At 71.3% G+C, this 57,089-nt stretch carries 46 protein-coding genes (2 of these 46 cut by a window edge); 23 read left to right on the top strand and 23 right to left on the bottom strand.

Features of this window, described 5'->3' with window-relative positions:
* Window positions 1-1,282 carry the 3' portion of an APC family permease gene (locus tag GQQ93_RS17165; protein ID WP_157425451.1) on the top strand. Its footprint begins 98 nt before the window's first position, so 1,282 of the gene's 1,380 nt are visible here — the last part of the coding sequence; its start codon lies beyond the left edge, outside the window; its stop codon occupies window positions 1,280-1,282.
* Between the two features lie 78 nt (window positions 1,283-1,360).
* Here the strand turns inward: GQQ93_RS17165 and GQQ93_RS17160 are convergent, their stop codons facing one another.
* Window positions 1,361-2,839, bottom strand: coding sequence for an SDR family oxidoreductase (locus GQQ93_RS17160; RefSeq protein ID WP_157425450.1), 1,479 nt, complete (start codon window positions 2,837-2,839; stop codon window positions 1,361-1,363).
* Between the two features lie 145 nt (window positions 2,840-2,984).
* On the opposite strand from GQQ93_RS17160, the gene GQQ93_RS17155 reads away from it, so the two are divergent.
* The gene (locus tag GQQ93_RS17155; RefSeq protein ID WP_157425449.1) at window positions 2,985-3,788 is read left to right on the top strand and encodes an LLM class F420-dependent oxidoreductase; all 804 of its coding nucleotides are present in this window, start codon (window positions 2,985-2,987) and stop codon (window positions 3,786-3,788) included.
* Between the two features lie 21 nt (window positions 3,789-3,809).
* On the opposite strand, the gene GQQ93_RS17150 is transcribed toward GQQ93_RS17155, so the two are convergent.
* Together GQQ93_RS17150 and GQQ93_RS17145 are read right to left on the bottom strand one after the other, a co-directional pair.
* The gene (locus GQQ93_RS17150; protein ID WP_157425448.1) at window positions 3,810-4,592 is read right to left on the bottom strand and encodes a hypothetical protein; all 783 of its coding nucleotides are present in this window, start codon (window positions 4,590-4,592) and stop codon (window positions 3,810-3,812) included.
* Between the two features lie 78 nt (window positions 4,593-4,670).
* A complete protein-coding gene (locus tag GQQ93_RS17145; RefSeq protein ID WP_212277380.1) occupies window positions 4,671-5,420 on the bottom strand; it encodes a DUF4097 family beta strand repeat-containing protein in 750 nt (249 codons plus the stop codon).
* 125 nt (window positions 5,421-5,545) lie between these two features.
* Here GQQ93_RS17145 and GQQ93_RS17140 point away from each other — a divergent pair, with 125 nt between their 5' ends.
* Window positions 5,546-7,066: a peptide MFS transporter gene (locus tag GQQ93_RS17140; protein ID WP_157425447.1), complete on the top strand. Its 1,521-nt coding sequence runs from the start codon at window positions 5,546-5,548 to the stop codon at window positions 7,064-7,066.
* Window positions 7,067-7,112: 46 nt separating this feature from the next.
* Window positions 7,113-7,904, top strand: coding sequence for a polyprenol monophosphomannose synthase (locus GQQ93_RS17135; protein WP_157425446.1), 792 nt, complete (start codon window positions 7,113-7,115; stop codon window positions 7,902-7,904).
* Here the strand turns inward: GQQ93_RS17135 and GQQ93_RS17130 are convergent.
* From GQQ93_RS17130 to GQQ93_RS17110, 5 genes are all read right to left on the bottom strand, one after another.
* Window positions 7,856-9,097 carry an ROK family transcriptional regulator gene (locus tag GQQ93_RS17130; protein ID WP_170296234.1) on the bottom strand — a complete coding sequence of 414 codons (1,242 nt, stop codon included), beginning with the start codon at window positions 9,095-9,097 and terminating at the stop codon, window positions 7,856-7,858. The two genes, GQQ93_RS17135 and GQQ93_RS17130, sit on opposite strands and share 49 nt — an antisense overlap.
* A 178-nt stretch (window positions 9,098-9,275) precedes the next feature.
* Window positions 9,276-10,850, bottom strand: a complete 1,575-nt coding sequence (locus tag GQQ93_RS17125) for a carboxylesterase/lipase family protein (RefSeq protein ID WP_157425444.1) — start codon at window positions 10,848-10,850, stop codon at window positions 9,276-9,278.
* 9 nt (window positions 10,851-10,859) lie between these two features.
* Window positions 10,860-12,170, bottom strand: coding sequence for an MFS transporter (locus GQQ93_RS17120; protein ID WP_157425550.1), 1,311 nt, complete (start codon window positions 12,168-12,170; stop codon window positions 10,860-10,862).
* A gap of 185 nt (window positions 12,171-12,355) precedes the next feature.
* Entirely contained in the window at window positions 12,356-13,567 is a 1,212-nt protein-coding gene (locus tag GQQ93_RS17115) for an ROK family transcriptional regulator (protein WP_157425443.1), read from the bottom strand.
* A 4-nt stretch (window positions 13,568-13,571) separates the two neighbouring features.
* The gene (locus GQQ93_RS17110) at window positions 13,572-14,150 is read right to left on the bottom strand and encodes a TetR/AcrR family transcriptional regulator (RefSeq protein WP_157425442.1); all 579 of its coding nucleotides are present in this window, start codon (window positions 14,148-14,150) and stop codon (window positions 13,572-13,574) included.
* A gap of 88 nt (window positions 14,151-14,238) precedes the next feature.
* On the opposite strand from GQQ93_RS17110, the gene GQQ93_RS17105 reads away from it, so the two are divergent.
* The 3 genes from GQQ93_RS17105 to GQQ93_RS17095 are packed head-to-tail and all read left to right on the top strand — an operon-like array spanning window position 14,239 to window position 18,634.
* Window positions 14,239-15,552: an MFS transporter gene (locus tag GQQ93_RS17105; protein ID WP_157425441.1), complete on the top strand. Its 1,314-nt coding sequence runs from the start codon at window positions 14,239-14,241 to the stop codon at window positions 15,550-15,552.
* The gene (locus GQQ93_RS17100) at window positions 15,552-16,334 is read left to right on the top strand and encodes a phosphatase PAP2 family protein (RefSeq protein ID WP_157425440.1); all 783 of its coding nucleotides are present in this window, start codon (window positions 15,552-15,554) and stop codon (window positions 16,332-16,334) included. Before GQQ93_RS17105 ends, GQQ93_RS17100 begins: the two co-directional genes overlap by 1 nt.
* Complete coding sequence (locus GQQ93_RS17095; RefSeq protein ID WP_157425439.1) at window positions 16,331-18,634, top strand: glycoside hydrolase family 3 C-terminal domain-containing protein; 2,304 nt, start codon at window positions 16,331-16,333, stop codon at window positions 18,632-18,634. Before GQQ93_RS17100 ends, GQQ93_RS17095 begins: the two co-directional genes overlap by 4 nt.
* Window positions 18,635-18,998: 364 nt before the next feature.
* Here the strand turns inward: GQQ93_RS17095 and GQQ93_RS17090 are convergent, their stop codons facing one another.
* Entirely contained in the window at window positions 18,999-20,783 is a 1,785-nt protein-coding gene (locus GQQ93_RS17090) for a SulP family inorganic anion transporter (RefSeq protein WP_157425438.1), read from the bottom strand.
* A 164-nt stretch (window positions 20,784-20,947) separates the two neighbouring features.
* On the opposite strand from GQQ93_RS17090, the gene GQQ93_RS17085 reads away from it, so the two are divergent.
* Window positions 20,948-21,454: a hypothetical protein gene (locus GQQ93_RS17085; protein WP_157425437.1), complete on the top strand. Its 507-nt coding sequence runs from the start codon at window positions 20,948-20,950 to the stop codon at window positions 21,452-21,454.
* Window positions 21,455-21,487: 33 nt separating this feature from the next.
* Here GQQ93_RS17085 and GQQ93_RS17080 read toward each other — a convergent pair whose 3' ends face one another.
* The gene (locus GQQ93_RS17080; RefSeq protein ID WP_157425436.1) at window positions 21,488-22,060 is read right to left on the bottom strand and encodes a TetR/AcrR family transcriptional regulator; all 573 of its coding nucleotides are present in this window, start codon (window positions 22,058-22,060) and stop codon (window positions 21,488-21,490) included.
* A gap of 75 nt (window positions 22,061-22,135) precedes the next feature.
* On the opposite strand from GQQ93_RS17080, the gene GQQ93_RS17075 reads away from it, so the two are divergent.
* The gene (locus GQQ93_RS17075) at window positions 22,136-22,717 is read left to right on the top strand and encodes a dihydrofolate reductase family protein (RefSeq protein WP_157425435.1); all 582 of its coding nucleotides are present in this window, start codon (window positions 22,136-22,138) and stop codon (window positions 22,715-22,717) included.
* Between the two features lie 33 nt (window positions 22,718-22,750).
* On the opposite strand, the gene GQQ93_RS17070 is transcribed toward GQQ93_RS17075, so the two are convergent.
* The 4 genes from GQQ93_RS17070 to GQQ93_RS17055 all read right to left on the bottom strand — a co-directional run bounded on the left by GQQ93_RS17070 (window position 22,751) and on the right by GQQ93_RS17055 (window position 27,247).
* Window positions 22,751-24,160, bottom strand: a complete 1,410-nt coding sequence (locus GQQ93_RS17070; protein WP_157425434.1) for an alpha-hydroxy acid oxidase — start codon at window positions 24,158-24,160, stop codon at window positions 22,751-22,753.
* Between the two features lie 28 nt (window positions 24,161-24,188).
* Window positions 24,189-24,908, bottom strand: a complete 720-nt coding sequence (locus GQQ93_RS17065; protein WP_157425433.1) for a FadR/GntR family transcriptional regulator — start codon at window positions 24,906-24,908, stop codon at window positions 24,189-24,191.
* Window positions 24,909-25,095: 187 nt separating this feature from the next.
* Entirely contained in the window at window positions 25,096-26,130 is a 1,035-nt protein-coding gene (locus GQQ93_RS17060) for an NAD(P)-dependent alcohol dehydrogenase (RefSeq protein ID WP_157425432.1), read from the bottom strand.
* A gap of 43 nt (window positions 26,131-26,173) precedes the next feature.
* A complete protein-coding gene (locus GQQ93_RS17055) occupies window positions 26,174-27,247 on the bottom strand; it encodes an NYN domain-containing protein (RefSeq protein WP_157425431.1) in 1,074 nt (357 codons plus the stop codon).
* Between the two features lie 142 nt (window positions 27,248-27,389).
* Here GQQ93_RS17055 and GQQ93_RS17050 point away from each other — a divergent pair, with 142 nt between their 5' ends.
* Window positions 27,390-29,027 (top strand): alpha/beta hydrolase, encoded by a 1,638-nt coding sequence (locus tag GQQ93_RS17050; RefSeq protein WP_157425430.1) that lies wholly within the window; start codon window positions 27,390-27,392, stop codon window positions 29,025-29,027.
* Window positions 29,028-29,055: 28 nt separating this feature from the next.
* Here GQQ93_RS17050 and GQQ93_RS17045 read toward each other — a convergent pair whose 3' ends face one another.
* Window positions 29,056-29,979 carry a 2-hydroxyacid dehydrogenase gene (locus GQQ93_RS17045; RefSeq protein ID WP_157425429.1) on the bottom strand — a complete coding sequence of 308 codons (924 nt, stop codon included), beginning with the start codon at window positions 29,977-29,979 and terminating at the stop codon, window positions 29,056-29,058.
* Window positions 29,980-30,024: 45 nt separating this feature from the next.
* Between GQQ93_RS17045 and GQQ93_RS17040 the strand changes: the two genes are divergently transcribed.
* From GQQ93_RS17040 to GQQ93_RS17030, 3 genes are all read left to right on the top strand, one after another.
* Window positions 30,025-30,585 carry a hypothetical protein gene (locus tag GQQ93_RS17040; RefSeq protein ID WP_212277379.1) on the top strand — a complete coding sequence of 187 codons (561 nt, stop codon included), beginning with the start codon at window positions 30,025-30,027 and terminating at the stop codon, window positions 30,583-30,585.
* A gap of 117 nt (window positions 30,586-30,702) precedes the next feature.
* Complete coding sequence (gdhA, locus tag GQQ93_RS17035) at window positions 30,703-32,064, top strand: NADP-specific glutamate dehydrogenase (RefSeq protein WP_157425428.1); 1,362 nt, start codon at window positions 30,703-30,705, stop codon at window positions 32,062-32,064.
* 17 nt (window positions 32,065-32,081) lie between these two features.
* On the top strand, window positions 32,082-33,497 hold the full coding sequence (locus GQQ93_RS17030; protein WP_157425427.1) for a GH1 family beta-glucosidase: 1,416 nt from the start codon (window positions 32,082-32,084) through the stop codon (window positions 33,495-33,497).
* 25 nt (window positions 33,498-33,522) lie between these two features.
* Here the strand turns inward: GQQ93_RS17030 and GQQ93_RS17025 are convergent, their stop codons facing one another.
* Together GQQ93_RS17025 and GQQ93_RS17020 are read right to left on the bottom strand one after the other, a co-directional pair.
* Window positions 33,523-34,497, bottom strand: coding sequence for a serine hydrolase domain-containing protein (locus tag GQQ93_RS17025; RefSeq protein ID WP_157425426.1), 975 nt, complete (start codon window positions 34,495-34,497; stop codon window positions 33,523-33,525).
* Between the two features lie 86 nt (window positions 34,498-34,583).
* Window positions 34,584-35,183, bottom strand: coding sequence for a TetR/AcrR family transcriptional regulator (locus GQQ93_RS17020; protein ID WP_170296233.1), 600 nt, complete (start codon window positions 35,181-35,183; stop codon window positions 34,584-34,586).
* 111 nt (window positions 35,184-35,294) lie between these two features.
* On the opposite strand from GQQ93_RS17020, the gene GQQ93_RS17015 reads away from it, so the two are divergent.
* The gene (locus GQQ93_RS17015; protein ID WP_170296232.1) at window positions 35,295-35,798 is read left to right on the top strand and encodes a pyridoxamine 5'-phosphate oxidase family protein; all 504 of its coding nucleotides are present in this window, start codon (window positions 35,295-35,297) and stop codon (window positions 35,796-35,798) included.
* Here GQQ93_RS17015 and GQQ93_RS17010 read toward each other — a convergent pair.
* The 3 genes from GQQ93_RS17010 to GQQ93_RS17000 all read right to left on the bottom strand — a co-directional run bounded on the left by GQQ93_RS17010 (window position 35,702) and on the right by GQQ93_RS17000 (window position 41,574).
* Complete coding sequence (locus GQQ93_RS17010; protein WP_157425423.1) at window positions 35,702-37,153, bottom strand: MFS transporter; 1,452 nt, start codon at window positions 37,151-37,153, stop codon at window positions 35,702-35,704. The two genes, GQQ93_RS17015 and GQQ93_RS17010, sit on opposite strands and share 97 nt — an antisense overlap.
* Window positions 37,154-37,158: 5 nt before the next feature.
* On the bottom strand, window positions 37,159-37,641 hold the full coding sequence (locus GQQ93_RS17005) for a MarR family winged helix-turn-helix transcriptional regulator (RefSeq protein WP_157425422.1): 483 nt from the start codon (window positions 37,639-37,641) through the stop codon (window positions 37,159-37,161).
* Between the two features lie 129 nt (window positions 37,642-37,770).
* Window positions 37,771-41,574, bottom strand: coding sequence for an NPCBM/NEW2 domain-containing protein (locus GQQ93_RS17000; RefSeq protein WP_246192392.1), 3,804 nt, complete (start codon window positions 41,572-41,574; stop codon window positions 37,771-37,773).
* Between the two features lie 129 nt (window positions 41,575-41,703).
* Between GQQ93_RS17000 and GQQ93_RS16995 the strand changes: the two genes are divergently transcribed.
* Window positions 41,704-42,552: an alpha/beta hydrolase gene (locus tag GQQ93_RS16995; RefSeq protein ID WP_157425420.1), complete on the top strand. Its 849-nt coding sequence runs from the start codon at window positions 41,704-41,706 to the stop codon at window positions 42,550-42,552.
* Between the two features lie 16 nt (window positions 42,553-42,568).
* Here the strand turns inward: GQQ93_RS16995 and GQQ93_RS16990 are convergent, their stop codons facing one another.
* On the bottom strand, window positions 42,569-42,772 hold the full coding sequence (locus tag GQQ93_RS16990) for a hypothetical protein (protein WP_157425419.1): 204 nt from the start codon (window positions 42,770-42,772) through the stop codon (window positions 42,569-42,571).
* Between the two features lie 180 nt (window positions 42,773-42,952).
* Between GQQ93_RS16990 and GQQ93_RS16985 the strand changes: the two genes are divergently transcribed.
* Complete coding sequence (locus GQQ93_RS16985; protein ID WP_157425418.1) at window positions 42,953-44,680, top strand: beta-N-acetylhexosaminidase; 1,728 nt, start codon at window positions 42,953-42,955, stop codon at window positions 44,678-44,680.
* 72 nt (window positions 44,681-44,752) lie between these two features.
* Here the strand turns inward: GQQ93_RS16985 and GQQ93_RS16980 are convergent, their stop codons facing one another.
* A complete protein-coding gene (locus GQQ93_RS16980) occupies window positions 44,753-45,397 on the bottom strand; it encodes a histidine phosphatase family protein (protein WP_157425417.1) in 645 nt (214 codons plus the stop codon).
* A gap of 113 nt (window positions 45,398-45,510) precedes the next feature.
* Here GQQ93_RS16980 and lplAB point away from each other — a divergent pair, with 113 nt between their 5' ends.
* Window positions 45,511-46,560 carry a lipoate-protein ligase LplAB gene (lplAB, locus tag GQQ93_RS16975; protein ID WP_157425416.1) on the top strand — a complete coding sequence of 350 codons (1,050 nt, stop codon included), beginning with the start codon at window positions 45,511-45,513 and terminating at the stop codon, window positions 46,558-46,560.
* 135 nt (window positions 46,561-46,695) lie between these two features.
* Window positions 46,696-47,022, top strand: a complete 327-nt coding sequence (locus GQQ93_RS16970) for a hypothetical protein (protein WP_157425415.1) — start codon at window positions 46,696-46,698, stop codon at window positions 47,020-47,022.
* A 3-nt stretch (window positions 47,023-47,025) separates the two neighbouring features.
* Here GQQ93_RS16970 and GQQ93_RS16965 read toward each other — a convergent pair whose 3' ends face one another.
* Window positions 47,026-47,637, bottom strand: coding sequence for a TetR/AcrR family transcriptional regulator (locus tag GQQ93_RS16965; RefSeq protein ID WP_157425414.1), 612 nt, complete (start codon window positions 47,635-47,637; stop codon window positions 47,026-47,028).
* Window positions 47,638-47,750: 113 nt separating this feature from the next.
* Here GQQ93_RS16965 and GQQ93_RS16960 point away from each other — a divergent pair, with 113 nt between their 5' ends.
* The 5 genes from GQQ93_RS16960 to GQQ93_RS16940 form a co-directional block, all read left to right on the top strand.
* A complete protein-coding gene (locus GQQ93_RS16960; RefSeq protein WP_157425413.1) occupies window positions 47,751-49,193 on the top strand; it encodes an APC family permease in 1,443 nt (480 codons plus the stop codon).
* Window positions 49,194-49,262: 69 nt separating this feature from the next.
* Window positions 49,263-50,996, top strand: a complete 1,734-nt coding sequence (locus GQQ93_RS16955) for an amidohydrolase (protein WP_157425412.1) — start codon at window positions 49,263-49,265, stop codon at window positions 50,994-50,996.
* Between the two features lie 31 nt (window positions 50,997-51,027).
* The gene (locus GQQ93_RS16950; protein ID WP_157425411.1) at window positions 51,028-52,002 is read left to right on the top strand and encodes a DNA-methyltransferase; all 975 of its coding nucleotides are present in this window, start codon (window positions 51,028-51,030) and stop codon (window positions 52,000-52,002) included.
* A gap of 46 nt (window positions 52,003-52,048) precedes the next feature.
* Window positions 52,049-52,780, top strand: a complete 732-nt coding sequence (locus GQQ93_RS16945; RefSeq protein ID WP_170296231.1) for a GntR family transcriptional regulator — start codon at window positions 52,049-52,051, stop codon at window positions 52,778-52,780.
* Window positions 52,781-53,000: 220 nt separating this feature from the next.
* Window positions 53,001-57,089: the 5' portion of a LamG-like jellyroll fold domain-containing protein gene (locus tag GQQ93_RS16940; protein WP_157425409.1), read on the top strand. It continues 324 nt past the right edge of the window; the window shows 4,089 of its 4,413 coding nt (coding positions 1-4,089); it begins with the start codon at window positions 53,001-53,003; its stop codon lies off the right edge, out of view.

The following is a 57,089-nucleotide window of genomic DNA, read 5'->3' as shown; positions in this document are numbered from 1 at the left end:
GCTCGTGCTCTTCGGCCTCGTCTACATGGTGCCGCTCACCGTGTTCACGACCTACGGCATCGTCACGCAGCTGACCGGCGGGCGCGTGCCCGTCGCCTACCTGATCACGCTCGTCGCGATGGTGTTCACCGCCCGCTCCTACGCTCGGATGTCGGTCGCGTACCCGTACGCCGGCTCGGCCTACGTCTACACCCAGCGCAGCTTCGGCGGCGCCGTCGGGTTCCTCTCGGGGTGGGCGCTGCTGCTCGACTACCTGTTCCTGCCGATGATCAACTACCTCGTGCTCGGCATCTACCTCTCGGCGTCGTTCCCGGGCATCCCCGCCTGGGTCTTCGTGGTCGCCGCGATCGCCCTCGTGACCGTGCTCAACGTCGTCGGCATCGTGTCGGTGAACCGCACGAACTTCGTCATCATCGCGGTGCAGACGATCTTCATCGTGGTGTTCCTCGCGCTCGCCTTCTCGACGGCGGCCGGCAACGGGGTCGACCCGCTGCTGCCGTTCACCGGCGACGGCACGGTCGAGGGCTTCGGGGCCTTGTTCGCGGGCGCCGCGATCCTGTGCCTGTCGTTCCTCGGCTTCGATTCGGTCTCGACCCTCGCCGAGGAGGCGAAGGACTCGAAGCGCTCCGTTCCCCGCGCCATCATGATCACCACGCTCACCGCCGGCGCGATCTTCATCGTGATCTCGTACGCGGCTCAGCTCGTGTTCCCCTCGAACGCCTTCACCGACGTCGACTCCGCGGGTCTCGACGTGGTGGCGGCCGCGGGCGGCGAATGGCTCTCGGCGCTCTTCATCGCGGGCTACGTCGCCGGTGCGACGGGGTCGGCGCTGACCTCGCAGGCCTCGGTCGCCCGCATCCTGTTCGCGATGGGCCGCGACGGCGTGCTGCCGCGCGCAGTCTTCGGCCGCCTCAGCAAGCGCTTCGGCACACCCGTGGTCGCGGTGCTCATCGTGTCGGCGATCTCGATGCTCGCGCTCGTCTTCGACCTCATGCTCCTGAGCGAGATGATCAGCTTCGGCGCCCTCATCGCGTTCTCGGTCGTGAACCTCTCGGTGATCAAGCACTACTTCATCGACGGCCGCGAGCGATCGGGTCTCGCCGTGCTCAACAACCTCGTGCTGCCCCTCATCGGCTTCGCGCTGACGGTGTGGCTCTGGACGAGCCTGTCGGGCCGCACCTTCATCATCGGCCTCCTGTGGCTCCTCGTCGGCGTGGTCATCCTCGCGATCGCGACGAAGGGCTTCCGTCGGCCGACCCCGATGCTCGACCTGAAGGAGTGAGGTCGGCGGCGGAGCCGAGGTTCGCCGAATCATGGGTCATCGGGGCGCTCCGCGCCTCGAGGCGGCCTCGGCCACGAGTCATCGGGGCGCTCCGCGCCTCGAGGCGGCCTCGGCCTCCGCCGTGATGCGATTCGCCATTCCCGTGAAGATCATGTTGTGAAAGGGCACGATGAGCCACCAGTAGAGGCGGCCCGACAACCCCTTCGGGAAGAACACCGCCCGCTGCCGGTACCTCGAGCCGTCCTTCACGGCCGTGGCACTGAGTTCGAGCCATGCGCGACCCGGCATCCGCATCTCTGCGCGCAGACGCAGGAAGCCGCCCCGGTCGATGGCTTCTACCCGCCAGAAGTCGACGGCATCGCCGACGTGCAGTACGCGCGCGTCGCGCCGTCCGCGCTGGAGTCCGACGCCGCCGGTCAGTTTGTCGACCCAGCCCCGAATCGCCCACAGCACGGGGAACGAATACCACCCGTTCTCACCGCCGACGCCTTCGATCACGCGCCAGAGTTCGCCGACGGGAGCCGTGCAACGCTGTTCCCGCTCGTCGACGTACACCGTGTGCCCCGACCAGTCGGGGTCGCTCGGCAGCGGATCGCTCGGAGCACCGGCCACCTCGGTGTTGCGCCAACTCGTCTCGACCTCGCCCTGACGCTCTCGCTCGAGCGCGAGCCGCACTGCGGTGCGATACGGAAGCAGGCCCTCGGGAGGCGGCGGAATGACGTGATCGATGTCGTGATCGTGCATCACGCAGTCGAACTGCAGCGACTCGATGATCGGAACGGCGAGCCGGCGCGGGATCGGCGTGACGAGGTTCACCCATTGCCCGGCGAGCCACGGGGTGAGCACCGGCAGCGCGGCGATCGGACGCTGCGGCAGCCCCGCCTCGACCGCGTATCCGTTCATCAGCTGGCCGTAGCGAAAGATGTCGGGGCCGCCGATGTCGAATGCGCGGTTGACCTCGGGGGGCACGTCGAGCGCATGGATCAGGTAGTGCAGGACGTCGCGCACCGCGATCGGCTGGATGAAGTTGCGCACCCAGCGGGGTGCAGGCATGTACGGGAGCACCTCGGTGAGATGACGGATCATCTCGAACGAGGTCGAGCCCGAGCCGATGACGACGCCGGCCTGGAGGACGATCGTCGGCACCCCGGACGCCAGGAGAATCTCGCCCACCTCCACGCGTGAACGAAGGTGCCGTGAGAGTCGATCGGCGGCAGGATGCAGGCCGCTGAGGTAGACGATCCTGCTGACGCCGTGGTCGCGCGCCGACGACGCGACGTTGTTGGCGACGGTGCGCTCGATCTCGGTGAAGTCCCCGTCCTTGCCTCCCATCGAGTGCACGAGGTAGAAGACCGCATCGATGTCGCGCATCGCCCGGTCGACCGCTGCTCGGTCGCCGAGATCGCCCGGCACGATCTCCACCGATGCCGCCCAGGGAACGTCGCGAAGCCGTTCCGGCCGACGGACGACGACCCTGACCTCGTGGCCGGCCTCGACGAGTCGGGGCACGAGCCGTCCGCCGACGTACCCCGACGCACCCGTCACCAGCACGCGCATGAGCGACCTCTCTTCGCCGCGTCGTTCGGTTGTCCGCCCCGACCACCCCGGCGGATCACCGTTGCGCCGAGCATATCGGCCTCGGCTCGTGCCGTCTCGTGCGGCGGCGGCTCGCCGCATCCGGACTGCTGTCTAGGCTGTCGGCATGCCCTACGACGATCGAGTGCGCCTCGGCGTGCAACTGCAGCCCCAGCACGCCCCGTACCCGGCCATCCGCGACGCGGTGCTGCGCCTCGAAGACCTCGGTGCCGACCTCGTCTTCAACTGGGACCACTTCTTCCCGCTGCACGGCGACCGCGACGGCCTCCACTTCGAGGCGTGGACCATGCTCGGCGCCTGGGCCGAGCAGACCGAGCGCATCGAGTTCGGCACGCTCGTCAACTGCAACTCGTACCGCAACGCCGACCTGCAGGCCGACATGGCCCGCACGATCGACCACATCTCGGCGAAGGGCGGCCAAGCCGGACGCTTCGTGTTCGGCACGGGTGCGGGGTGGTTCGAGCGCGACTACGACGAGTACGGCTACGAGTTCGGCACCCGCGGCTCGCGGCTGAACGCGCTCGGCGCGGCGCTGCCGCGCATCGAGGCGCGCTGGGCGAAGCTCAACCCCGCCCCGACCCGGCGCATCCCGGTGCTGATCGGCGGCAAGGGCGAGCAGAAGACGCTCCGGCTCGTCGCGAAGCACGCCGACATCTGGCACTCCTTCGTCGCGCCCGACGAGCTGGCCCACAAGCTCGAGGTGCTGCGTCGCTGGTGCGACGAGGTCGGCCGGGATGTCTCGGAGATCACGGTCTCGAACGAGCTCGACCGGCACGGGGTCGACCTCGATCACGCCGACGCCCTCTACGACGCGGGCGTTCGGCTCTTCACGATCGGGGTCGACGGGCCCGACTACGACCTCGCTCCGGTGCGGCGCTGGCTCGCCTGGCGCGACGAACGCAACGGTTGACTCCAGCGCGAGGACGGCGCGTCACTCGGTGGCGGGCTTCTCGGCGGCGCTGAGCCCGGCGGTGCCGTCGGCGTGCAGGCTCGCGGTGATCGGCGGCCCCTGGTCGGAGAAGCCGAAGCTGACCGCCAGTCCTTCCGGCGGCAGGACGCCCTGGTCGGTGCAGGCGCTGCCGGCGCCGATTTCGGGCACCACCACGACGAGGCACAGGTCAGCACCCCCGCCCAGGGTCGCGGCGTACACGGCGGCGCCGTCGGATCGCGTGACGAGCAGCCGAGTTCCCGTCCGATCGAGATTGCTTCCCGCGAGCACGTCGTTGGCCACCCTGTCTGAGGGCCGTTGCTCGCGCTCGAACACCTCGTAGACGGGCGTGAGCTCCACAGGCGTGCCCGTTCCGGTGATGACGGATGGCTCGGTGCTCGCTTCCGCCTGCGTGTCGGCCCCGGTCGCGTCGGGCGCCCCCGCGCCCGCCGGAGCGGCCGTGAGCCCTGAGATGCCGACGCCCATGGCGATTCCGACCACGAGGGCCGCGACGCCGGCGCCGATCGCCCAGCGCATCGTCGTCGACGAGGTATCTCGTTCGCGCGCCGGGGCGACGACACCGCCTGGTGACGCCGGGGAGCCGGAGTCGTCAGGCGCAGCAGCGGCCGTCGACGGTGCGACCGCGGATGCGGTCGCGCTCGCCGCGGCATCCGACATCGCCTGCAGCTCGGCCTCGGCGGCCGCGCGCTCCTCCGGCGGAGTGTCGGCGCCATAGGCCAGCCGCTGCAGGCGGCGCAGCCGTTCGTCGTGGTCGGATGCCTCCACTCGCCCTCCCCGGTCGCGCCGGCGGCGGCCGGGTCAGCTCAGGATGCCGCACCGATCGCGCCGGGGCAAGAGGCGGGATCAGCCGCCGGAGACCGTGATCGACCCGTTCGAGGTAGACAGGTCGAGCAGGAACTCGCCGTCGGCGAGGTCGTCGATGTCGACGTCGACCGAGCCGTTCGAGGTGTCGGTCTCGACGCGGTAGCTCGCCTCGCCGGCCGGCACGGCGACGTCGATCGAACCGTTCGAGGTGTGCGCCTCGACGCTCTGCGGGGCTGCCAGGCTCAGCTCGATCGCCCCGTTCGAGGTCGAGGCGCTCACGCCGTCGCCGGCGAGCCCGCGGCCCTCGATGCGGCCGTTGCTCGTCTTCGCCTCGATCTCGCCCGTGACGTCGTCGAGCTCGATGCGTCCGTTGCTCGTCTCGACCTCGACCTCGTTCACCCCGGTGAGGGTGATCGCCCCGTTCGAGGTCGCCCCGCTGACGTCGAGGCCGACCGGAACCTCGACCGTGTAGTCGACCGAGCAGTTGCGACCGCATCCGCCGAGCACGAGCACGTCGCCCTGCACCTCGACCGTCGCACCGATCTCGCGGGCACCGCGATACGACACGGTGCGCGACACCGAGACCGACGTGGCGCCCTCGACGCCCTCGATCGTCACGCGGCCCTCGGGGTGGTCGATCTCGATCGACTGCACCTGCTCGTCGAGGGTGGCGTCGTCGCTGAAACGTTCGATCGGCGCGAGCCAGGCGCATCCGCTCATCGCGATCGTGGCCGCCGAAGCGACCGCGACGATCGCGATCGCCCGGCCCGTGCGCGTCATCCGAGTCATGATGTCCCCCTTGCCGTCGGGCGCTCTCGCCCCCACCATCGATGCTAGCCAGCTCCGCTGAGCCCGGAACGGGGGATCACCCCCGGATCGGGTCGAGGGATCGCGGTCGGGGTAGGGTGAGGCGCATGGGCAGCGTCACCGAACCTGCCCCGGGGGAGTCCGGGCTGCCTGAGCCCACGAACGGCAGCACGCCGGTCGAGCGCGACACCCGGGGCGACCACGGCTTCTTCGGACAGCCCCGATCGCTCGCGAACATCTTCGGCGTCGAGATGTGGGAGCGCTTCAGCTTCTACGGCATGCAGGGCATCCTGCTGATCTACCTGTTCTACTCGACCGCCGAGGGCGGCCTCGGCATGGACAAGACCACCGCAGCCGGCATCGTCGGCGCGTACGGCGGCGGGGTGTACCTCTCGACGATCCTCGGTGCCTGGCTCGCCGACCGGATCCTCGGCAGCGAACGGGTGCTGTTCTTCTCGGCCGTCGTGATCATGGCCGGCCACGTCGCACTCGCGCTGCTGCCCGGGTTCGTCGGCGTCGGCGTCGGGCTCGTGCTCGTCGCCTTCGGGTCGGGCGGCCTCAAGGCGAACGCCACGAGCGTCGTCGGCACGCTGTACTCCGAGCACGACCCACGCCGCGACGCCGGCTTCGCGATCTTCTACCTCGGCATCAACCTCGGTGCCTTCCTCGGGCCGATCCTCACCGGCCTGCTCGCCTCGACGCTCGGATTCCACTGGGGCTTCGGGCTCGCCGCGGTGGGCATGGCGATCGGACTCACCCAGTACTCGTTCGGGCGCAAGCGGCTGCCGGCCGTCGCGTCGGCCGTGCCGAACCCGCTGCCCCGCGATCGCATCGGACTCGTGATCGCGATCGCCGTCGCGTCCGTCGTCGCGGTCGCCGTGCTCGTGCTCACCGGCGCGATCACCGCGACGAACCTCGTCACGTGGGTGATCCTCGGCACGATCGTCGCGGCGATCGCGTACTTCGGGGTGATCCTCGGGAGCCGGCGCATCGAGGCCGTCGAACGCCGCCGCGTGCTCGGCTTCATCCCGCTGTTCATCGCGAGCGTCGCCTTCTGGTCGCTGTACCAGCAGCAGTTCACCGTGCTCACGATCTACTCCGACGAACAGCTGAACCGCGACCTGTTCGGCTGGGAGATGCCGGTCTCGTGGGTGCAGTCGATCAACCCGATCTTCATCATCATCCTGTCGGGAGTCTTCGCCGCGATCTGGACGAAGCTCGGCGACCGCCAGCCCTCGACGCCCATCAAGTTCGCACTCGGCACCGCCATCATGGGCATCGCGTTCCTCCTGTTCATCCCCTTCGCGGGCGGCGCGGCGAACTCCACGCCGCTGCTCGCGATCATCGGCATCCTCTTCGCGTTCACGGTGGCCGAACTGCTGCTCTCGCCGGTCGGCCTCTCGGTGACGACGAAGCTCGCGCCGAAGGTGTTCCACACCCAGATGGTGGCCCTGTTCTTCCTCTCTGTGGCGCTCGGCTCGGCGATCTCGGGGCGGCTCGCCGAGTTCTACTCGAGCGAGAACGAGGTCGTCTACTTCGGAGTGCTCGGCGGCATCGCGATCGTGCTCGGCCTCGCGCTCGCCGTGGGCAGCCGCGGGGTGCTGAAGCTCATGTCGGGGGTGCGCTGACCTGGCGCGCACGACGCGACCTGCGTGAGCGGTTACGATTCGAGGGATGTCCCGACCGCTCGTGGTGATCCCCACGTACAACGAACGTGAGAACCTCGCCGCCATCGTGGGCCGGGTGCGCACGGCCGTTCCGGATGCCTCGGTGCTCGTCGTCGACGACGCCTCGCCCGACGGCACCGGGGTGCTCGCCGACGAGCTCGCGGCGGCCGACGACGCCGTGCAGGTGCTGCACCGCGCCGGCAAGGCGGGACTCGGCGCCGCCTATCTCGCCGCCTTCGACTGGGCGCTCGGCCACGGCTTCGACCCGATCGTGCAGATGGACGCCGACGGCTCGCACCTGCCCGAGCAGCTGCCGGCGATGCTCGCCGCGCTCGCCGGGGTCGACCCCGCGGGCGAGCCCGTCGATCTCGTGATCGGCTCGCGCTGGGTGGCGGGGGGTTCGGTCGAGAACTGGCCGAAGCGGCGTCAGCTGCTGTCGCGAGGCGGCAGCGCGTACGCCCGCTGGGTGCTGCGGCTGCCGACGCGCGACGCGACCGCCGGGTATCGGGCGTTCCGGGCCGACGGGCTGCGACGGGTCCGGCTCGACGACGTGCACACCCGCGGCTACGGGTTCCAGGTCGACATGCTGTGGCACGCCCGCGAGGCGGGCCTCACGATCGCCGAGGTGCCCGTCACCTTCGTCGAGCGCGAGCGCGGGCGCTCGAAGATGAGTGTCGGCATCGTCGTCGAGGCGATGCTGCACGTCACCGGCTGGGGCATCGCGAGCCGGTTCCGCCGCACGTCGCGCACTCAACCGGCGAGCAACGACGGCTCGGCGACGAGGCGCTCGCGCGCCTGACGCCGGGCGCCCGCGAACACGGCGCCGTGCCCGAGACGGGCCGGCGCGAGCGTCGGGATCGCCTCGAGTGCGCCGCCGCCGATCGTCGGCCGGTTCGCGCGGAACGCGGCATCGACATCGCCGAGGAGGACGCCCCAGTAGCCGCCGACGATGACCGCGGACGGGTCGAGCGTCGGCACGACGAGCTGCAGCGCACGGCCGATCCAGTGCGCGGCGTCGAGCCACGACCAGCGTGCCCGGTCGTCGGCGGCCGCGACGCGCTCGACGAGCTCGGAGAGGGCCGCCGTGCGGCCGTTGGCTGCGGCGAACTCGGAGAGGCCGGCGCGCTCGAGCACGAGCTCGGGGGCGGCGACCGTGGTGAGGCAGCCCTGCTGTCCGCACGTGCAGCGCGCGCCGCCGGGCACGACCGGGAGGTGCGCGAAGGTGGCGGCGAGGCCGTGTGCGCCGGTGAGCGGGCGCCCGCCCGAGATCGCCGCGGCGGTCACCGAGTCATCGCCGGCGATGAAGAGCAGCTCGTCGATGCCTGGCAGTTCGGCGTGCTCGGCGAGGGCGGCCGCCGTCGCCGTCGGCAGCAGGGTGATCGGCAGGGACAGTCGTGGCTCGAGCTCGGCGACCGTCGGAGCGAGGATCCGCAGCGCACCGAGCACGTCGACGGGCTCGCTGCCGAGCCGGGCATCGGTGACCACGACCGCGGGGCGACCGACGACGGCGCCGTCGACGAGGACGGTGAGATCGGCGACCGGATGCTCGCCGCGCTGCGCCCGGGCGACGGCACGAGTGAGCACCAGTGCGAGGAGCTCGAGCGGGTCGGCGGCGACGCCGTCGACGGGGATCAGCGGTTCGACGAACCGGGCGATCTCGTCGCCGCCGAGCGTGGCGACGGCGGCCACGGCATCGTCGGGGGTGAGCGTCGCGGTGACGAGCACCCGGTCGGCCGCGGTGAGCGCGAGCGGCGCCGCGCGGCCGTCGCCCGAGGCCGCGGAGCCCCCTGGGCGCAGCACGCCGGCGTCGAGCAGGCGCGAGGTGAGTCCCGCGATGGTGCCGCGTCCGAGCCCCGTCGCCGTGGCGAGTTCGGAGCGGGTGGCCGGCCCGTGGACGACGAGGTGGTCGAGCAGCCGGGCCGATTGCGCCCGATGCACCTCGTCGAGCGGGCCGGTGGTGGTGGGTACGGGAGATTCGCCGGCCGCGGTCATGTCGCAAGCATGCTCGGCTCGCGTCGCGCGGTCACGTACCCCGTTCGGGGGGCATTTGGTACCACTGCGCCCCGGCTCACGCAGGAAAATGGGCTGCATCCCTCGCTGTGAGTGGGGGATGCAGCCCATTTTCCTGCAGTAGCAGCCGCCGCGGGAGCCGCCGCCGCGGCCAAATGGGTCAGAGCAGGGGGCGCACGCTCGCGTAGCCGTCGTTCGCCACGGTGGTCGGGGTGTCGTACACGCGGGTCGAGCGCGAGGCATCCGACCAGCGCGGCCAGCCGTCGCCGGGGTCGCCGGTCGCGACGAACGCGACCGCCCCGGCGTGCAGATCATCGGCGAGCGCCTGCGGCGGGTTCGGCCCCGCGAGCGGCACCATGGCCGGCCCGTCGAGGCAGTCGAAGAAGAACGGCACGTCGAGGCAGTGCTCGGCGAACCCGAACGAGCCGCTCGGCCACGCGAAGCGGTAGAGCCACGTGCCGGCGCCGTCGGCGATGCGCGTGCGGGCCGCGACGACCCGCAGCATCGGCACCTTGAACATGCGGTCGGTGATGAGCCGGCCCAGCAGCCGCGCGTTGCCGTGCTTCGAGACCTCGCGGTTGGCGGCGAGGTACGGGCGCACCTGCGCCTTCGACAGGCCCGACTTCTTCACGAGCATCGACTTCGGCACGAAGCGCAGGATCTTGGGGGCGTCCATGAGGGCCATCGAGAACTCGTCGTCGGTCGCGCCGAGCACGAGGGGCTTGCCTGAGCCGACGCCGGCGGTGAGCGAGTCGAACGTCGAACGGTGCAGCAGCTCGCCGTCGATCATCGGACCGAGCGGCAGGCCGAGGTCGAGCATGTCGTTCATGGCATCGGGGCCCGTGAGCGCGGTCGCCGCCTTCTGCACCTCGAGCAGCCGCTCCTCGTCGACCGAGCGGAAGCCCGCGAGGCTCGGTTCGACGGCGAGCTCGCCGGCCAGCTTGCGGGCGAGCGCCTCGGCGCGCTCGGCCGTGACGTCGGCCGTCGCCCCTGAGATCGCGTACACGCGGTGGAAGAGGTGCTGCGCGGCCTCCATGCCGAGCAGGGTCAGCACCGCGCCGCCGCCCGCGGACTGGCCCGCGATGGTGACCCGCGACGGGTCGCCGCCGAAGACGGCGATGTTCTGCTGCACCCACTCGAGGGCGAGCAGCCAGTCGCGGATACCGCGGTTCGACGGGGCGCCGTCGATCCAGCCGAAGCCGTCGAAGCCGAGCCGGTACGAGATCGTCACGGTCACGACGCCGTCGCGGTTGAAGTTGCGCCCGTCGTACCAGGGGCTCGCGGGGGAGCCTGCGAAGTAGCCGCCGCCGTGGATCCACACGAGCACCGGCAGCCCGGCCCCGCCGTCGGCCGGTCGCTCGGGTGAGGGCGTGAACACGTTGACGTTGAGGGTCGACTCGCCGGGCACGCTCGGCTCGGGGATGAGCGTGACGCCGGGGTCGCCGCGCTGCGCGGTCGGCGCGAACTCGAGCGCGTCGCGCACCCCCTCCCACGGGACCTTCGGCACGGGCGCCGCGAAGCGGAGCTCGCCGACCGGCGCCTCGGCGAACGGGATGCCGAGGAACGCGGCCGACTGCTCGGCGCCCGCTCCACCGGTGGCGTCGCCCGCCGAACGGACGGTGGGGCGCCACCGGCCGCGGACGCGGCCGGCGAGCGTGTCGACCTCGACGAAGCCGGTGAGGGCCGAGGCATCCGGGGCGATGCCCGAGGGAATCTGGGAGGGGGTGTGCGACATGTACGGCTCCTAACGCACGCTCTTGATGGGCGCCACGGCGATCGCGGCGATGACGACGAAGACCATGGCGAAGACGAACAGCATCGGGTACCCGCCGAGGCTGCTGATGATGAGGCCGGCGACGGCCGCGCTCATGGCCTGGGGGATGTTGGTGGCGATGTTCAGGATGCCGAGGTCCTTGCCGGCGTCCTTGCCGCCGCCGGGCAGCACCTCGGTCATCAGGGCGGTGTCGACTGACATGTAGAACCCGAATCCGAAGCCGATGATGATGTTCATGATGAGCATGCCGGTCATGTCCGGCATGATCAGCGGGAACGCGAGGCTCACGACCATGATGGCCGACGAGGCGTAGATGAACACCTTGCGGCGACGGATCTTGTCGCTCCACCAGCCCGAGACCGCGACCGCGAGGAGGGTGGGCACGAGCCCGGCGAGCGTCAGGGTGACCTGCGCCCCGGCCGCGTCGGTGAGCGACATGCCGATGTAGTCGGTCAGGATGTAGAGCCCGTACGCCGAGATGACGAAGTAGCCGAGCATGAACAGGAAGCGGGCAGAGAACGCCCAGGCGAAGTCGGGGTTCTGCTTCGGGTTCACCCAGAAGCCGCTGATGAAGGTCTTCCAGCTCCACGCCGGGACGGAGGCCTCCTTCGACGACCAGTCGCGGTCGATGATCACGTAGGCGATCGTCACGACGATCACGAGGACGCCGAACACCGAGTAGCCGACGCCGAAGTTCGTCGCGAACTGGCCGGCGATGACGATGCCGAGCGTCGCACCGATCTGCATGCCCAGCCCGAACATGGCGCTCGCGACGCCGCGCTTGTCGCGCGGGAAGCGGTCGGGGGTGATCGCCGACAGCGGACCCTGCAGGGCGTTCAGCGACACCTGGATGAGCACCCAGAACACCGTCAGCCAGAAGATCGAGTCGAGGAATCCCATGCCGAACAGGAGCACGCCGCCGATGAGTGCGCCGCCGACCATCCAGGGGGCACGGCGGCCGAAGCGCGAACGGGTGCGGTCGCTGATCGCGCCGACGATCGGCTGGGCGAACAGCGTGAACACGAAGGAGGTCGTCATGATGATCGCGAGGTTGGCGATCTTGTTCTCTTCGTCGATGAGTGCGACCTGGATCGGCAGCAGGATGGCGATGAGGCCCGCGTAGGCGGCGAACAGGGTGAGGGCGACGAGCAGGATGCCGGGGAGCGTGCGCTTGGTCGGCGGGGGGCTCGCGGGCGGGTCGCCGGGGATGGGCTCGGTCGCCGAGATGGCGCCGGTCGGGGCGAGTTCGGTGGCGGGGTCGCCGGCTGCTGCGGGCTGCATGGACAAGTGGGGGCTCCTCTTCGTTGAGAACGGCCAGGGGGCGGGCGCGCGCAACCGACTGAAAACCGAATGGCGCTCGGCAATGAGTATGCGCCGAATCGCGTCAGAATTCAACCGTTGAACTTAAAGGGTGGACGGTCGTCCGGGTGAAGGCCCGCGCGGACGCTCGGTTCGGCGCCTGCGGATCAGAGCCCGAGCCGGCTCGGGTCGGCGAGGAGGCGGTCGCGGGAGCCCCAGACGGCGCCGAGCAGGGCGGCATCCGCGCCGAGCCGACCGGCGACCACTGCGGGGATCGCGGGCAGGCCGTCGCGGGCCTCGGCGAGCGTCGGACGGTTCGAACGGAACGCCTGCTCGATCGAGGCCGTGTGCGCGGCCCAGAATCCACCGATCACGATCGCCTCGGGGTCGGTCGCGAGCGAGAGCACCTGCAGCGAGCGCGCGATCCACGGCAGGGCTTCGGCCCAGGCGTCGGCGGCGGGCGCCGCCCCCGCAGAGATCTGCGCCGAGAGCTCGTCGACCGCCGCGGCGAGACCGCGCTCGGCGACGAGGTCGGCGAGGCCGGCCTTCTCGAGCAGCACGTCGGGGCCGGCGACGGTGACGAGGCATCCGCGCTGGCCGCAGTCGCACAGCTCGCCGTCGGGCACGATGGCGACGTGTCCGAGTGCCCCGCCCACGCCGTGGGCTCCCTCGGCGATGCGCCCGTTCGCGATGACGGCGCCGCCGATGCCCGAGTTGCTCTTGATGTAGAGCATGCTCTCGGTGCTCGCGAGGATCGTGCGCTCGGCCACCGCGGCGAGCCAGCCGTCGGCCTCGAGGACCACCGGCCCGGGCAGTACGCCGAGCCGCGAGCGGAGACCGCCGATCACGTCGACCTCGCCCCATCCGAGGTCGGTGTCGGTGAGCACGACGGGCGGCTCGCCGCCGACGGGGGCGAAGACCACGATCGGCATCTCGACGACGCGTCGCCCGAGCCTCACGGCGGCGGAGGTCGCGTCGGCGACCACGGCCGCGAGCACGTCGATCACCGCCTCGGGGTCGCCCATGGGGCGTCCGTGCCGTCTCGAGACCCGGTGGAGTTCGTCGCCGGCGAGGGTCGTGAGCAACGCGGTCGCGGAATCGGCGTCGACCTGGGCGACGAGGATGGCGAGATCGGATGCCGCGAGCTCGAGCCGCGTGATCGGCCGACCCCTGCCCGTCGTGACCGGAGCGGTCTCGCGCAGCACGCCGGCCTCGGACAGCGCGGCGACGAGTGCGGTCACCGCGCCGCGGGTCAGCCCCGTCGCTTCGGCGATCTCGCTGCGCGCGCTCGGCCCGGAGCGCACGACGTGCCCGAGCACCACCGTGAGGTTGTGCCGGCGCACGTCGCCGGAGACGAGCGAGCGAGGCGGCCGGGGCATCCGCTCAGGCCTTGCGGGTGATGAGGTGCCAGAGGTAGGCGACGTGCTCGGACATGTCGATCGAGGGGTCGAGCATCCACTGGGTCTGCAGGCCGTCTGCTGCGGCGAGGAAGAGGTTGCCGATGCGGTCGATATCGAGGTCGGGGTCGAGGTTGCCGGCGGCCTGTTCGTCGCGGAGCATGCCGTTGAACATCGACCGGAACGCCCGGTAGCGTTCGACGAAGAACTCGTGGGCGGGGTGTTCGGCATCGCCCGCCTCGGTCGACAGCTGGGCGTAGAGCTGCACGAGCCCCGGGACCTCGCTGTTGTGCCGGATCACCTGGAAGAACGCCTCGATCGGCTGCTCGGCGTCGATGTGGAAGGCGGCGGTGTCCACCTCGTCGCGCTTGCGGAGGATCTCCTGGAAGAGCTCCTCCTTCGACGCGAAGTAGTGGAGCAGCCCGGCCTGGCTGAGCCCCACCGCGTCGGCCAGTTCGCGCACGCTCGTTCGCCGGTAGCCGTTGCGTGCGATCACGTCGAGTGCGGTGGTGAGGATCTCCTCACGCTTCGCGACGCCCTTCGCGTATGAACCCCTACGTGCCATATGTGCATGGTAGTCGCTTGCAGATGAAAACCGAGCGATGTATGGTTTTGCCACCTGCCTCGGTGCCGAGGCGCTGAAAGGACCGCACATGACAACGGCGTCGACCCCCAAACCTGCTGAACCACGCCCCGAAGAACCCGAGGAGGCACTGGCCTTCCTCGAGGACGCCGCGGGCAACGAGGACCCGCCCACCCCGATCACGGGCGTCCGCCGCCTGCTCGGCTGGATCATCCCGGCGAACCTCGGCATCTTCATGATCTGGGGCGCCGTGCCCGGCATCCTGCTGCCCGCTCAGATCAGCGCCCAGTTCGGCGAGGCAGACAAGGTCGCGAACCTCACGCTGGTCGCGACGATCGGCGCGTTCTGCTCGATGCTCGCGCAGCCGATCGCGGGTCAGATCTCCGACCGCACGCGTTCGCGCTTCGGCCGTCGTGCCCCCTGGATCTTCCTCGGCGCGCTCGCCGGCGGCCTCTCGCTCATCGGCCTCGCCTTCGCGAACAGCCTCGTCGGCGTCGTGATCGCGTGGAGCCTCGTGCAGATCACCTACAACGTCGCGCAGGGCCCGCTCAGCGCCGTCATGCCCGACCGGGTGCCGTTGAAGCGCCGCGGCACCTTCGCGGCCCTCTCGGGCATCGGCCTCATGGTCGGCGCGATCGGCGGACAGATCGTCGGCTCACTGTTCTTCAACAACATCGCCGCGGGCTACGTGACCTTCGCGGTGATCTCGCTCGTCGTGCTCACGCTCTTCATCGTGTTCAACCCCGACTACTCCTCGAAGGAGCTCGAGCCCGAGCCGTTCAAGCTCATCGACTTCCTGCGCACCTTCTGGGTGAACCCCGTCAAGCACCCCGACTTCTTCTGGGCCTTCACGGGTCGCCTGCTGCTCTACACGGGCTACTTCGCGGTGATCGGCTTCCAGCTCTACCTGCTCACCGACTACTTCGGAGTCGAGAAGCCCGAGACGATCATCCCGATGCTCGGCATGATCAATCTCGTGGGCATCCTGATCGCCACCGCCGTGTCGGGCCCACTCTCCGACAAGTTCGGCCGTCGCAAGCCCTTCGTCTTCGCCTCCTCGCTCGTCACGGGCGTCGCGCTCGTCGTGCCGTGGGTCTGGCCCGACCTCACGGCCTGGATGATCATGACCTTCATCGCGGGCCTCGGCTTCGGCATGTTCCAGGCCGTCGACACCGCGCTCATGAGCGAGGTGCTGCCCTCGGCGAAGTCGTTCGCGAAGGACCTCGGCGTCGTCAACATCGCGGCCACCCTGCCGCAGACGCTCGCCCCCGCCGTCGCCGGCGCGATCGTGCTGACATTCGGCTATGCCGGGCTCTTCCCCGTAGGCATCGCCCTCTCCGTGCTCGGCGCGTTCGCCGTCTGGCCGATCAAGGCGGTGAAGTGATGTCGGAGGGCGCTGCGACGTCGACCGCGCGCGACGCGAACGCCCCCGCAGTGGGCGAGCCCGAGGCATCCGCCGCTCGTCGGCCCCGTTGGCTGCTCGTGACGGGACTCATCGGCCTGGCGCTGTTCGTGGTGTTCGGGTTCGCGGTGGCCGCGAACCCCGAGGGCCCGTTCACCCAGGCCGTCGACGACGCCTGGCGTGCCTTCGTCGGTCTGGCGCCCGACACGGGCGGCGAGACCTGGGCGCTGCCGATGTTCTTCCAGCACCTCGGCCAGATCCCCGGTGCGGTGCTGACGCTGCTCCTCATCCCCATCTGGCTGTTCGTGATCCGCCGCTGGCGGTCGGCGCTGTTCTTCCTCACCGCAGAGCTCGTGGGCAACTTCGGCGTCTCGCAGCTCACGAAGAACCTCGTCGACCGGCCGCGACCGGTCGACGACCTCGCGAACGGGCTCTTCGGCCCGCTCGTCGAGGTCGACCACGGCTCGTTCCCCTCGGGGCACGCCGTGAGCACCGGCATCCTGCTGGTCGCGGTCGCGGCGCTGTTCCCGCCCGCGAAGCGGCTCGTCTGGTGGATCATCGGTGCGCTGCTCGTGGTGGGCATGATCTGGCAGCGCACCCTCATCAACGCGCACTGGCTCTCCGATGCGCTGTTCGGCATCATCGGCGGGGCATCCGCGACCCTCATCCTCTGGTGGGCGTTCGCGACCCTGCTGCAGAAGGACTACGGCAAACCCCTCTTCCGGCGGAGGAACGCATCACCGGCAAGCGAAGGAGCATCATGACGGACACCCTGAACACCGGCATCGGCCTCGAGGCCTCCGCCGCCGACATCGTGGCGGAGCTCACGACCGAGGAGCAGGCCTCGCTCACGAGCGGCGCGAGCTTCTGGACGACGCAGGCCGTCGAACGCGCCGGCATCCCGGCGATCGTGCTGACCGACGGCCCGCACGGCGTGCGCCTGCAGAAGGGCAGCGCCGACCACCTCGGCATCGGCGACAGCGTGCCCGCGACGTGCTTCCCGCCCGCGGTCGCCCTCGGCTCGACGTTCGACCCCGAGCTGCTCGAGCGCGTCGGCCGCGCCCTCGGCGAGGAGGCCCGCGCCGAAGGCGTCGGCGTGCTGCTCGGCCCGGGCATCAACATCAAGCGCTCGCCGCTGTGCGGCCGCAACTTCGAGTACCTCTCGGAGGACCCGATCGTGTCGGGCGTGCTCGGCAGCGCGCTCGTGACGGGCCTGCAGTCGCAGGGCGTCGGCGCCTCGCTCAAGCACTTCGCGGCGAACAACCAGGAGCACGACCGCATGACCGCGTCGAGCGACGTCGACCCGCGGCCCCTGCGCGAGATCTACCTGCGCGGATTCCAGCGGGTCGTCGAAGACGCCCAGCCGTGGACGGTCATGTGCTCGTACAACCGGCTCAACGGCGTCTACACGAGCGAGGACCCGTGGCTGCTGACCTCGGTGCTGCGCGACGAGTGGGGCTTCGAGGGACTCGTCGTGAGCGACTGGGGCGCCGTGAACGACCGCGTCGTCGGCCTGCCGGCCGGCCTCGACCTCGAGATGCCCTCGAGCGACGGCCGCTCGGCGGCGAAGCTCGTCGCCGCCGTCGCCGACGGTTCGCTCGACGCGCAGGCGCTCGAGCTCGGCGCGCGCCGGGTGGTCGAACTCGTGCAGAAGGCGGTCGCCGGTGCTTCGGCGGATGCCGGCTACGACGCCGACGCGCACCACGCACTCGCCCGCGAGGCGGCCGCGCGCGCGGCCGTGCTGCTGAAGAACGACGGCGCGATCCTGCCGCTCGCCGCCGACACGCGGGTCGCCGTGATCGGCGAGTTCGCGCGCACCCCGCGCTACCAGGGCGCCGGCTCGTCGCTCATCAACCCGACGAAGCTCGACAACGCGCTCGACGCCGTCATCGCGGTCGCCGGCGCCGAGCGGGTCGCGTTCGCGCCCGGCTTCACGATCGACGGCTCGGATGCCACGGGGCTCGTCGAGTCCGCGGTGGCCGCCGCCGCTGGCGCCGACGCGGTGCTGGTCTTCCTGGGCCTGCCGGGTTCGTACGAGTCGGAGGGCTTCGACCGCGAGAACCTGCGCCTGCCCGCCGAGCAGCTCGCCCTGCTCGACGCCGTCGTCGCCGCCAACGCGAACGTCGTCGTCGTGCTCGCAGGCGGCGGTGTCGTCGAACTGCCGTTCGCCGACGACGTGCCCGCGATCCTCGAGGGCTGGCTCGGCGGCCAGGCGGGCGGCAGCGGCATCGTCGACGTGCTCTATGGTGCGGTGGACCCCTCGGGCCGACTCGCCGAGACCATCCCGCTGCGCCTCGAGGACACCCCCGCGTTCCTCGACTTCCCCGGCGAGTTCGGGCACGTGCGCTACGGCGAGGGGCTCTTCGTGGGCTACCGCTGGTACGACGCCCGCGACGCCGCGGTGCACTACCCCTTCGGGCACGGTCTCTCGTACACGACGTTCGAGTACTCGGGCCTGTCCGTGACCGGAGGCGACTCGGGCCTCACGGTGCGCGTCACCGTGACGAACACGGGATCGCGCACCGGCCGCGAGGTCGTGCAGGTCTACACGGGCCGTTCCGGTTCGGCGGTGCAGCGCGCCCCGCGCGAGCTCAAGGGCTTCGCCTCGGTCGAGCTTGCCGCGGGCGAGTCGCGCGAGGTCGAGATCGCCGTGCGCCGCGAGGACCTCGCGTACTGGGATCTGCGCGTCGACCGCTGGATCGTCGAGGGCGGCGAGTACTCGGTCGAGGTCGGGGCTTCGAGTCGCGACCTCCGGCTCTCGGCGGCGGTCGAGGTGGCGGGCGACACGGTTCGCCTGCCGCTCTCGCTCGAGTCGTCGATCGCCGAGGTCGCGGCCGACCCGATCGCCGGCCCGATCGTGATGCAGGCGATGGCCTCGTTCGCCGGCGGCATGGCCGACACCGACATCTTCGACGCCGAGGGCCTCGAGAAGATGATGGCGTCGTTCCCGGTCGGCAAGCTCGTCGGGTTCCCGGGCGTCCCGGCGACGCCCGAGCAGATCCAGCAGCTCATCGACGCGGCGAACGGCGCGGCGCAGGCCGGAGCGGCCGGCGCGCAGGGCTGATCGCGCGGTGACGCGGATCCGGCTCCGGGAGGCCACTGCCGGAGTCGGATCCGAACAGCGCAGATGAACGCGGGGCGGCCCGGGTGCGAGGCATCCAGCCGCCCCGTAGCTTCGCAAGCATGGATGTCGCCGTGCTCGCCGGCGTCGTATCGACCGGCCTCTTCGCCATGAGCTATCTGCCCATGCTGGTGAAGGCCGCGCGCACGAAGGACCTCTCGTCGTACAGCGTCGGCAACCTGGTCATCACGAACCTCGGCAACGCGCTGTACACCGTCTACGTGCTGAGCATGCCGTTCGGGCCGATCTGGTTCCTGCACGGCTTCTACCTCGCGGCCTCGGCCCTCATGCTGGCGTGGTTCCTGCGCTACCGCTCCTCGGGGTCCCGCGCGAAGGCGCGGGCGGCGGCCAGTCCGGCGTCGAGCGAGTCGCCGATCCGCGGAGTCGCGGCGAACACCCGGTCGCGGCCGATCACGACGCTCGCGCGCGTCGCGTCGAGCTGGGTCATCACCCGATCTCCGAGGCCGACGAGCATGAGCGCTCCGCCGGCGCGCCGCAGACGCTCGGCGTAGTCGGTGACGACGCGGATGAACGTCGAGCCGAGCTCGTCCGTGCCGCGCATGCGCAGCACCACCACCGCGCGTTCGCACCGCTCGGGGATCTCGGGCAACTGCGCCGCGAAGGTCGGCGCCGCGGCGAAGAACAGGCTGCCGTAGGGCACCAGCACGACGACCTCGCCCGGGCTCAGGGCGGCCGGCGGGTCGGTCTCGACCGGATGGGGGCTCGAGCCGTCGTACACCCAGCGCCGGATCACCACCCGGTTCGACTGCCGCGCCACGTGCAGCACGATCGCGAGACCGACGCCGACCAGCACCGCGTACTGCAGCGGCACGATGAGCGTCAGCACGAAGGTCACCGCGAGCACGCTCGCCTGGATCGGCCCCGTGCGCCAGACCAACAGCAGATCGTGCGGCTTGAAGGTGCGGACGCCGACGAGGATCAGCAGTGCCGCGAGTGCGGGCATCGCGACCAGTGCGATGACGCCGCCGAGCGCGAGGATGCCGACGATCATCGCCGCCGCGGCGAACACGTTCGCGAGCGCGCTCTTCGCTCCCGCCGAGCGCACGATCGCGGTCGCCGACATCGAACCGCCGACCGGCATGCCCTGGAAGAGGCCGCTGGCGAGGTTCGCGATGCCCTGGCCCCGGAAGTCGGCGGACGCGTCGGGATAGCGCCCGTCGGGGTTCGGCACCGCGCCCGAGATCGCGGCGCCCTGGACGAGTCCGACGAGCGCGAGCGAGAGCGCCGGCACCAGCAGCTCGAAGATCAGGGTCGGGTCGGGGACGGCGGGCAGTGGCAGCGCGTTCGGCACCTCGGTCAGGTCGCCCACCACGGCGACCTCGGCGAACCAGGGGATGAGCGGCAGCGCCGAGGCGGCCGCGACGGCCACGACGAGCGAGAGCGGGCCGAGGAAGGTGCGCTCGAGCAGGAGGATGAGTCCGACGGTCACGGCGCCGAGGACGAGGCTCGGCCAGTGGAGCGACGTCAGGTGGGCGAAGGTGTCGAGCGTGCGCGTGATGCGGTTCGCCCCCTCGCCCGCGTAGCCGGTGAGGTTCGCAAGCTGGCCGAGGATGATGTTCACGGCGACCGCATTGACGAAGCCGATGAGGACGGCCGTCGGGATGAACCGGACGAGCGAGCCGAGTCGGGCGAGCCCGAGCCCGAGCATGATGACGCCGGTGAGCATCGCGAGGGTCGCGATGGCGACGCCCTGGTTCGGGGAGGCGACGACGGCGGGAACGTCCGAGATCATCACCGACATCGCCCCGGTCGCCTGCACCGACATGAACACCGACCCGGTCGCGAGCGCGCCGCCGAGCGTGCCGAAGAGATAGCCGTAGAGGCCGTAGACGGGATTCACCCCGGCGAGGAGGCCCGAGGCGAGTCCGTCGGGGATGCTCTCGACCCCGAGCACGAGGCCGGCGCGGGCATCGGCGAGCAGGGTGCGCCGGGTGCCGAAGCGGGCGAGATAGCGGCGCAGCGGGCCGGGCGCTGCCGGTCGGGTCGGCGGCGCTGCCGCGGCGGGGCCCCCTGCCCGGGCCGACTCGAAGGCGGGGTCATCCGAACCGGTCGCGCCCGTGGCATCCGACATGCGAACCTCCCCGCCTCATCGTAGGTGCGCGTCGGCCCGGGCAGTGGTCATTCGACGATCGCGTCGAGGTGACGCCGGCCGGCGCCGCCCGGTCCGCAACCCCCTTGCCGGACCTGCTCGGATGACGTAGACCGGGTCTGTTCGGGTTGGGGAAGGAGCGTGCCATGACGGTCCGGCTCAACGAGCGCGTGCCCGCAGCATCGAGGCGCGACCGGAAGCGCGCCAAGCGCGCGATCGAGTCGGCGCACGCCGTGCAGGCGGAGGTGCATCGGATGGCGAAGCGACTGCCGAAAGGCGCGCGCTCGCGGGCCCGGCTCGAGTCGGCGGTGACGTTCGCCGGGGCGGAGCTGCGGCTCGCCGAGGCCGACCGACGGAACTCGCCGCGGCTCGCCGCGATCCGCGCCGGGCGGGTGGCCGCACGGCTCGATCGGGCGTCGATCCGGTACGCGCCGCGCCCGGGTGCGCGAGGCCGCGCTGGAGCTCGGCGGCCGCCGGTCGGGGCGGATGCCGCGGTTCGGGCGACGGCGCATGCCGAGCTCGTGAAGCGCCGGCGGAAGCAGGCCGAGCAGGCGCAGAAGATGCTGAAGCGCGCCGCTGCTCTCGTGGTCGGTCAGGCGATCGCGGTGTCGGGCGGCGACGAGCGCGGGCGTGCCGAGCGCGGGCGCTCATGACGTGGGCGCTCCTGACGCGGGCGAGCGGTCGGCTCAGGAGTCGGGCAGGAGCCCCGCGACGAGATCGTCGATGACGTCGTCGGTCGTCGTGCCGGGATCGATCGGCGTCGTCAGCCGGTCGAGCATGAGTCCGTCGATCGCATAGTGCAGGAGCGCGATCTCGCGCGCGCCGCCCGGGAGGCCGGCCGAGTGATTGAAGTCGACGTCGGCCGCGAAGGCGGCCCGCTGCCATTCCGCGAGCGTTGCCGCGACCTCGGGCCGGCGGGCGCCCTCGAGGCGCAGTTCGAAGAGCGCGAGCGTCACGTCGGAGTGTTCGCCGAGCCGGCGGACGATGTCGCGCACGTAGTCGGCGAAGAGCGCGCGACTCGGCGGTTGCGCGGCACGGCGCGCGAGGTCGGCGTCGGTCGGCATGAGGCGCTCGCCGATGCGGGAGACGAGCCCCGCGATGAGTGCGTCGCGGCTGCGGAAGTAGTTCGAGGTCGTGCCGGTCGGCACGCCGGCCTCCTCGTCGACGGCCCGGTGCGTGAGCCCCCGGGCGCCGTCGCGGGCGAGCACGGACAGCCCGGCATCGGCGAGCAGTCGGCGGCGGTCGTCGTTTCGGGCCATGGTTCCGAGTCTAGACAGAATCACGACAGCTGTAGTAGTTTCTCAACCACGACATCAGTAGTGGATAGGATGATGATGCGAGAACTCGTGTACTACGTGGCCGTCAGCCTCGACGGCTTCATCGCCGGACCGAACGGCGAGTACGATGCCTTCGCCGTCGAGGGCGACCACATGACCGCGATCAACGAGCGGTACTCCGACACCGTCGCGACGCACGTCGCGGAGGCCTTCGGGGTCGAGGCCGACGGGCGCATGTTCGACACCGTGCTCATGGGGTGGAACACCTACGCCGTCGGCCTGCCGTACGGCATCACGAGCCCGTACCGGCACCTCCGGCAGATCGTGTTCTCCCGCGAGCACGCGGCCGCGGCCGAACGGGTCGAGGGCGTCGAAGTGACTGATCGCAACCCTGGCGAGTACGTGCGCGAGCTCAAGGCGGAGGAGGGGAGCTCCATCTGGCTCTGCGGCGGCGGGGCGCTCGCCGCGGCGCTCGCCGACGAGATCGACCGCCTCGTGATCAAGCGCTACCCCGTGCTCTTCGGGGCGGGCGTTCCGCTGTTCGGGCCGCGCGCGTATGCGCCGCAGGCGTTCGAGGCCGTCGAGGCGCGCGCGTTCGAGTCGGGGGTGACGTTCGGCGAGTACGCCAGGCGCGGCTGAGCGACGTCCGACCCGCGGCCGGTCGCCTGAGGCTCAGCTCTTGGCGGTGACGCGCGGTGTCGCGGCCGGCTTCGACGTGGCCTTCGCGGCGGCCTTCGTAGCGGCCGGCTTCGTCGGAGTCGGCTTCGCCGCGGCGGCCTTGGTCGCACGGGGGGTTCGAACCGTCGTCGGCTTCCCGGCCGCGGCCTGCGCCGCGGCATCCTGCACCGGGCGCGCGATCGGCGTGAGCCGGGCGAGCTGGGTGACGTGCTGGGGGCCGAGCTCGTCGAGTGATCGCACCTCGAGCAGCTTCATGGTGCGCACGACCTGCTTCGACAGGATCTCGATGGTCTTGTCGACGCCCTCGCGGCCGCCGGCCATGAGGCCGTAGAGGTAGGCGCGGCCGATGAGCGTGAAGCGCGCGCCGAGCGCGACCGAGGCGACGATGTCGGCACCCGACATGATGCCCGTGTCGAGATGCACCTCGAGGTCGCCGCCGACCTCGCGCGCGACCTCGGGCAGCAGGTGGAAGGGGATGGGGGCGCGGTCGAGCTGGCGGCCGCCGTGGTTCGAGAGCACGATGCCGTCGACGCCGCGGGTGGCGAGCTCCTTCGCGTCGGCGAGGGTCTGCACGCCCTTCACGACGATCTTGCCCGGCCACATCGCGCGGATCGTGTCGAGGTCGTTCCAGCCGATGGTCGGGTCGAACATGCCGTCGATGAGCTCGCCGACGGTGCCGCCGGTCGACTGCAGCGAGGCGAACTCGAGCTTCGGCGTCGTCAGGAAGTCGACCCACCAGGCCGGGCGGGGGAGCGCGTTGAGGACCGTGCCCGGCGTGAGCTGCGGGGGGATCGAGAAGCCGTTGCGGGTGTCGCGGAGGCGCGCGCCGGCGACGGGCGTGTCGACCGTGAAGAAGAGCGTGTCGAAGCCGGCGGCCGCGGCGCGGTGCACGAGCTCGTACGAACGCTCGCGGTCGCGCATGACGTAGAGCTGGAACCAGTTGCGGCCGTTCGGGTTCGCCGCCTTCACATCTTCGATCGAAGTCGTGCCCATCGTCGAGAGCGTGAAGGGGATGCCCGCGGCGCCCGCCGCCCCCGCGCCGGCGATCTCGCCCTCGGTCTGCATCATGCGGGTGAAGCCCGTCGGTGCGATGCCGAAGGGCAGCGCCGTCGGCCCGCCGAGTACCTCGCGGCTCGTGTCGACCTCGGGCACGTTGCGCAGGATGCCGGGGTGGAACTCGATGTCCTCGAAGGCCTGCCGGGCGCGCGCAAGCGACAGCTCGCCCTCGGCGGCGCCGTCGGTGTAGTCGAAGGGCGCCTTCGGCGTGCGGCGCTTCGCGATCGTGCGGAGGTCGGCGATCGTCAGCGCGGCGTCGAGGCGGCGCCGCTTCGCGTCGAAGGTCGGCTTCTTGAAGCGCATGAGCTCCGCGAGCTCCTTGGGGTTCGGGAACTGGCGCTGGACCATCGTGGTGCTGCCTCTCGTGCTCTGGGTGTCAGTGGTGGTGGATCGAGGTCTCGGCGTAGTACCCCGAGATGTGGTCGTGGGTGCGGGCGCGGGCCGACGAGGCATCCGCCGCCCTGATCGCGGCGACGATGCCGCGATGCTCGCCGCGGAGCCGTTGCGAGGTCGCCCGCCAGTCGTCGAGGTGCGCGAGGCCCTCGAGTGCGTACCCCTCGATGCCGCTGCGCAGGCCCGCCATGGTGGCCGTGATCACCTGGTTGCCGGAGGCCTCGGCCAGGGCGAGGTGGAACTCGGCGTCGAGCGCGAGGAACTCGGCGGCGGAGAGGGCAGGGGAGTCCATCGCGTCGAGCAGGCGGTCGGCCGCACCGAGATCGATCGGTTCGGATGCCTCGCGCCCGAGCCGCTCGGCGAGCTCGCCGGCGACCGCGCTCTCGAGGATGAGGCGGGTGCGCACGATGTCGGCGACGGGGAACCCGCTCGCCGCGACCTGCAGCCTCATGAGCGCGCTCATGCCGCCGCCGGGGGTGGCGATGATGATCGCGCCCGCGTTCGGGCCCGAGCCCGCCTGCGTGCGGATGAGGCCGAGCACCTCGAGCACCCGCAGCGCCTCGCGCACGCTCGAGCGGCCGACGCCGAGCTCGGCCGAGAGGGCGCGTTCGCCGGGCAGACGGTCGCCCGGGTGCAGGGCGCCCTCGATGAGCCGGGACTCGATGTGCTCGAGCACGGTGCGCCAGGCGCGCGTCTCGCTCATGCTCTCGCCCCTTCGCCGTCTGCCGTCGCACGCCGCCCTCGCGGCATGTGGTCTGACCACAGGCTAGCACGTGTGGTCAGACCACACTGGTCGAGCGTGATCCGCGCGTGAGGCAGGTTCGACCCGGTGAGGCGGGTTCGAACCGCACTCGGCGCGGCGAACCCACCTCACGAGCAAGCGCCCCGCGTCAGGGCACGACGACCGCGCGTCCGCGCAGCGTGCCGTCGTGCAGGCGCCGGTACGCCTCGGGCGCCTCGTCGAGCGAGAAGCGCTCGGTCTCGATCTTCACGAGGCCCGCGCGGGCGAGGTCGAACACCTCGAAGAGCTCGGCGCGCGAGCCCCAGTACGGTGAGCGCACCGTCGCGTCGTACGGCGTCGTGAGCAGACCGACGGGCAGCGCTCCCGCGCCCACTCCGACGAGCACCTGGTCGCCTTCGACGGCGAGCATCGCGTGCCCTGCGTCGAGCGTCGGCTGGATCGCGACGAAGTCGAACACTGCCGCAGCGCCCCGGCCGCCCGTGAGCTCTTTCACCCGGGCGGGCGCCTCGGCGTCGGAGGGGAACACGTGGTGCGCACCCACCTCGGTTGCGAGCCGCAGCTTGTCCTGGCTGACGTCGAGCGCGATCACCGTGGCGGGCGTCAGCGCCCGCAGGATCTGGATCGCGACGTGGCCGAGCCCGCCCGCGCCGATCACGACCGCGGTCGAGCCGGGTACGAGCTTCGGCAGCGACATCTTGATCGCGTGGTACGGGGTGAGCCCGGCGTCGGTGAGCGCGACGTGCTCGACCGGGTCGAGGTCGCCGAGCGGCAGCAGGAAGCGCGCGTCGGGCACGATGAGGTACTCGGCCATCGCCCCGGGCGCCCCGAGTCCCGGAGGCCGGATCTCGAGCTCGGCGGCCCGCTCGCAGTAGTTCTCCTTGCCCTGCGCGCACTGGGCGCAGCGACCGCAGCCCCAGGGCCCGTACACCGCCACGGCCTCGCCGATCTCGACGCCGGTGACGCCGTCGCCGAGCTTGTCGACGACGCCCGCCCCCTCGTGCCCCAGCGTGAGCGGCAGGCCGTAGATGTACTGCTCCTCGTTCAGCCCCATGACGAAGCTGTCGGAGTGGCAGGCGCCGGCCGCGGTCACCCGGATGCGCACCTCGCCCGGGCCGGGCTCGGGCGTGTCGATCTCGACGACCTCGGGCGCCTGCCCGATCGTCCGGTACTGCAGTGCCTTCATCTCGATCCCCTTTCGTGATGCCCGGCGCAGCGTTCGCCCGGGTTCAGTCCTTCTTCGGGCGGATCCGCACGCGCCCCCGGCCCGTCTCGTCGAGTTCGACGACGCCGCCGCGCGACTTCAGGAACTCGGTGAACGAGGCGAAACCGAGGCGCCGCTCCTGGAACGACGGATCCATGCGCATCATCTGGTTCTTCACCGCGCTCGACGACTGCCACTCCTCGTCGTTCTTCGCCCGCAGCAGTTCGATCGCCTTCTGCAGCAGGCGCCCGGGGTTGCGCGGGTTGCTGCCGACCTCGTCGGGCACGGGATCGCCCGGCGCCACGAACTGCAGCACGCGCGGCGAGAGGCGCTCGACCGGCGCGGCCGGCTCGGCGGGCTCGTCGGCCTCGACGGGTTCGCTCTTCGCGCGCCGCGAACCACGGGCACGGCCGGATGCCTCTGGCGCGGCGTCGGCTGCGGCATCCACCGTCTTCGTGGCCGCCCGACGGCGCCGATTCGGCGCCGGCTCCGCGGCGACCGCTGCGGTCTGTTCGTCGGCGTCGTCGCCCACCTCGGCGTCGGTCGTGAGCAGGGCGTCGTAGTCGGCGAACTCGTCGACCGCCGCCGTCAGCGCGCGGCTCGTGCCGCCCGCGACGCCGATGCCGATGACGTAGCGTCCGAGCCGCTTCGCCTTCTGCGCGAGCGCGACGTAGTCGGAGTCGCCCGCGACGATGACGATGTGCGAGAGGTCGTCGATGCGGAACATGTCCTCGACCGCGTCGACGGCGAGGCGGATGTCGGCGCCGTTCTTCGTCGAGGAGAGCGGGAACAACTGCACGAGGTCGACCGCGCGGTCGATGAGCTGGCCGCGATAGCTCGCGTTCACCGGGGTCGACCAGTCGGCGTAGGCGCGGGCGATCGCGATCGTGCCGAAGGTGGCGGCGAAGTCGAGCACGGCGTCGATGTCGACCGTCGCCTCGCGGAGGCGTTCGGCGGTCTTCGTGCCGGCCGAGGGCGCCTTCGAGCGCGACGTGTCCTTGCGATACGCGAAATCGCCGTGCAACTGGTCGTAGCGCGAGATGACGATGTTGTCGAAGTCGAAGTACAGGGCCACGCGGGGTTCTGCCGAGATGGGCATTGAGACCTTCCATCGAGGGTGTACCTCCGATGCTACGCCGCCGAGCTGTGCGAACCCCGGAGCCGGTGCGCGCTCCGAGCCGTGTGCCGTGCCATGATGCGGTGACGCGGCCGCCTGAGGCGACGCGCGGGGAGGGGCGGGCATGAAGGCTCACTGGTGGCGGCTCGACCCGGGAGGCGCCCTCGTCGGGCTGCTCGCCGTCGCGCTCTCGATGACCCCGTCGCTGCTGCCCCGCCCGGCGTTCTTCCAGGGCGTCATCACCGCGCTCGCGTTCCTCATCGGCTACGCCGTCGGGGTCGGCGTGTGGTGGCTCGTGCGCCGGTTCGTGCGCTGGCGCCCCACCGCCGCGCAGCGCCGCATCGCCTGGTGGGTCTATCTCGGCGTCGCCGTGCTGCTCGTGATCGTGCTCGGCTTCGCCTCGGTCGGCTGGCAGAACGAGGTGCGCCGAACCGTCGAACTGCCCGAGATCGACGGCTTCGACGGACTCGTCTTCATCGTCGGCTTCGTGCCCGTCGTGCTCCTCGGCATCGCGCTCGCCCGGGCGGTGCGCCGACTCGGCACCCGACTGTCGGCCCGGCTCGGCCGGGGATGGGGTGCGACGGCGACGACGGCGATCGTCGTCGGGTCGACCGTCGCGGTGGTCTCGGTGGTGATGTTCGGCCTCGACCGTCTCTACCTCGCCAACAACGGCCCGGCAGCTCCCTGGGTCACCGAGCCGATGAGCGCCTTCCGCTCCTCCGGCCCCGGCTCCGAGGTGGAGTGGGACGTCGTCGGCCGGCACGGCACCGCGTTCCTCGGCGGCGGTCCGACCGCGGCCGACATCGAGGAGCTGACCGGACGCCCCGCGCTCGAACCAGTGCGCGTCTACGTCGGCCAGGCGAACGCGCCCACCGTCGAGGAGCGCGCCGCGATCGCCGTGCGCGAGCTCGAGCGGACCGGGGCGTTCGACCGCGAGGTGCTCGTGGTCGCGACGACCACCGGCTCGGGCTGGCTCGAGCCGCAGGCCGTCGACGCCGTCGAGTACCTGCACGGCGGTGACACGGCGATCGTGTCGATGCAGTACGCGTACACGCCGAGCTGGGTGTCGTTCGTGTTCGACCCCGACGCGCCGGTCGCGTCATCCGTCGCCCTGTTCGATGCCGTCCGCGCGAAGTGGGACACCCTTCCCGAGGAGCGCCGCCCGCAACTCGTGGTCTACGGGCTGAGCCTCGGTGCGCACGGCACGCAGGAGGCGTTCGACGACCTCGACGAGTTGCGTGCGCGCACCGAGGGCGCGCTGCTCGTCGGCAGCCCGAACGGCTCGACCATGTGGCGCACCCTCACCGAGGAACGCGATGCCGGCAGCCCGCAGTGGTTGCCCGTCGTCGACGGCGGCGCGGAGGTGCGCTGGCTGTCGAAGCCGGGCGACTTCCACGCGCTCGGACCCGACTGGCAGGCCCCGCGGGTCGCCTACCTCCAGCACGCCAACGACCCCGTGACGTGGCTCGGCCTCGAACTGATCTGGGCGGAGCCCGACTGGCTGAAGCCCGACGAGCGGGCCGACGAGGTCAGCGACTCCATGCGATGGATCCCCGCGGTGACCGCCCTGCAGGTGGTCATCGACATGTTCATGGGCGAGAGCGTGCCCGCGAGCCACGGCCACAACTACGGCGACGTCGTGCTCGACGGGTGGCAGGCGGTCACGGGCGACGGCGAGCTCGACGAGGCTGCGCTCGCGCGCATCCAGCGCGTGCTCGAGGGGTACGCGGCGGTGCAGCCGGTCGGCAGCGTGACCGAGTAGCGGCGCCAGGAGGCAAGCAGGCCGGCGCTCAGCTGCGCAGCACGACGTTCGCGGGCTCGTCGCCCCGGAGCATCCGGTCGATCTGCTCGCGGAGGAGCCGCGCCATGCGCGGGATCATCGCCGTCGACGCCCCGCCCACGTGCGGGGAAACGAGCACGTTCGGCAGCGCGAAGAGCGGGTGGCCGTCGGGCAGCGGCTCGGGGTCGGTGACGTCGAGCGCGAAGCGCAGCCGGCCGGAGCGCGCCTCGGCGAGGATCGCCTCGGTGTCGGCGACCTTGCCGCGGGCGATGTTCACGACGAGGGCGCCGTCGGGGAGGGCGGCGAGGAAGTCGGCGTCGACGAGGCCCGTCGTCGCGTCGCTGAGCGGCACGCCGACGATGACGATCTCGGCCTCGGGCAGCAGCGCCGGCAGCTCGTCGACGCCGTGGATGCGCCCGCGCTCGTCGTCGCGGGCATGCCCGGCGACCCGGGTGACCTCGACCTCGAAGGGTTCGAGCCGGGCCTCGATCGCCCGGCCGACGCCGCCGTAGCCGACGATGAGCACGCGCCGATCCGCGAGGCTCTCGTGCCGGGCGGGTGCCCAGCGGCCCTCGCCGGCGGCGCGCACGAAGTCGGGGATGCCGCGCTGGGACGCGAGCACGAGGGCGAGCGTCAGCTCGGCCGTCGAGGTCTCGTGCACGCTCGCGGCGTTCGCGAAGACGTGGCCGGGCGGCAGGGCGGCGGGGATGTCGTCGTAGCCGATCGACTGCGACTGCACGAGGCGGGTGCTGACCTCGGCCAACGCTCCCAGCCGCTCGGCGGCGCCCATGTACGGCGGCACCACGATGTCGAGGTGGGCGGCCGGCGGCGGCGAGTCGAGGTTCCAGACCACGACCTCGACCCCCTCGGGCGGGTCGCCGAGGGCGTTGCGGAGGGTCGCGCCGGGAACGGAGACGAGGAGCGGGGCATCCATCCTCCGATCCTCGCAGACTCCGCCGTCGCTGCTACGGTTGCGCGCATGGATGACGCGGCCGACGCTCAGGGGGCCGACGGCGACCGAGGCGACGGCCGTCGGCACCGCCACGACCGACCCGCCGACGAGCGCGTCGACGCCCTCAAGGAGCGCGTCTACGCGACCTTCACCGGGCTCGCGATCGTGCTCGTGCAGCACGCGAACGTCGAGCACGTCGAGGCGCCCCGCGCGGTGGTGACGCTGCTCGTCGGCATCGTCGCGATCACCACGGCGGGCTTCGTCGCCGACGTCATCTCGCACCTCGCGGTGCACGCCGCCTTCCCCGACCGCGCCGAGGTCGGCCGGATGCTCCGCGTCGCCGGATCGGCGATCGCCTCGGCCGGCGTCCCGCTCCTCCTCCTCGGCCTGGCTGCGCTCGGCGTGATCGAGCTCGGACACGCGCTGCGCGCCGCCTCGATCGTCTACGTCGCGACCCTCGGCGTCATCGGCTTCATCGCCGTGCGGCGCACGCGCATCGACTGGTGGAAGCAGGTGGTCGCGCTCGGCGCCCTCGTCGCACTCGGCCTCGGCGTCGTCGTGCTGCAGCAGCTCGCGCACGGGCACTGAGCGACCCTGCGCCTCCCGCGTCACACTGTCGGAGGCTTCCTCAGCACTGGGTATGTTGGAGGGACGCCGCGCGCGACTGCACCACGTGGCATCCGTTCGAACCATGAAGGAGCGCGCGTGACCGCATCTCGCACTGCCATCGACGACGTCTACGGCCAGATCCTCGCCCGCAACCCGGGCGAGTTCGAGTTCCACCAGGCGGTGCGCGAGGTCTTCGGCTCGCTCGACCGCGTGCTCGAACGCAACCCGCACTACGTGCAGGCGTCGATCCTCGAGCGCATCTGCGAGCCCGAGCGGCAGATCATCTTCCGGGTGCCGTGGGTCGACGACGCCGGGCGCGTGCAGATCAACCGCGGCTTCCGGGTGCAGTTCAACTCGGCGCTCGGGCCGTACAAGGGCGGGCTGCGGTTCCACCCGAGCGTGCTGCTCGGCACCGTGAAGTTCCTCGGCTTCGAGCAGATCTTCAAGAACTCGCTCACCGGCATGCCGATCGGCGGCGGCAAGGGCGGCAGCGACTTCGACCCCAAGGGCAAGTCCGATGCCGAGGTCATGCGCTTCTGCCAGTCGTTCATGACCGAGGCGTACCGGCACCTCGGCGAGTACACGGATGTCCCGGCCGGCGACATCGGCGTCGGTGCGCGTGAGATCGGCTACCTCTTCGGCCAGTACAAGCGCATCACGAACCAGTACGAGTCCGGCGTGCTCACCGGCAAGGGGCTGACGTGGGGCGGCTCGCTCGTGCGCACCGAGGCGACCGGCTACGGCGCGGTGTACTTCACCCAGCACATGCTCGAGACCCGTGGGCGCTCCTTCGACGGCGCCCGCGTGCTCGTGTCCGGTTCGGGCAACGTCGCGACCTACGCGATCGAGAAGGTGCACGAGCTCGGCGGCGTGGTCGTCGGCGCCTCCGACTCCTCGGGCGCGGTCTACGACCCCGACGGCATCGACGTGGCCCTCCTCCGCGAGGTGAAGGAGGTGCGGCGCGATCGCATCGAGCAGTACGTCGCCGAGCGCGGCGGCCGCGCCGAGTTCGTCGGGGGCGCGACCGTGTGGGACCTCGCGGGCCGCGGCCCCGTGCAGGTCGCGCTGCCCTGCGCGACGCAGAACGAGCTCGGCGAGGCGCATGCGCGGGCACTCGTCGCCGCCGGGGTGATCGCGGTCGCCGAGGGCGCGAACATGCCCACCACGCCCGAGGCGATCACCGTGCTCCGCGAAGCCGGCGTGCTGTTCGGCCCGGGCAAGGCGGCGAACGCGGGCGGCGTCGCGACGAGTGCGCTCGAGATGCAGCAGAACGCCTCGCGCGACTCGTGGAGCTTCGAGCACACCGAGCAGCGGCTCGCCGAGATCATGGCCTCGATCCACGAGCGCTGCGCGACCACTGCCGACGAGTACGGCGCCCCGGGCGACTACGTCGTCGGGGCCAACATCGCGGGCTTCGTGCGCGCGGCCGACGCGATGCTCGCGCTCGGCGTGATCTGAACGACGAGGAGTCCGCCATGTCCGGTGCCGTCAGCAGTGAGAACCCCGAGGGTCTCGCGTTCCCGCGCGAATTCGTCATCGGCTCGGCGACGGCGTCGTACCAGATCGAGGGCGCGGCCGACGAAGGCGGCCGCACGCCGTCGATCTGGGACACGTTCAGCCGCACACCGGGCCGCACCTGGAACGGCGACACCGGCGACGTGGCCTGCGACCACTACCACCGGCTCGAGTCCGACCTCGACCTGATGGCGTCGCTCGGCCTCGAGGCGTACCGGTTCTCGCTCTCGTGGTCGCGGCTGCTGCCGGGTGCCGGCGACCGGCCGAACCCCGCAGGGGTCGACTTCTACTCGCGCCTCGTCGACGGGCTCCTCGCCCGAGGCATCCGCCCCATCGCGACGCTCTACCACTGGGACCTGCCGCAGGAGCTCGAGGACGCCGGCGGCTGGACGAACCGCGACACCGCGCTGCGCTTCGCCGACTACGCGGGGCACGCCGTCGACGCCCTCGGCGATCGCGTGCACACCTGGACCACGCTCAACGAGCCGTGGTGCTCGGCCTACCTCGGCTACGGCTCGGGCGCCCACGCACCCGGCCGCACCGACGGGGCCGCCGCGCTCGCCGCGGTGCACCACCTGAACCTCGCGCACGGGCTCGCGGTGCCCGAGATCCGACGTCGTGCGACGAACACCCCCGACGTCTCGGCCACGCTGAACTTCCACGTCATCCGCGGCGGCGACGCCGAGGCGACGCGCCGCATCGACGCGCTCGCCAATCGCGCCTTCACGAGCCCGATGCTGCTCGGCCGCTACGACGACGACCTCATCGCCGACACGGCTGCCGTCACCGACTGGTCGTTCGTGCGCGACGGCGACCTCGCGCTCGTGCACCAGCCCATCGACGTGCTCGGCGTCAACTACTACTCGACCGTGACGGTCGCGATGTGGGACGGCGCGAGCGAGCGCAGCCGCAATGACGGTCACAAGGACGTCGGCGGCACGCCGTGGCCCGGCAGCGAGCACGTCGAGTTCCTGCCGCAGGCCGGGCCGTACACCGACATGGGCTGGAACATCGCCCCCGACGGCCTCGAGGAGCTGCTCGTCTCGCTCGGCGAGCAGTTCCCCGGGCAGCCGCTCATGATCACCGAGAACGGCGCGGCGTTCGCCGACGTGGTGACCCCGACGCCCGACGGCCCGCGGGTGCACGACGTCGAGCGCGTCGACTACCTGCGCCGGCACTTCGCCGCGGCCCGCCGCGCGATGGACCGCGGGGTCGACCTGCGCGGCTACCTCGTGTGGTCGCTGCTCGACAACTTCGAGTGGGGCTACGGCTACTCGAAGCGGTTCGGCATCGTGCGGGTCGACTACGACACGCGGGAGCGGCTCGTGAAGGACAGCGGGCGCTGGCTCGCCGGGCTCCTCGCGTCGCGCGCCTGAGCGGCGGCATCGCGGCGCGGCAGCCTCAGCCCCGCGAGGCCGCGGCCGCGACGAGGTTGTGCAGCTCGGCGTCGTCGTAGGCGAAGCGGTCGAGCCCGGCACGGTTCGTCAGCAGCACGAAGCAGACGCCGAGCGACGGCGTGATCCAGAACTCGGTGCCGGCCCAGCCCGCGTGCCCGTAGGTGTCGCGGGTGAGCAGGCCGGGATCCGCATTCGGCAGGTTCCATGCGAAGGCGAAGTCGCGGCCGCGTTCGACGGTGTACGAGCCGAGCCGAGGGATGTCGACGGTGACCGGACGGCGCATCGCCTCGACCGCGAGGGGCGACACGACGGCGCCGTCGTCGCGCAGCAGCGCCGAGCCGAGCGAGAGCAGGTCGCCGGCTCGGCCGAAGGCCCCGCCGCCGGGGTTGCGCTGCCCGGCGTAGACGTCCCAGTCGAGCCCGTATTCCGCCGCATCGACCGGCGAGTGCCGTGACGAGGCGCGGTCGAAGGTCAGCCCCGTGGCGTCCGCCCGGCGTGCGATCTCGTCGAAGCGCCGCTCCCAGGGCTCGCCCGTCGCGTGGGCGATGAGTGCGGCGACGCCCTCGAAGGCGATGGTCGAGTAGCGCGCGGCGGTGCCTGCCGCGAAGTCGCGGCCGCCGGCGAGGAGGGCCGCGCGGAGGTCGGGCACGTCCATCGCGGGCTCGGGGATGCCCGAGGTGTGGCTGACGAGGTGGTGCAGCTGCACCTCGTCGGGGCGCAGCGCGGCGAACTCGGGCAGCGCGCGGGCGAGCGGCGTCGTCGGAGTGAGCCGGCCCTCCTCGACGAGGCTGAGCGCGGCCAGGCCGGTGATGGGCTTCGTCACCGAGAACAGCGGGTAGTGGTCGTCGACGGATGCCGCGCCGAACGCCTCGAGCGCCACGACGCCGTGCGCATCGGCGATGCCGAGCACGGCGGTGGGCAGCACGCCCGACGCGACGTGCGCGCGGGTCCAGTCGAAGGCGGCGTCGAACGTCGGCATGGAGTCCTCTCGGGTGGCGTGCGTCGGGCGCGGTTCGCGCGGCGACGCCCGGCCCGCTCGCCATCCTCCCAGAGGATCGTGCGGGATCACGGCAGTTGCGCGACCTGGGCCCTGATGGTTCGCTCGACGACGTCCTCGGCGGGGGCCGGGCCTTCGATGCCGTGCAGCAGGCCGTCGACGGCGAGCGAGGCGAGGCCGTGGCTGAGCGCGCAGAGCTGGAGGAACGTGGTCTCGACGTCGCCGGTGATGTCGCCCGCGGCGCGCACGTCGGCGACGAGTGCCCGCAGCCCGTCGAGGGCGGCGATGCGGGCCCCGTCGAGGGTCTCGTCGCCCTGCGCGGGGCGCGGAGTGCGGAACATCGCGTCGTAGTGGGCGGGGTGACGCTGGGCGAAGGCGACGAACTCGAGCGAGTCGGCCACGAGTCGCTCGCGCCCGGGCAGGTGCGCGGCCCGCTCCTGCGCGGCGCAGAGTTCGCGGCCGAGCAGGCTGAGCCCCTCGAGGGCCAGTGCACGGATCATGCCCTCGCGACTGCCGAAGTAGTGGGTCGGCGCGGCGTGCGAGAGCCCGGCGCGGCGTGCGACCTCGCGGAGGCCGACGTTGTTGACCCCGTGTTCGCGAGCGAGTTCCTCCATCGCGCTGAGCAGCGCGGCGCGGCCGGGGGAGGTGCCGGTGGCGACCGTGCTCATGCGCCCTCCTGACGCCCGGGCGATCGGATGCCGCGGGGTACTTGACATTGTAAAGCAATGTGCGTAGCTTTCGGGGCGTACGCACTACTTGACAATGTAAAGGAGTTGATGATGGTCGACCTCACGGCGGCCGACGTCTGGAAGGCGATCGGCGCGACGAACTTCATGGTCCTCGGGATGGTCTCGGCGAGGGGCGAGGCCCGCACGGCCGGCGTCATGCACGTGGTCGACGACGGCCGGCTCTGGTTCACCACGAACGAACGCGAGTGGAAGGCCCGGCACCTCGCAGTGAATCCCGGCGTCTCGGTCACCGTGCCGATCCCGAGACGCGTCCCCTTCGTCCCGTGGATCAAGGTGCCGGCGGCGACCGTCACCTTCGCGGGGCGGGCCGAGATCGTGCCGGCGTCGGCGCTGCCCGCCCCGGTGCACGACGCGCTCGTGCACGGGCTCGAGCTGAGCGATGGCGAGCGCGGCGCGCTCATCGGCGTCGGGGTGCTGCCGACGAGCGACTTCGTTACCTACGGCGTGGGGGTCTCGACCCTCGGCATGCGCGACACCGAGTTCGCACGCGGCCGGGTCGACGCCACGGTCGGGAGCCCGGTCGGGGTCGGCTGAGTGCCGGGGGCGGGCGCGACGATCGGCGTCGCCTCGGTCGGCACCTGCAGCGCCTCCGTCGGCACCGCGATGGCGGAGGTCGGCACGACGGCGATCGCCGCGGTGGGCGGCGCGTCGAAGCGCACCGCGGGCGCCCAGCGGCGTTCGGGATGCCTGGCGAGCCGCATGCCGCGCGACATGACGAGCCAGGCCGCGCCGATGAGTGCCGCGACACCGGCCGCGATCGCGGCGACGCCGAGACCCCAGCGCGGACCCCAGCTGTTGGCGACCGCACCGACGATCGGTGCGCCGATCGGCGTGCCGCCCGACAGGATCGCGAAGTACAGCGCGAGCACGCGGCCGCGGAGCGCGGGCTCGGTGGTCGTCTGCACGTAGCCGTTGGCCGTCGTGAGCATCGTGACCGCGGCGAAGCCGATCAGCACCGTCGAGGCTGCGAAGAGCACGAACGTGGGCATCACGGCCGAGATCGCCGCGGCGACGCCGAAGCCGGCTGCGGCGAGGATGACGACGCGCAGGCGGGCGCGCTCGCGCCGGGCGGCCAGGAGGGCGCCCGCGAGCGAGCCGATCGCGAGGATCGAGTTGAGCAGGCCGTACTCGCCGGCGCCGCGCCCGAACTCGACGGCCATCGTCGAGGAGAAGATCGGGAAGTTCATGCCGAACGCGCCCACGAGGAACACGATGACGAAGACCACGACGAGGTCGGGTCGGCTCCACACGTAGCGGAAGCCCGCGACGAAGGCCCCGCGTTCACGGCTGGCCCGGGGCATCCGCTTGAGCTTCTTGCCCTTGAGCATCGCGAGCGCACCGAGCACGGCGAGGAAGGTGACCGCGTTGATGATGAAGACCCAGCCCGAGCCGACGAGCACGATGAGCACGCCGGCGACGGCGGGGCCGATGAGGCGCGCGGTGTTGAACGAGGCCGAGTTGAGCGCGACCGCGTTCGACATGTCGGAGCTCGACACGAGGTCGGTGACGAAGGTCTGCCGCGCCGGGTTGTCGATCGCGTTCACGATGCCGAGCAGGCCCGCGAAGACGTAGAGGTGCCAGAGCTCGGCGTGGCCGAAGATGAGCAGCAGGCCGAGGGCGAGGCCGAGCAGCATCAGCGCCGTCTGCGTGCACATGAGGATCTTGCGGCGATCGAAGCGGTCGGCGATGAGGCCCGTGATCGGCACGAGCAGCAGCTGCGGGGCGAACTGCAGCGCCATCGTGACCCCGACGGCGAGCGCGTCGTTGGCGGTGAGTTCGGTGAGCACCACCCAGTTCTGGGCGGTCGCCTGCATCCAGGCGCCGACGTTCGAGACGAGGGCGCCGATGAACCAGATTCGATAGTTGACGTGGCTGAGGGAGCGGAACATGGCACTCACTGGTCGAGGAGCCTCCCGAGGATCGTGGTGGCGCGCGCGAGGATCTCGCGGTCGGCGGGATCGAGGGCGGCGTACCGCTTGGCGATCCACGCGTCGCGGCGCTTGCGGGTCTCGCGGACGACCGTGTCGCCCGCCTCGGTCACCTCGACGAGCACCTTGCGGCGGTCGTCGTCGTCGGTGCGGCGCGTGACGTAGCCGGCGTCGACGAGGCAGTTGACCGTGCGGTTCATGCTGGGCGCGGTGACCCGCTCGAGCTCGGCGAGGCGACCGATCGTGAGCGGGCCTTCGCTGTGGATCCAGCCGAGGGTCGAGAACTGCGAGGCGCTGATCTCGGTGTCGCTGCGCTGCTGTCGCAGCCGCCGCGAGAGGCGCATCACCGCGATGCGGAGTTCGGTCGACTGCTCGGCCAGGCTGCGCCGCCGAGGGGATGCTGCGGCTGGGGGCCGCGCGGGCGCGGTCGTGGTCGTGGCATCCGTCATGATGCTTAGTCTAACAAATTAGTGTGGCTAAGTATTTCGCACGCCCTTCCGGGGCTGAGCCGCTGCTGGGCTCCGCACGACGAGGGGCCCGCGCGATGATCGCGCGGGCCCCTCGGAGGCGCGGAGGCCTCAGTCGCAGACGAACTTCGCGTCGCCCCACACGCCGTGGGCGCCGTTGATGCTGCCGGGCGCCTCGACGATCAGGTCGACGTACTGCACGCCCTCGAGGTCGACGTTCACCTTCTCGGGCGCGAACCCGGGAGTGAAGGTGCGCGACTGGTAGCGGTTGTCACCGTCGGCGTCGACCTTGAAGATGACGTTGCCGGCGAACTTCGCCTCGAGCCCCACGTCCGCGGTGAAGGCGCTGCACGCCCCGCCCACGTAGTACGTGATCTTCGAGAGCGCGTGCACCCCGAGCCCCTTCGCGTACGTCGGGTTCGCCCCGGTCGCCGGGTCGACGTAGTTGATCGCGAGCGGCACGTCGGGCGAGTTCGCGGCGTCCTTGTTGGCCACGTTCTTGCCGATCACGCCCCAGCCGTTCGTGGCGTTCAGCCACTGCAGCTCCGAGGCGAAGACCGTGCCCGACGGCGGCGTCGGCAGCGGCTGGTCGACGACCTTCCAGTCGAAGATCTTCATGCGCGACTCGGTCGGCAGCACGACGTAGGCGAGCTCCTTCGCGGGGTTCAGCCGCAGCACGTTCGAGTACACCTGGTACTTGCCCGTCGGGTACTCGTACACGTTCGGGTTCGTCGCGCTGTTGCGCCCGAGCGAGGTGATCGCGACCGTCGACCCCTGCAGGCCCGATGCCTGCAGCAGCCAGTTCGGGAAGTACACGCTCTGCTTCGCGACGCTGCCGTCGGCGTAGTGCAGTTCGAGCTCGGGGTTCACGCCGCCGCCGGTCGCCGCCGAGGCGAGGACGGCCAGGTGCGTGCCCTTGCCCGAGAGCGCGATGGTCTGCCCCGCCGGCGAGACCGAGTCGGCCGCGCCCGAGGGGGCGGGCCAGGTGTACTCGATCGCCGCGTCGCCGGTGCCGACGGTGACCGTCGAGCCGGGCGTGACGCCCGCGCGGGCGAGCGCCTCGGCCGAGAAGCTCGCGCCGCCGCCGTCGAAGTTCGCCGCCTTCGCCGTTGCGATCTCGCTGATCGCGTCGGCGTTGTAGGCGCCCGCGAGCGAGCCGTAGGCGACGTAGAGCTGGTTCGCCCCCGACACCGTGTTCGGCTGGCCCTTCGAGGCGTACGACGCCTCGACGGCGACCGTCTGCAGGTCGGCCGCCGCGGCATCCGTGACCTCGAAGACGAACTCGGCGCTCGCGGTGCCGTCCTTCTTCACCGTGCCGGCCTGCTCGCCGCTCGAGGAGACGAGGCTCCAGCCCTCGGGTGCGAGCGGAGTGAGCACGACGTCGTCCTTCGCCTTCGCGCCCGTGTTGGTGAAGGTCGCGGTGACGGTCGTCTCGTCGCCCTGGAAGACGCGGTCGACGAGGTCGACGGCGACGGATGCCGCGGCGACCTCCACGTCCTGCCCGCCGACGCCGCTCGTGTCGGTGAGGGTGAGGCGCACCGACTCGTTCGAGTCGACCGCGCCGGTCGAGATCACGACGACCCCGCCGGTCTGCTCGGCGAGATAGGTCCAGCCGGGCTGCTCGTCGAGCTCGGCGACGTCGTCGACGCGCGGCAGCGTGCTGCTGCCGAGCTTCACGATCTTCGGCTCCGAACCGGTGTGCGCCTCGACGCGGTAGGGCCGCGACTCGGCCTTGCCGTCGTAGTCGCCGTCGCGCTCACCGATCTCGATGTGCACGGTGCCCTTCTTGCCGGCCTTCGGGGCGTCGATGGTGAAGCGCTGGATGCTCGACTCGCCGTCGGCGTAGGCGCGGGTCACCTGGTCGTCCTCGTAGAGCGCGAACTCGCTCTCGCCCTGCGGGTAGACCGAGAGCGTGATGGGCGAGTCCTCGGGCACGAGCGAGGCGTTGCGCGCCACGACCCCCTGCGGCACCACGGCGCCGGCGCGCACGAAGATCGGCAGCTTGTCGAGCGGTGCGGGATGGCCGTTGAGCACCTGGCCGCCCTCGTAGAGCCGGCCGGTCCAGTAGTCGACCCACTGCTCGCCCGCGGGCAGGTAGATGCCGTTGCGCACGGTCGTCTTCGTGTACACCGGGGCGACGAGGTAGTCGCCGCCGAGCAGGAACTCGTTGTTCGCCTCGACGCTGTACGCGCCGGGGTCGTTCGGGTACTCGAGTGCGAGCGAGCGCATCATCGGCAGGCCGCTTCGGTGCGACTCGGCCGCGAGCGAGTAGATGTAGGGCATGAGCTGCTGACGCAGCTGCAGATACGAGCGGTTGATCGCCGTCGCCTGCTCGCCGTAGAGCCAGGGCCGCTTGTCGACCGGCGCCCAGCCGCTCATCGAGTAGAGCGCGGGCGCGAAGGCCTTCCACTGCAGGTCGCGCACGTAGCTCTCGGCGGAGCCGCCGAAGATGCCGTCGACGTCGCCCGTGGTGAAGGGCATGCCCGAGTTGCCGGCGCCGGTGAGCGCCGAGACCTGCCAGCGCACGGCGTCGAGGTTGCCCGTGTGGTCGCCCGTCCACTGCATGCCGCAGCGCTGCGAGCCCGCCCAGCCCTCGACCATGAGCGAGGTGCCGCGGGCGTCGGAGTACTGCTCGATCCCGCCGTGGGCGGCTTCGCAGCCGGTGAGCGCGAGGCGGTAGCCGGCGCCGACCCACGCGACGTCGAGCTTGCGCAGGCGCACGCCGGCCTCGCCGACCTCGTACTCCTGCTGCGTCAGCGAGCGCTGGGTCCAGAGGCCGGTCTTCAGCCCGGTCTCCTCCTCGATCGCGTCGACGGTCTCGGGAAGCTCCTGGTACTCGCACCCGTAGCCGTCGTTCACGAGCATCCAGCCCGCGGGCATGTCGTTCTCGACGAAGTCCTTCGCGATCTCGAGCGCCTGCGGCGTGCGGAGCTTCGCCGGGTCCTTCGATCCCGAGTAGGTGGGGCTCGAGCGGTTGTAGCAGTCGGCATCGCCGTACTCGAGTGCGTAGACGGGCGGCATCATGGGCCGGCCCGTGAGCTTCGTGTACCCGTCGAGCGCGTCGGTGTAGTCGCCGACGAAGTAGTACGCGTCGAAGCGCTGCTCGGCGTGGGTCGTGGTGCCACCGGCGAAGTCGTAGCTGCCGGCGGCGAAGGTGTTGCGGAGCACGCCGTAGCCGTTGGACGACATGTAGTACGGCACCGCGTTCGGATAGCCGTCGTCGTCCCAGTCGTAGCTGCGGGCGACGTTGATGGTCGCACCCGTGTGGATCGACCGACCGTTCTGCATGCCGCCGCCGAGGAACTGCTCGCCGTCGACCGCGGCCAGGTGCTGGGTGGTCGATGCGCCGCCGAAGGTGAGGGGCTCGGACTCGGCCCAGACGAGCGAGCCGTCGGCGCGCTTCAGCGTCGCGGCACCGGTCGCGCGGTCGATCTCGAGCGAGACCTGCTCGGTCGCGATGGTGATCGTGTCGCCATCGGCGACCTCCACGGATGCCCCGTCGAAGTCCTCGGTGCCCACGACGATGTTCGCCGTGCGCGCCGGGTCGTTCTGCGGGGCGTTCGCCGGGTCGGTGAACTCGCCGGTCGGGGTCGCCTCGAGCCGGAGGGTGCGCTCGTCGAGGAAGGTGGCGCGGATGGCGCCGTGCTCGGCCTCGAGGGTGACGCTCGCCCCGTCCTTCGTGACCTCGGTGACGGCGCCGAGAGGCTCGCCCCGGTCGTCGACGGGGACTTCGGGGTTCACCTTCTTCGGCGTGATGGGGGAGGGCTCGGACGCGGCGGCCGCGGCCGGCTCGGGCTGGGTGCCGACCGTGAAGGCGACGGCGCTGAATCCGGTCATCGCGACGAGCGCCGCGAGGCCGAGGGCGGTGGTGCGCCGCGGTCGACCCGCGGCGCGTGTTCCAGGTTGCTGCATCATTGCTCGCATTCTCGGAATTGACGGTTTGTGACGTTTTGACACGCTAAACGTTCAAATAAGATCACTCCGGAATCACCCCCGTCAAGGGGTCATCGCGGTTCAGGACGAACGGCCTGCCACAATGACCTCATGCCGACCTTCACCGACGCGAACGGGGTCCGAGTCCACTACGAGTCGTGGCGCGTTGCTGAGCCGCATGCCGTGATCCAGCTCGCGCACGGCGTCGGCGAGCACATCGGGCGGTACGCCGAACTCGTCGAGGCGCTGAACGCCGCCGGCTACTCGGTCTGGGCCGACGATCACCGCGGGCACGGCAAGACGGGGTTCGAGCAGCACGGCGGCGATCTCACCCGCATGGGCCGGCTCGGGCCCGGCGGGCTGCGCGCCACGGTCGACGCCGTCGAGCGGTTCACCGAGGTGATCCGCGCCGAAGAGGGGCCGGACGTGCCCCTCGTCTACCTGGGTCACTCGTGGGGGTCGCTCATCGGGCAGATCATCATGAACCGCTCGGCCGAGAACTACGACGCCTTCGTGCTCACCGGCACGGCGTACCGCACCCTCCTCCACATGAACGGCGGTGACCTCAACGCGCGCTTCCGCAAGCTCGGGCCGACGCCGGTCGAGTGGCTGAGCCGCGACCCCGCGGTCGCGCCGGCGTTCATGGCCGACCCGTACACGACCGCCGAATCCGTGCGGAAGCTGTTCGGCCTCGTCGACGCGTCCCGATTGCTCGGCCGCCCGGCGAAGGGGCTCCCGGCCGAGCTTCCGCTGCTCATCATGATCGGCTCAGACGACGCGCTCGGCGGTGAGCGCAGCGTGCGCCTCCTCGCCGAACGCTACGTGACGCGCTCGGGGCTCACCGATGTCGAGGTCGTCGTCTACGAGGGCGCCCGCCACGAGATCTTCAACGAGACGAATCGTGACGAGGTGCGCGCCGATCTCGTGCGTTGGCTCGACGAGCGGTTCGCGGTCGACTGAGCGCCGCCGAGTCGGCTCAGGCGACGAGCGTCCAGACGATGATCGCGGCGACGACGAGAAGCACGACGGCGAGGCCGATCGCCGCGCGGCCGATGCGTCGGCGGCTCACGCTGCCCGGCTTCAGCGAGTCGTGCGAGAGCCGGTCGAGGTTCGGCGCGACCGCCTGATACGGCGGGTCCGCAGTGGCGCTCGGGGGCTGCCTCCGGTCGTCTTCGTCCATCTGCGCAGTCTACGTCGCCCGGGTCACGCGGCCGAGGATATGGCCGTAGTTGATCGAATGATCACGCTTCTTGCTCGTAAGTGATCGTTCCGGGCTCGCTATTGACACCCTCGCTCATATCTCGCTAGTTTTCGAGGAAACCCGGGACCACCTGACCGCCGAAGCTCAAGGAGGACACCGATGTCCACACGGCCCCGCGCCGCCGCGCTCGCCGCCACCGTCGCGGTGGGCGCACTCGCGCTCATCGCCGCACCGATCCCCGCCAATGCCGCGGGCACCGCCGGAGACGACGCCCGTGCGGAGATCGCGCTCATCCCCGCACCGTCCGAGCTCGTCCCCGGCGCCGGCGCGCCCGTCGAGCTCGGCCCCGGCAGCGTCATCAAGATCCACCCCCGCGACGACGGCGCCGCCGAGGTCGGCGAAGGCCTCGCCGAGCTGCTCCGGGATGCCACGGGCTACGCGATCCCCGTCGGGCAGCGCGCGGCCGGGGCATCCCAGGACGCCACCATCGTGCTGTCGACCCGCGGTGACGCCGACCTCGGCGACGAGGGCTACCGGCTCGAGGCCGAGGGCACTCGCATCTCGATCGAGGCGCAGAGCGCCGAAGGGCTCTTCCGCGGCGCGACCACGTTGCGGCAGTTGCTGCCCGACGAGGTCGAGTCCGCCGACTCCTCCGGAGTCGACTGGACGGGTCCCTCGGTCAGTATCGACGATGCGCCGCGCTACGACTACCGCGGCGCGATGCTCGACGTCGGCCGGCGCTTCTACCCCGTCGACGACGTCAAGCGCTTCATCGACCAGATGGCGCTCTACAAGTACAACGCGCTCCACCTGCACCTGACCGACGACCAGGGCTGGCGGCTCACCGTCGACGCGCGACCCGAGCTGACGCAGATCGGCGCGTCGACCCAGAGCGGCTGGAAGCCAGGCACCGGCGGGCCCTGGTTCTACACGAAGGCCGACTACAAGGAGATCGTCGACTACGCAGCCGAGCACTTCATCGAGGTCGTTCCCGAGATCGACGGGCCGAGTCACGCGATGGCGGCCAAGGCCTCGATCCCCGAGATCAACTGCGACGGCAAGGCCGTGGCGCCGTACTCGGGCTTCGACGTCGGCCTGCCGACCATCTGCCTCACGCCCGAGCGCCGCGAGGAGGTTCGCGCATACCTCGACGACGTCTTCACCGAGGCCGCGCAGCAGAGCTCGTCGGACATCGTGCACATCGGCGGCGACGAGGTGCCTGCGACCACCCAGGAGCAGATGGACTGGTACGTGCAGACCTCCGCCGAGATCCTCGCCGAGCAGGGCAAGCGGGTCATGGGCTGGCACCAGATCGGCGCCTCGCCGCTGCCGCCCGGCGCGCTCATGCAGTGGTGGGCCGACGCCGGCGACCAGGCCTCGATCGGCACGCCGAACGAGCGCCCCGACGTCCGCGAGCTCCGCAATGCGCTCGCGCAGGGCGCGCAGGTCATCGCGTCGCCCGCCGACCGGGCCTATCTCGACATGAAGTACGACGCGACCGTGCCGTACGGGCTCAGCTGGGCCGGGCTCGTCGACCTCGAACGCGCCTACGACTGGGATCCGATCTCGGTGACCTCGAGCCCCGACGGCACCGTCTCGCTCGCCACCGAGGAGCAGATCGCGGGCGTCGAGGCGGCGCTCTGGGCCGACCGCGCGTACTTCGGCTCGACGAAGCTGCCGACGTCGCTCGACCAGTTCATCCCGGTCGCGCAGTACGCGGACTTCACGAGCTTCCCGCGCATGCCCGCGATCGCCGAGGTCGGCTGGTCGGCGCCCGAGGTGCGCTCGTTCGACGACTTCGAGCGGCGCATCGTCGAGCATGCCGACCGCTGGGACGAGATGGGGATCGGCTACTACCGGGCGCCCGACGTGCCCTGGAAGGAGTAGGGCTCGAGCTCGTCCGACGAGGCGTCACCGGATCTTCGGTGGCGCCTCGTCGCGTGCGCCGGCGCTGCGCTGCTACAGCCCGGCGTGCCAGGGCGGCACGTCGTAGCCGAGCAAGCGGATGCGGGGATGGTGCGCCGCGCGCGACTCGGTCGCCCACGGGTAGACGATCGTGGTCACGTTGCAGTTGCCGAGCACGGGAAGCAGGTCGCGGTAGCCGTCGGGGTCCATTCCCGCGAGCTCGCAGAACAGCAGCCTGATGAGCGTCGCGTGCGCGACGATGAGCACCCGGCCGTCGGGGAACTCGTCGGCGAGTTCGTCGAACACGGGGAGCGCACGGGCGATGCCGGCGCGGCCGGTCTCGCCGCCGGGGAAGGGGTTCGACGCCGGCGCCTCGCAGAACGCCGCCCATTCCGCGGGATGGCGCGCGGTGAGCTCGTCGGGCGTGAGTCCTTCGGCGTCGCCGAAGTCGATCTCGACGAGCCGCGCGTCGGTGCGCAGCGGCAACCCGGTCGTCTCGGACGACGGCGCCGCCGACCGCTGCGCGCGGCTGAGCGGCGAGGAGATGATCGCGTCGAGTCGGGCGTCGACCGCCCAGGCGCCGAGCGCGGCGGCCTGTCCGAGGCCGTGCCGCGTGAGCGGCACGTCGGAATTGCCCGCGTAGCGGTGTTCGGCGTGCCAGACCGTCTCGCCGTGCCGGGCCAGGAAGAACGTCGTCATGCCGCCAGCGTACGCAGCGGGTCGACGTACGGGAACGACCACGGCCACGTCGCAGCCGTCCGCCGACGCCCGATTGCCCGCGACGGACGGGACGGATCCGTAGGCTGTACCGCATGCACGGTGAATACAAGGTGCCCGGCGGCAAGCTCGTGATCGTCGACTTCGACGTCGAGGGCGGGGCTCTCCGCAACGTCCGCGTCGCGGGCGACTTCTTCCTCGAGCCCGACGAAGCCCTCGACGACCTCAACGCGGCGCTCGACGGGTTGCCCGCGGCATCCGATGCGAAGCAGATCGCGGCCGCGATCACCGCCGGTCTCCGCAGCGACGCCGTGATGCTCGGCTTCTCGGCCGATGCGATCGCGGTCGCGGTGCGCCGCGCGCTCACCGAGGCGACGAGCTGGTCCGACTACGACTGGGAGATCGTGCACGACGACGCCGTGCCGCCGCGCACCCACCTCGCGCTCGACGAGGTGCTCGCCTCACGCGTGGGGGAGGGGCGGCGCAAGCCGACCCTGCGCTTCTGGGAGTGGGACGAGTCGGCGGTCGTGATCGGCTCGTTCCAGTCGGTGAAGAACGAGGTCGACCCCGAAGGTGCCGAGAAGTACGGCTTCGAGGTCGTCCGACGCATCTCGGGCGGCGGCGCCATGATGATGGAGCGCGGCAACGTCGTCACCTACTCGCTCTACGTGCCGGCCGAGCTCGTGCAGGGCATGAGCTTCGCCGACTCCTACGCCTTCCTCGACGACTGGGTGCTGCAGGGTCTTCGCGCGCTCGGCATCGAGGCGACGTACCAGCCGCTCAACGACATCGCGAGCCCACTCGGCAAGATCGGCGGCGCGGCCCAGAAGCGACTCGGCTCGGGAGGCGTGCTGCACCACGTCACGATGGCGTACGACCTCGACAACGAGAAGATGCTCGAGGTGTTGCGCATCGGCCGCGAGAAGATCAGCGACAAGGGCATCGCGTCGGCCGCGAAGCGGGTCGACCCGCTGCGCTCGCAGACCGGGCTCAGCCGTTCGGCGATCATCGAGAGCCTGAAGCAGACCTTCGCCTCGCTCACCGGGGCGACGGCGGGCACCGTCTCGGCCGACGAGCTCGCCGAGGCCGAGGCGCTCGTCGAAACCAAGTTCGCGACGCGCGAGTGGCTCTACCGGGTGCCGTGATCGCAGCACTCCGTCACTGAGACGCGAGTGGTATCGGCGATACCGGAGGCGCATCAGTGACGTAGTCCGCCCGAGGCGCGCATCCCCGCACCTGGAGCGGAGGAAGTCTCAGGGTCGCCCCGCTAGACTCGCCGGGTGGATTGGTGGATCTGGCTCCTGTGCGCGCTCCTCGCCCTCGTCGTGCTCGGCGTTGCGGTGAAGCGCGGCTGGATCGACCTCTCGGACAAGACGAAGAAGGGCCGTCCCTCGGGCAGCGCCGTCATGATGATCGGCGACGAGGTCTTCGCGCCGCGCAAGTACGAGGCCCAGGTCGAGCTCGACCGGCAGAAGCGTCTGCCGACACCCGCCCCGACGCCCGACGGCGACAAGGGCATCGCCTTCGCCGATGAGGGGTCGGATGCCTCTGGGGCGCCTGCGGCGCGCGCCGAGCGGTTCAAGGGCTCGATCCGCCTCGACGTCTGACGGCTACTCGGCCGTCGTCGACGTCGGGCAGCCGAGTTCTGTCGCGACCGCGCGCATGGCCGCCGAGGCCGTCGCGACCGACATGAGCGCATTGCCCCCGACGATGTGCAGCCCGTAGGCGTCTTCGAGCGCGACGAAGGTCATCGCGAGCTGCTCGTCGTCGAGCTTCGGGGTGAACTGCCCGGCGGCCCGCCCCGCGGCGAGGATGCGCCGGTACGTCTCGAGCTGGCGCAGGTAGAGCTTCTGCACCAGCTCGTCGTGGAGCGCCGAATTGCCGCTGAGCACGTCGAACTCGTAGAGCAGGCTCATCAGGGCGTCGTCGGGACCGCTCGGGAGACCGCCGTCGATCGCGGCGGCGAGCTGCTCGCGAGGGTCGTCGAGGGTCGCGACCGTGGCATCGCGCTGGTCGCAGAAGCGTTCGACGCCGGCTGAGTGCGCTTCGACGAGGAGCGCATCGAGGTCTTCGTAGTAGTAGAGGATCGCGCCCCGGGTGAGCCCGGCCTGCGCCGCGACGTCGGTCAGCGACAGCGAGCGGAGGCCGTGCATGCGCCCGGCGGCATACGTCGCCTCGATGAGCGATTCGCGTCGGGCGCGCTGGTCGCGGGGTCGTGCCATGCCTTGACACTAACCGATCGCCCTGTCATGCTCGGTGCATTCTTTGACACTTGAGTCAATTAATTCGCCCCGACGAAGCACCCACTCGGATCCCCCGACGAAGAGAGACCGACATGCCCACCCCTCCCACCCTCGACACCGCCGCGACGACGACGCACGGCGCGCAGCTCTCGCGCTCCCTCGGCGTCGGCGGCAACGTGCTCATCACGCTCTCGGGCATCTCGCCCGCGTCGAGCGTCTTCATCCTGGGCGGCGCCGCCCTCGCGACGTACGGCACCGGCGTCTTCTGGGGCTTCGCCCTGGCCGGCGTCATCAGCCTGCTCATCGCGCTCTGCTACGCCGAGCTCGGCTCGCGGCATCCCATCGCCGGCGGCGACTACTCGCTCGTGAACCGAGTGCTCGGCCCCGCCGCGGGCGCCGCCGTCTTCTTCATCAACCTCGTCACGCTGCCGCTCATCGTCGCGATCTTCGCCCTCGGCGTCGCCGACTACCTCGGCGTCGCGATCGCCGGGCTCGACCCGCTGTGGACCGCGATCATCGTCATCGTGCTGGCGACGATCACCGCGTGCTTCAACATCCGCACGAACGCCTGGGTGACGGGGGCGTTCCTCTTCGTGGAGATGGCCGCGCTCGCGCTGCTCGCGGTGCTCGGTTTCGTCGAGGTCGAGCGGCCGGTGACCGACCTCTTCGACCCGCAGGCGCTCGACCTCGCGAGCGGGGGCCTCGCGCCGCTCGGGATCGCCGGCCTCGTGCTCGCGATCACGCAGGGCATCTTCTCGTACAACGGCTACGGCGGGGCGATCTACTTCGCCGAGGAGACCCGCAACGCACGTCGTGCCATCGCACGTGCCGTCATCTGGAGCGCCGTCATCACCGTGCTCGCCGAGCTCATCCCGCTCACCGCGATCCTGCTCGGCGCCGACTCGCTCGAGGCGCTCTTCGGCGCCGAGCTCCCGGTCGAGAGCTTCCTCGCCGGCAGCGCCGGTGACGCCGTGACCGTCGTGGTGCTCATCGCCGTCGCGCTCGCGATCGTGAACGCGATCATCGCGATCGCGCTGCAGGCCGGCCGTCTGCTCTTCGCCGCCGCCCGCGACGGGGCGATGCCCGGCGGGCTCGCCCGCCCGCTCGCGACGGTCTCGGCGGCGACGAAGATGCCGGTCGCCGCGACCGTCGTGATGGGCGTGCTCGCACTCGCCGCCTGCTTCGTGCCCTTCGACGTGCTGCTCAACGCGACCGGGTCGACCCTCGCCTTCAGCTACGGCTTCATCGCGCTGGCAGCGATCGCCGTGCGCCGCCAGACGAACCGCGAGACCGCGTCCGGCGCCTCGACGTCGGCGTACTTCCGGATGCCGCTCTGGCCCCTCGCGCCGATCGTCGCCCTCGCCGCGATCGCCACGATCTTCGTCATCGGCATCCTCGATCCGGGGCAGTGGCTGAGTCTCGGCATCGCCGCGGGCATCATCGCCGCCGGGTTCGCCTACTACGCCCTCTACCTGCGCCGGAACCCCGGAGCAGCGCACCTCCTCGACGCCGACGAGGACGACGACCTCGCCTGACGTCGCCGCGGTGACATCCTCGCCGCAGTCCCGCACTCCGCACGCAACAGCTCGGAAAGCACCAGCACCATGACTCTCGACCTCCTCATCACCGGCGCCCGAGTGCGCACCTTCGACCCGGCGCAGCCGTGGGCCGAGGCGATCGGCGTGACGGGCGACCGCATCGCCTACGTCGGCTCGGCGGCCGAGGCGCCCGCCGCCCGTCGCAGGATCGAGGCCGACGGCAGGCTCGTCACCCCCGGCGTGATCGACAGCCACAACCACCTGCTGCTCGGCTTCGACGAGGACGCGGTCTCGCTCGAGGGCGCGCACACCCTCGACGAGGTGCGCCGCCGCATCGCCGCGTTCGCCGCGGCGCGCCCCGAGCTGCCGTGGATCTGCGCCGAGAACGCCGTCTACGCGGTCGTCGAGAACCGACGCCCGAATGCACACGACCTCGCCGGGCTCGACCCGCAGGGCCGGCCGATCTTCGTGACGACCTACGACCAGCACTCGGTCTGGCTCGACCGGCGCGCGCTCGAAGTGCTCGGCGTCGCGGACGGCGGCGAGATCGCGTGGGGTCGCGCCGAGCGCGACGCCGACGGCGAGGCGACGGGCTGGGTGACCGACTTCTACACGAGCGCGATGACGGTGGCGGGGCTCGCTGCGCTGCAGCGGGACATCCCGATGTACTCGCCCGAACGCCGCTACCGCAAGCTGCAGTCGAGCATGCGCATGGCGACGGCGCTCGGCATCACGACCGTCGTCGAGCCGCAGGTGCCGCTCGCAGAGCTGCCGCTGTTCGAGCGCGCCCTCGCCGAGGGCGTGCTGAGCTCGCGGGTGATCGCGGCGCTGTTCCATCCGGTCGGCGCCGACGGCGGGTTCCGGCGCACCCTCAGTGACACGATCGCGAACGCCGCCGAGAACGCGGATGCCTCGGGGCTGCTGCGTCTCGGACCGGTCAAGCTCTACTCCGACGACGTGATCGAGCCGCACACCGCGCTCATGCTCGACGACTATGCGAACCGTCCGGGGCGGCGCGGGCGCCCGAGCTACGCCGGCAACGGCGGGCGCGAGCTCGTCGACGTCGTCACCGAGCTCGACCGGCTCGGCCTGCAGACGCACACGCACGCGACCGGCGACGGCGGCATCCGCCTCGCGCTCGACGCGATCGAGCACGCGCAGCGGGTGAACGGCACCGTCGACCGCCGGCACGGCGTCGTGCACGTCGAGTGCCTGCATCCCGACGACCTGCCTCGATTCGCCGGGCTCGGAGCCACGGCCGCGATGCAGCCGCGCCACTGCTCGCCCGACCTCGTCGCCGGCACCTGGATGGAGAACGTCGGAGAGGAGCGGTGGGACCGGGCCTGGCGGTTCAGGAGCCTGCTCGACTCGGGCGCGACCGTCGCGTTCTCGAGCGACTGGCAGGTCGGCGAGATGGACCCGCTCGTCGGCGTCTTCTCGGCCGCGACCCGGGCGGCGCTCGACGGCGGCGACGCGTGGACGGCGGGGGAGCGGGTCGGCTTCGACCGCTCGCTCGAGGCGTACACGGTGCACGGCGCGCGGGCCTGGCATCTCGAGGGTTCGCGCGGCAGGCTCGCGGTGGGCATGGACGCCGACCTCGTCGTCTGGTCGGGCGACCTGTACACGCACGAGCACGAACCGTCGGGCCTGCTCGGCGAGCACGCCGAGGTGACGATGGTCGGCGGGCGCGTGGTGCACTCGCGTGGTGCGGTCGCCGACGTGGTGGGTGCGGCCGCCGCGGCCGACCCGGCAGCGGGCCGCGAGGTCTTCGACGCGCACGCGCACGAGCACGGGCACTGAGCGGACCGGAGCCGACTGGCAGACTGGGGGCGTGGCAGCCGACGGACCGAACCGCATCATCCATGCGGACAACCTCGCCGTGCTGCCGACCCTCCCCGAGGGCGGCTTCACCCTCATCTACCTCGATCCGCCGTTCAACACGGGTCGTGCGCAGGCGCGGCAGGCCACCCGCCATGTGCGGCAGAGCGCGAAGGATGACTCGGAGCCCGAGGCATCCGGCACCATCACCGGGTTCGCGGGGCGGCGGTACGAACGCATCCGGGGCGACCTGCTGCGCTACGACGACCGCTTCGACGACTACTGGGCGTTCCTCGAGCCGCGGCTCGTCGAAGCGTGGCGACTGCTCGCCGACGACGGCACCCTGTACCTGCACCTCGACTACCGCGAGGCCCACTACGCGAAGGTGCTGCTCGATGCGTTGTTCGGGCGCGAGTGCTTCCTCAATGAGCTGATCTGGGCGTACGACTACGGCGCGAAGTCGAAGCGGCGCTGGCCGACGAAGCACGACACGATCCTCGTGTACGTGAAGAACCCCGACGCGTACTGGTTCGACTCGACCGCGGTCGACCGCGAGCCGTACATGGCGCCGGGGCTCGTGACGCCCGAGAAGGCCGAGCTCGGCAAGCTGCCGACCGACGTGTGGTGGCACACGATCGTCTCGCCGACCGGCAGGGAGAAGACCGGCTACCCGACCCAGAAGCCCGAGGGCATCCTGCGGCGCATCGTGCAGGCCTCGACCCGCGAGGGCGACTGGGTGCTCGACTTCTTCGCCGGTTCGGGCACGACCGGCGCCGTCGCCGCGACCCTCGGGCGCCGCTTCGTGCTCGTCGACGAGCACCCCGACGCGATCGCCGTGATGCAGGCGCGCTTCGCGGAGGTCGCGGGGGTCGAGTTCGAGACGGGGCCGGCGGGGCCGGCAGCTTCGGAAGGGCAGGCGGCGCAGGAGAGCCCCGCGGGCGGGGAGGCGGCCGCGATCGCGCTGTCGGATCGACGACGCTCACGATAACCTCGGCCTTGTCCGTGCCGACGACGGTCGAATGCGAGGTGGAGGGGTGCACTCAGACCCGCGCGGGCGCGACCTCGTCGGCGAGCTGCGGCGCAGGATCGCATCGGGTGAGCTGACCGCGGGCACTCGACTGCCGAGCGAGCTCCAACTCGCGGCCGTGCAGGGGTCGTCGCGCAGCGCCGTGCGCAGCGCGCTCGCCGTGCTCGCCCGTCAGGGGCTCGTCGAGTCGCGGCGGGGCGCCGGGTGGTACGTGCAGGCGTTCACCAGCGAGGGGTTCGACCGGATGCGTTCGTTCACGCAATGGGCCGAAGCGCGCGGCCGGGTGTCCGGCGGGCGGATCGTCGCCCGTGCACGGCGGCGCGCAACGCCACGTGAAGCACGGCTGCTCGGCATCGGCACCGGCGAGGAGGTGCTCCACATGATCCGGGTGCGCACCCTCGAGGGGCGCAGCGTCATGGTCGAACGTTCGAGCTGGGCGCCCTGGGTGCTTCCGCACGTCGAGTTCATGGAGGACGACACCCACTCCACGACCCGACTGCTCGCCGAGGCCGGCATCGTCATCACGCACGGCAACCACCGCATCGAGGCCGTCGCTGCATCGAGCGAGGACGCCCGGCTGCTCGGCATCCGCCGATCGAGCCCCATGCTGCAGGTGCGACGGGAGACGTACGCCGCCAACGGTCGCCCCGTCGAGTGCGCCGAAGACCGCTACCTGCCGCACACCATCTCGTTCGAGGCGCAGGCGGCCGGCGCCGCAGAACTCCCCGACGCGGGCTGAGGCTCGTCGCGCACCCACTGTGCGCAGCGGGCCGACGAATCCGGCGGGTCGGGCCGATCCGCTGCCGAGCGGCCCCGTGCTGTTCACCGGCCGGTCACTTCGGCTCGATTTCGTGGCAGCGTTCCGGCCCAGGTCACTCGAAGGACATACCGTGTCGCAGCCCGTCGTCCCCCCGTCCGATTCCGCCGTTCCCCGCCGTTCCCGGCGCCGATCGGCCTTCATGGTCACCTCCGTCGCCACGGCGACCCTGCTGCTCACCGGCCTCGTCGCCGCACCGGCGTCTGCGCAGACACCGGCTGCGGTCGGGCAGGCGGCGCCGATCGTCGAGCCGTCGTTCGTCGCATCGTCGGAGACCGGTGCCGACGCCGACGCCGGCGCCGACTTCTCCCCGACCGCCATCGCCGGGCCGGCCGACGCCGTCGTCGGCGACACCGTCGTCTTCACCGGCGGGGCCGGCGCCGACGGTTCGCTCGTCGTCACGGTCACGAGCCCCGACGCCGTCGTGGCCGCCGTGAGCCCGGGCGACGACGGCGCCTATCGCTTCGCCCCCGCCGTCGCCGGCGAGTACACGGTCGCGTTCACCGTGACCGATGCCGACGGCGGCATCACCGAGGAGACCCGCACCGTGGCCGTCACCGGGGGAGCGGCGTCGGCCGCATCGGAGGAGCCCGTCGCCGAGGCATCCGCCTCGATAGCCGAGTCGTCGGCGACCGAATCGTCGGCGACCGACGCCGGCGAGCCCGACGTCCGGTTCGCCGCGATCGGCGACATCCACAACAACTGGAGCGAACTCGCCGAGGCGTACGACTTCTGGAAGTCGGAGGACGTCGGCACCGCGCTCTTCGTCGGCGACCTGACGAACAACGCGACCGCGAGCGAGTACGCCGGGCTGAAGTCGACGATCGACTCGAAGGCCGGCCTCGGCATCGAGCTCGTCGCCTCGCTCGGCAACCACGACGTCAGCGCGATCTCGTCGTACGACCTGTTCACGCAGTCGACCGGCGGGCAGAAGCCCAACGCCGACTACACGATCAACGGCTACCACTTCATCACCGTCTCGCCGGGAGCCGGCACCCTCGACCCGGTCACGGGCAAGCCCTCGTCGGCCAGCTCGGGCAACTACGCCTACGCCGCGACCTGGCTGCAGCAGCGGCTCGCGGCGGCCACGGCCGAAGACCCGACGAAGCCGGTCATGGTGCTCGTGCACCACCCCCTGCAGTGCACTCACTACGTCTCGAACGAGTGGTACGGCACCGGGCTCTCGAGCGGGTGCGGCGACACGCTGCAGTCGGTGTTCGACGACTTCCCGCAGGCGGTCGTCTGGGGCGGGCACATCCACACGCCGCAGAACATCCCGACCTCGGTCTGGCAGGGCCAGGAGAACCGCGCCGGCGACAAGTCCGGCAAGGGCTTCACGACCGTGAACGCGCCGCCGCTCGCGTACTACGAGTTCGAATCGGGCGTCATCAACACGAGCCCGACGAGCCGCTCGAACGACACGACGCCCGACGACGCGGGCAACAACCGCCAGACGGCCGTCGTCGAGATCACGGGCTCGAAGGTCACGATCAAGAACTACGACCTGCTGGCCGACCAGTGGATCGACCAGACGTGGACCTGGGACGTCGCCGACTCGGTCGACACGACCAAGAGCTACGACGAGCGGTTCCCGCTCAACAACAGCCACCGCGCGAGCCTGTCGAAGGCTCCCGAGTGGAAGGCCGGCGCCGCGGTGACCGTGGACGGCATCGGCGAGGACAAGGCGATGGTCGCGTTCCCGCAGGCGGTGCCCGCCCCGAACGCCGTGCAGGACATCGTGCACAAGTACCGCTATACGACCGTCGATGTCGCGACCGGGCAATCGGTGAACACCTTCCTGCAGTGGTCGGGCTTCTACAACCTGCCGATGCCGACGAGTCGCAACCACGAGGTGTGGAACCTTCGCCCGTCGCGCGAATACGAGGTGCGGGTCACCCCCATCAACGCGTGGGGCAAGGAGGGCGCGCCGCTCACGGCACGGTTCACGACGACCGGTTCGACGGGCCCGTCCGAGCCGCCGTTCGACCCCGAGACGCTCACCTTCGACGACCTGCGCGAGCAGGTGCCGACGGCCGACCTGCTCGATGTCCGCTTCAGCGACGGCAAAGCCGTGGATGCCTCGCCGAAGGAGTGGACCCTCACTGCGGGCAGCGCGGCGCGCGTCGAGAACGACGCCGACCTCGGCGCCCAGGTCGCGATCGGTGATCAGGACGCGGCCTCCGCGTTCAAGACGTCGCTGTGGAGCGACGCCGACTACACGAAGCTGCAAGACGGCTTCACCATCGACGCGACCTTCAGACTCGACCGAATCGACAAGCCGGTCGGCGGCTACATCGACGTGTTCGGCGGCATGCAGGGCGGCGGCATCGGCCTCGAAGCGGTGCGCACGGCCTCGGCCGAGAGCTACGAGCTCGGCTTCTGGTACGCCAGCCCGCGCCCGTCGGTCGAGTTGGAGTACGGCACCTGGTACCACGTGACCGGTTGGTACGACGGCACCGACGCCCGCCTCTACGTCGACGGCGCGAAGGCCGCGACAGCGGAGGACGTCTCGTTCACGGTGAAGCCGGGCAACACGGCGGCGCGGTACATGGCGATCGGCGGTGACGCGAACCCGAGCGGCACGCTCGACGACGCCACCTTCGACGGTCGCATCGCCGGCGTCGAGATCTACAGCGCACCGCTGAGCGACAAGAACGTCTACCGCGTCGCGAACCGTGAGCTGAAGCTCATCGACACCACGCCGCCGCAGGTCGATGCCGCGCGGCCCGTGCCGGGCGCGTCGGCCGTCGTCGGACGGCCGTACATCGCTCCGGCGCCGCAGGCGGTCGACAACTCGGGCCGAGTGAAGGTCGCCGTCGAGGTGACCGACCCGACGGGCGGGGTCGTCGAGGTCGCGCGCACCGACGACGGCCGGTACACCTTCACGCCGACCGCGGCGGGTGCGCACACGCTCACCTACGTCGCGACCGATGCGGCAGCCCGCCAGGACCAGGCCGCCTTCACCGTGACCGCGGCGAAGGGATCGGCCGAGCTGGCCGAGCTCCTCGAGCCGCTGCCGGCCGCCGACCTGCTCGACCTCGACTACGTCGGCGGCAAGCCCGCCGACCGGTCGCCGCGGGCGCACGCCGTCATCGCCGGCACCGCCCCGATCGCGGTCGACGCCGCGCTCGGCAGCAAGGTCGCGACGTTCACCGGCAACTCCGCACAGGGGTCGCGCATCCCGTGGTCCGACGCCGACTACGCCAAGACCGAGGACGGCTTCACGATCGAGTCGGTCGTCAAGGTGCCGCAGATCACGGCCGAGCGCGACATGATCTCGAACACGCAGAGCGCGGGACAGGGTCTCGAGATGCTGCCGGGCACCCAGCCCGGCAAGGTCAGTCCCGAGCTCTGGGTGCGCGTCGGCGGCAAGTACGTCGTCGCCCGCGCCGAGAATGCCGTGACGGCGGGGCAGTGGTCGCACGTCGTGGCGAGCTACGACGCCGCGTCGGGTGCGCTGCGCGTGTTCGTCGACGGCCGCGAGGCCGGCTCGGCCGTGGCGACAGGCGGCGGCAAGGTGCAGAACCCGAGCGGTGGCGCACGCGCCTTCGTCGTCGGCGGCGACATCTCGTCGTCGGGAACCGTCGAGTACCCGTTCGAGGGCACGATCGCGACGGCGAAGATCTTCAGCGAGCCGCTGCCGGAGACGTCGATCTCGCGCCTCGCCGCGCAGGCGCTGACGAGCAACGACACGACGCCGCCGCTCGTCGAGGTCGACCCCGAGCCCGCCGCGACCGCGACGGTCGGCACCGAGTACACGGTGCCCGCCGGCCTCGCGGGCGACGACTCGGGCTCGGTCGAGCTCACGATCACGGCGTCGGGGCCGATCGGCGAGGACGTGCCGCTCGAGCCCGGCACGATCGTGGCCCCGGCCGCCGGCGAGTACACCCTCCGGTACCTCGCGGTCGACGCCGCCGGTAACGACACCGCGGCGGAGTTCGACGTCACCGTCGAGGAGCCCGCACCGGTCGCCACCGCGGCGCCGAGCATCACGGGAACCGCCGAGGTCGGCGGCATCCTCTTCGCGAAGCCCGGCGAGTGGGACACCGAGGGCCTGACCTTCGCCTACCGCTGGACTGCGGACGGCGAGGAGCTCGCGGGTGAGACCGGCGCGCAGCTGCAGGTCGACGGATCGCTCAACGGCGCCGAGATCGCGGTGACGGTGACGGCGAGTCGTCCGAGCAGCGCCGACGGCACGGCGACCTCGAAGGCCGTCGCGATCGCGGAGCTG

The sequence above is a fragment of the Agromyces lapidis genome (genome assembly GCF_009749405.1).
In the GTDB taxonomy this organism is placed as follows: Bacteria; Actinomycetota; Actinomycetes; order Actinomycetales; family Microbacteriaceae; genus Agromyces; species Agromyces lapidis.
The sequence above is the reverse complement of the archived record's forward strand: the minus strand, read 5'-3'. Positions and strand labels throughout refer to the sequence as shown.

Bases quoted from the DNA above. Each gene is read 5' to 3' on its own strand.
- GQQ93_RS17135 (WP_157425446.1), top strand. From the start codon at position 7,113: ATGTCCCGACCGCTCGTGGTGATCCCCACGTACAACGAACGTGAGAAC.
- GQQ93_RS17155 (WP_157425449.1), top strand. From the start codon at position 2,985: ATGCCCTACGACGATCGAGTGCGCCTCGGCGTGCAACTGCAGCCCCAG.
- GQQ93_RS17045 (WP_157425429.1), bottom strand. From the start codon at position 29,979: ATGGATGCCCCGCTCCTCGTCTCCGTTCCCGGCGCGACCCTCCGCAAC.
- GQQ93_RS17005 (WP_157425422.1), bottom strand. From the start codon at position 37,641: ATGACGGATGCCACGACCACGACCGCGCCCGCGCGGCCCCCAGCCGCA.
- GQQ93_RS17030 (WP_157425427.1), top strand. From the start codon at position 32,082: ATGTCCGGTGCCGTCAGCAGTGAGAACCCCGAGGGTCTCGCGTTCCCG.
- GQQ93_RS17120 (WP_157425550.1), bottom strand. From the start codon at position 12,170: ATGCAGCCCGCAGCAGCCGGCGACCCCGCCACCGAACTCGCCCCGACC.
- GQQ93_RS17070 (WP_157425434.1), bottom strand. From the start codon at position 24,160: ATGGTCCAGCGCCAGTTCCCGAACCCCAAGGAGCTCGCGGAGCTCATG.
- GQQ93_RS16985 (WP_157425418.1), top strand. From the start codon at position 42,953: ATGTCCACACGGCCCCGCGCCGCCGCGCTCGCCGCCACCGTCGCGGTG.
- GQQ93_RS17080 (WP_157425436.1), bottom strand. From the start codon at position 22,060: ATGGCCCGAAACGACGACCGCCGCCGACTGCTCGCCGATGCCGGGCTG.
- GQQ93_RS16955 (WP_157425412.1), top strand. From the start codon at position 49,263: ATGACTCTCGACCTCCTCATCACCGGCGCCCGAGTGCGCACCTTCGAC.
- GQQ93_RS17000 (WP_246192392.1), bottom strand. From the start codon at position 41,574: ATGATGCAGCAACCTGGAACACGCGCCGCGGGTCGACCGCGGCGCACC.
- GQQ93_RS17085 (WP_157425437.1), top strand. From the start codon at position 20,948: ATGACGGTCCGGCTCAACGAGCGCGTGCCCGCAGCATCGAGGCGCGAC.
- GQQ93_RS17110 (WP_157425442.1), bottom strand. From the start codon at position 14,150: ATGGCACGTAGGGGTTCATACGCGAAGGGCGTCGCGAAGCGTGAGGAG.
- GQQ93_RS17065 (WP_157425433.1), bottom strand. From the start codon at position 24,908: ATGAGCGAGACGCGCGCCTGGCGCACCGTGCTCGAGCACATCGAGTCC.
- GQQ93_RS16980 (WP_157425417.1), bottom strand. From the start codon at position 45,397: ATGACGACGTTCTTCCTGGCCCGGCACGGCGAGACGGTCTGGCACGCC.
- GQQ93_RS16990 (WP_157425419.1), bottom strand. From the start codon at position 42,772: ATGGACGAAGACGACCGGAGGCAGCCCCCGAGCGCCACTGCGGACCCG.
- GQQ93_RS16995 (WP_157425420.1), top strand. From the start codon at position 41,704: ATGCCGACCTTCACCGACGCGAACGGGGTCCGAGTCCACTACGAGTCG.
- GQQ93_RS17050 (WP_157425430.1), top strand. From the start codon at position 27,390: ATGAAGGCTCACTGGTGGCGGCTCGACCCGGGAGGCGCCCTCGTCGGG.
- GQQ93_RS17095 (WP_157425439.1), top strand. From the start codon at position 16,331: ATGACGGACACCCTGAACACCGGCATCGGCCTCGAGGCCTCCGCCGCC.
- GQQ93_RS17115 (WP_157425443.1), bottom strand. From the start codon at position 13,567: ATGCCCCGGCCGCCTCGCTCGCTCGTCTCCGGCGACGTGCGCCGGCAC.
- GQQ93_RS17090 (WP_157425438.1), bottom strand. From the start codon at position 20,783: ATGTCGGATGCCACGGGCGCGACCGGTTCGGATGACCCCGCCTTCGAG.
- GQQ93_RS17125 (WP_157425444.1), bottom strand. From the start codon at position 10,850: ATGTCGCACACCCCCTCCCAGATTCCCTCGGGCATCGCCCCGGATGCC.
- lplAB (WP_157425416.1), top strand. From the start codon at position 45,511: ATGCACGGTGAATACAAGGTGCCCGGCGGCAAGCTCGTGATCGTCGAC.
- GQQ93_RS17140 (WP_157425447.1), top strand. From the start codon at position 5,546: ATGGGCAGCGTCACCGAACCTGCCCCGGGGGAGTCCGGGCTGCCTGAG.
- GQQ93_RS17105 (WP_157425441.1), top strand. From the start codon at position 14,239: ATGACAACGGCGTCGACCCCCAAACCTGCTGAACCACGCCCCGAAGAA.
- GQQ93_RS17020 (WP_170296233.1), bottom strand. From the start codon at position 35,183: ATGAGCACGGTCGCCACCGGCACCTCCCCCGGCCGCGCCGCGCTGCTC.
- GQQ93_RS17010 (WP_157425423.1), bottom strand. From the start codon at position 37,153: ATGTTCCGCTCCCTCAGCCACGTCAACTATCGAATCTGGTTCATCGGC.
- GQQ93_RS17040 (WP_212277379.1), top strand. From the start codon at position 30,025: ATGGATGACGCGGCCGACGCTCAGGGGGCCGACGGCGACCGAGGCGAC.
- GQQ93_RS17055 (WP_157425431.1), bottom strand. From the start codon at position 27,247: ATGCCCATCTCGGCAGAACCCCGCGTGGCCCTGTACTTCGACTTCGAC.
- GQQ93_RS17100 (WP_157425440.1), top strand. From the start codon at position 15,552: ATGTCGGAGGGCGCTGCGACGTCGACCGCGCGCGACGCGAACGCCCCC.
- GQQ93_RS17075 (WP_157425435.1), top strand. From the start codon at position 22,136: ATGCGAGAACTCGTGTACTACGTGGCCGTCAGCCTCGACGGCTTCATC.
- GQQ93_RS16965 (WP_157425414.1), bottom strand. From the start codon at position 47,637: ATGGCACGACCCCGCGACCAGCGCGCCCGACGCGAATCGCTCATCGAG.
- GQQ93_RS17145 (WP_212277380.1), bottom strand. From the start codon at position 5,420: ATGACTCGGATGACGCGCACGGGCCGGGCGATCGCGATCGTCGCGGTC.
- GQQ93_RS17160 (WP_157425450.1), bottom strand. From the start codon at position 2,839: ATGCGCGTGCTGGTGACGGGTGCGTCGGGGTACGTCGGCGGACGGCTC.
- GQQ93_RS17015 (WP_170296232.1), top strand. From the start codon at position 35,295: ATGGTCGACCTCACGGCGGCCGACGTCTGGAAGGCGATCGGCGCGACG.
- GQQ93_RS17025 (WP_157425426.1), bottom strand. From the start codon at position 34,497: ATGCCGACGTTCGACGCCGCCTTCGACTGGACCCGCGCGCACGTCGCG.
- GQQ93_RS17060 (WP_157425432.1), bottom strand. From the start codon at position 26,130: ATGAAGGCACTGCAGTACCGGACGATCGGGCAGGCGCCCGAGGTCGTC.
- GQQ93_RS17130 (WP_170296234.1), bottom strand. From the start codon at position 9,097: ATGACCGCGGCCGGCGAATCTCCCGTACCCACCACCACCGGCCCGCTC.
- GQQ93_RS16960 (WP_157425413.1), top strand. From the start codon at position 47,751: ATGCCCACCCCTCCCACCCTCGACACCGCCGCGACGACGACGCACGGC.